Here is a 56,548-nt window from a genome sequence, read left to right on the forward strand (position 1 = left end):
AGGCGTGAGCCGCAAATTGGAAATACTGAATCACGAAGAGCAGTTATCGCTCAAAAGCAGCAATACTGCAACTCCAAAGACCTCGTAGTGTGCGCAGCTCCTACGCGTGTCTAGGCCAATTTCTTTTCTAACTGCCTAACACTTCCGAAGTATTATCTATATAAAAAATACGTCAATACTGTAATATTTAAGCAGTTCTAGAGACTAACAGATCAAACAGCCCTCTATTCAACCCTACTGTTATGATCAGATTACTACTTTCTCACCAATGGAAAGAAGCCACCCGTTCCAGTGTATGGCAGAAGAACCTCGCCGTGAACCTGGTGTTAGGTTTCTTCATGCTCCTCTTACTGCTGTATGTGGTGCTGCTGAGCCTGTTCATGGACAAAATCATAGAGGAAGTGTGGCCAGACAAAGATCCGGTGGCGGTAGTGAATGGGGCCTTGCTGTATTACTTTCTCATTGACTTGGCCATGCGGTTTTTCCTGCAGGAAATGCCGGTATTGGGTATTCAGCCGTATCTGCACCTACCCATTAACAAAGGGAAACTGGTGCATTTTGTGCTCTGGAAATCCATTACCAGTTTCTTCAACTACATGTCTTTGCTGCTGTTTATTCCGTTCGCGCTCAAAGTACTGCCAGAGGTTTATGGAATGGGCGGTGCATGGATGTGGGTACTGGGGCTTTTCCTGCTTACGTTGGTCAATAACTTCTTAACGCTCTACTTCAAACGCCAGTTGGTGGAGAAACCGCTGGTAACAGTAGGCTTTCTACTAGCTGTTGTAGGTTTGGCCGCAGCAGATTACCTGAACTACATTTCTTTGGGTGCCGCTTCGGGGACTTTCTTCCAGGCACTGGGCCAGAATCCTGTTTGGGTGTTGGTACCGATTGCCTTGTTAGTGGCCGTATACCTGGCTAATTACAGATTCTTGGTGGCACACACCTACCCAGAGGAAATGCGCATCCGGACGCAGTCCAAAGTGGGCGATTCCGCGGAGATTGGTTTCCTGCAGCGGTTTGGCGAGCTGGGCACCTTAATCAGCCTTGAACTGAAATTGATTCTGCGCCACAAGCGGCCTAAATCCACTACCATGATGTCTGTGTTCTTTCTGGCATATGGGTTCATTTTCTATACCAATGAAATGTATACCAATGGTTTTGCGATGCTCATTTTTCCGGGCATTTTCATGACGGGTTTCATGATGATGAGCTACGGCCAGTTTGTGCCGGGTTGGCAAAGCGCCCATTTTGATGCCTTGCTAACCAAACGCCTGAGCCCCTACACCTTTTACCTAGCCAAGTTCTGGCTGTTTGTACCGGCCTGCACGGTGGCCTATCTGGTAACGCTGCTGTACGGGTTCATGCCGGGCATTGGCGGCAAAATCATGCTCATCAACACGGCGTGCTTTCTCTACAACATCGGCATTAACACCTTTGTGGTGCTGTACCTGAGCACGTACAACAAAAAACGGATTGACCTGAGCAAGAGCGCCTCTTTCAACTGGCAGGGCGTGGGTGCCTCGCAGTTTATCATGATGCTACCAACCTTGTTGCTCCCCATCCTCATTTACCTGCCCTTCGGACTCTTGGATAAACCTTGGTGGGGCGTTGCGGCCATGGGGCTGATAGGTTTTCTGGGCTTCCTGTTCCATAAACAATTACTGGGTGTAGTGGTGAAACGCTTCCAGCAGGAGAAATACACCATTGCTGCTGGTTTCCGCCAAGCTTAGTTTTTACCTTGTTTTCTGATAAATAGCCTCAAAACGATATGATAGAAGTACGCGACCTCCAAAAGAATTACAACAGCGTAACCGTGGTAAACATACCGGCGCTGACCGTGCAGAAAGGTGAAACCATTGGTTTGGTGGGCAACAACGGAGCCGGCAAGACCACCTTCTTCCGGATGATTCTGGATTTGATTCGTCCATCTAAGGGCGAGGTGTTCAGCAAAGGCGAAAACGTGCGCGCCACCGAAGACTGGAAACGCTACACCGGTTCGCACCTAGACGAAGGCTTCCTCATTGATTTCCTGACCCCGGAGGAATATTTCGCCTTCATCGGGAAGTTGAACGGGTTAACTCCCGGCGATGTGCAGGCCTTCTTAGACAAGTTCCGGGACTTCTTCAACGGCGAGATTCTGGAGCAGCGCAAGTACATCAGGGATTTCTCCAAAGGAAACCAGAAGAAAGTAGGCGTGGCCGCTGCGGTCATGTCTGATCCCGAGTTGTTGATTCTGGATGAGCCCTTCGCCAACCTAGACCCTAGTTCCCAGATTCGGCTTAAAAACTTGTTAAAAGACCTGAAGCGCCAAGGCATGACCCTGCTCATTTCCAGCCACGACCTCAGCCACGTAATTGAAGTCTGCGACCGCATTGTGCTGCTAGAAAAAGGCCAGGTGGTAGAAGACATGAAAACAAACGAAACCACGCTCCAGCAGCTGGAAAGCTACTTTAACGTCTAGAGTTGTTTATTGTTGGTATGAGAAGCCTGTGCAGGAATGTACTGGCTTTTTTATGCGCTTCCGTCTTTGGCCGTTTTTCATAAAACTAGCCAAGAACAGAGAAATCAAAATGTACAGGCTTTGCTAACTATTTTAGGTTCTGCTTTTAGCTGAACCTGTACCAGTTTTTGCAAGGAGGAAAAGGAATGAAGTTGTTTTTTTCTGCCTTGTAATTTGTATTATTACTTAAAAGCTACTTGTTAAACATAAAAGTAGTTGTGTGAGAAAGTGCCCTGATTTGCCGGAAACGAAGGGTGGGGTTTTGGTACTCTGCCGATAATAGGCTATCATGCGCAACTTCCGTCGTAGACGCTCTGACCGCATCGCAAATCAGGGTTAGGTGGCTCTCCTGTTGAATGATTTACCCGAACATTGTCTCAGTGGGCTTGCTTCTCGGCAGGCCAATGACTTTTACCTGCATGAAAAAACTTATCCCCTCCGTCTGTGCCGTACTCCTCGCTTTCTTTTCGCCAAAGCTTGCGGAGGCGCAGGAAAGGCACGGCTTCTTCAACGTCACCGAGGCCGGTTATGGGTGGGGCACAGGTACTATTAAGCACTCAGGGGGCAACTCCCCGGCGAACGACGGACGGGTAGGCCGTTTTCGGACCGTCTTCGGTCACTACGTGAACCCCCGCCTGTCCTTGGGGGCTGGGATAGGGCTGGATGGCTACTCCTCCCCCAATTACAACACCATGCCGCTGTTCCTGGATGTCAGGGGTTACCTGAGGCCGGAGGGGAACACGCCCTTCGCCCTACTCGGGGCGGGCTACTCCCTGCCGACCGGCTCGAGCTTCGAGAAGGGAGCCTTTGCCAATGTGGGCCTAGGCTACAAGAAAGGGCTCTTCAAGTGGGGAAGCCTCCTGCTGAGCGGCGGGTTGAACCTACACCAGATAAAGGACGACGAGACGCTCTTTATCCGGCAGGGGCCAGCGGGGGATATCGAATATGAGTACCTCCTCTCGGACCTTCTGCTTTACTCCTTCTCGGTGAACGTGGGGCTGCTGATCAGATAGAACCCGAGCGGTTTCAATAGAAGTCCCCTTCGTTTAGAGTCAGGGTATAGGAGGCCTCATAGCCCTTTATCTTCCTGTACTCCCACTTCTTGGGATCGGTGAGCCTGCCCTTTGGCGTGAGCTGCGTCCCGTCCCTGACGATGAGCACAGCCTTGAACTCCGATATGCTTTGCAGGTTTTTCTCGAAGTCAATTACCCTGCCGTCCTCCTCTGATCCTGTGCGCGCCCAGACGGACTCCGTTTCCCCTGGTGCGACCGTCTTGCGCAGGTACCTGTCGCCGGTGACTTGGGCGTTGGCGGGCTCCACGGCAACCTCGATCGGGCGCTGCGTTGCGTTGTGCACGTTGTACCAATACTTCGGCTCCAGGTCCTTGTTGAGGAAATCGCAGGACCCCAAGGGAAGTTGCAACAGAAGGAGGGCCATAAGGGAAGTTATTCCGGAAGCCCTTATTTTAGTAAATTTCATGGCATTTGGTTTAGTATTCTGCTCTGCCGTACGGCTATGCAGAAACGGAAATCTACTCAAATCTTGTTGAACATAAGATCGCTTATCGGCTAACCTTCTGGTTCTCTCTTACCATATCCAATAGTTTTATAGAAACTATTTTGCAGACTATGTATGAAGGGTGATGCGGAAGCATTAAGGAGAACAAATTTGAAAGCAAGTCACATTTAGGATAACGAGGCATTTTGAGCCTGTTTTTACCAAAACCGTCTTGAAACAGGCTACAAGGCAAACCCCAGTTGGCACCGTTGCCCGCCCAGCGTAGAGATGTTCTGGCGAAGTTCCAGGTTAGTTTTGATTTCCTTGAACTCCTGTTCAGACCGGGCTTTGATTTCTTTCCGTTGAATGGCCTCTATAAATCTTCGGGCATCCTCTGGGGTTTCCAGCAGCAGACCGGGAACTTTGGCGGGTTTGTCGTCTTCGCCTTTGGCTACCATGGTGAAGTAAGACGTGTTGGTATGCTTCACAAAACCAGATTTCACGTTTTCGGCCACCACTTTAATGCCCACCAGCAGCGAGGTAGTGCCTACGTAGTTGATGGAAGCCATCAGACTCACCAGTTCGCCCACCTCTACGGGTTGCAGAAAATTCACGCCGTCTACCGATACGGTCACGCAGTAGTTGCCGGCGTGTTTGGCGGCGCAGGCATAGGCCACCTTGTCCATGAGCGAAAGCAGAATGCCCCCGTGAATCTTCCCTCCGAAGTTCGCATAACTGGGAATCATCAACTCCGTGAGCGTGGTGCGGGAGTGGGAAACCGGTCGGTAAAAGTCTGGTTCTTGGGTGGGTTGCTGCATGGCCAATTAAGGGCTGTTTTCCTAGAAGGAAGGCAAAATAGGAGATAGTGATTGGGGTTCGTTCTTCTATATCAAGAGAAATGTGAACATTTATAGGAAAACCACATCGTCAATGACCTGCTCGCCCATCTCAGAATTGATCAAAGCAATTACTTTGGTTTTGGCCATGTTCAGCTCATGCTTAAGCGGAGCCGAGGTGAGGCGTACAAACAATTTCCGGTTGCGCACAAACACTTCCTGCGTTTTCATGAAAATGGCCTTGCCCATGATTTTTTCCCAGGAGCTCACCAACTGCACCTCGCTTAATTTGCCGTTCAGTTTATAGGCTTTGAGCATGGCATCAATGCTATCTTTCAGAGAGATAGTATCGGCTTTGCGCATGAACGGACTTCTGGGATTAAGCGGACGCAGGGACATAGAGGCTCTTTTTTAGTGGTGCTACGGCGCTAAGGTACTGCAATTGCAGGCGCTTTGGTGAGGTTCTGGGCAGATGAATTTACCCACCCGGTTATCCCCATTTAGGTACGCAGTTATGCACTTTCTGTTTTGAGCCCGTTATTGCCGTAGCGGCGTTACACCGTAACGCCGAGGCTCCATGAAACGAAAACGCCTCCACTGGAACATGCATTGCCACACAGCTGGAAACAGGGTTGCAAATTAGGGCCCGTTGATTTGAAGCGATGCCGCTGCGTAGAACCTCGGCGTTACGGTGTAACGCCGCTACTCCTCATCCTCAATAGTAACAGCGGTGCCTTCCGAGATTCTGAACCTCCTAATATTATTGGACAGGGGTTGTAAGATTTTATCGGTGCGTTCCAGGTGCGTGTCAGTAAGGAAAATCTGCCCGAAGGTGTTGTCGGCCACCAGTTGCATGAGCTGTTCGATGCGTTTCTGGTCAAGCCGGTCAAAGATATCGTCTAACAACAATAGCGGTTTCTGGCCGTTTTTCTGGGAAAGCACCTCAAACTGCGCCAGCTTCAAAGCAATCACGTAACTCTTCTGCTGGCCCTGTGACCCGAAGTTCTTCACGCTCTTGCCATCCATCAGGAATACGAAATCGTCTTTGTGCGGACCTACGGTGGTGCGCTGCAGCAGCAAATCTTTGCGTTGGCTTTGGTCCAGCAGGTACGCATAGTTCTGCCGGGTTAATTGGCTCTGGTAGGCCAAAGTGACCACCTCATGCGAATCTGATAAGTGGCGGTAGTGGCGTTGGAATACAGGTTCAAAGGTCTCCAGAAAGGCGGCCCGCCTGATGCTCAGCTCCGTTCCAAGCGGCATCAGTTGCTCATCCAGAATCTGCAGGTACTCTTTGTCTACGTAGCTTTTTTCATAAAACTGCTTCAAAAGGGAGTTGCGCTGTTTGAGAACATAGGTGTATTGGATGAGCAAGTCCAGGTAGGAGTGGTCCAGCTGGGCCATGAGAGAGTCAAAGAACTTCCGTCGTTCTTCGCTGCCTTCCCTAATCAAGTCGGTGTCATAGGGGGAGATCAACACCACTGGGAACTTGCCTACGTGCTCGCTCACGCGGTCATAAGGCGCTTTGTTTAAGGTGATGATCTTTTTCTGTCCGTTTTTTAAATAGCACTGAACCGCACTTACTTTTTCATCGGTTTTAAACCGGCCTCGTACAATAAAGTAGTCTTCGCCATCTTTGATATTTTGCAGATCTGAGGAGGTAAAGGCGCTTTTGGTGAGTGACAGATAGTGAATGGCATCCAGCAGATTGGTTTTGCCGCTGCCGTTGTTCCCAATAAAACAATTGATGTGCGGAGAAAAAGGCAGAGTGGCTTCCTCGTAATTCTTGAAGTGCAGGACGTGTAGATTTTCGAGGAGCATGAACTTGTTTACAGATTTTTACTTAATTTCGCATGTTATAATACCTTACAGAAGCGAGCCTGGGCTAAATCTACTCTGAAAAAGCCGTTTGGCAAGCTCTGATTTTTTGACTTAACCCTTACGAACCAACATACAAGTATGGCAGAGACGAAAGCAGCGAAGACGAATGATGCGAAAAAGGCAAAGGTAAACGCTGCCCCAGCATTTTCAAAAGAGACCTATATGCGCTGGTATGAGATGATGCAACTCATGCGCAAATTTGAGGAGAAAGCCGGTCAGTTATACGGCCAGCAGAAAATCAAAGGTTTCTGTCACTTATACATTGGGCAGGAAGCTTGTGCCGCCGGTGCCATCACCGCGCTCACCAAAGACGATAAATGGATTACCGCGTACCGCGATCACGCTCATCCGCTAGGGTTAGGAACTTCTCCTAACGCCGTAATGGCCGAGTTGTATGCCAAAGCCACTGGTTGCTCTAAAGGCAAAGGCGGTTCCATGCACATTTTTGACAAAGAAGTAAACTTTGTAGGTGGTCACGGGATTGTAGGCGCGCAAGTGCCACTAGGCGCAGGTCTGGCTTTCGCCGAGAAATACAACAAGACTGGTAACCTGTGTATCTGTTATATGGGTGACGGTGCCGTACGTCAGGGTGCTTTGCACGAAGCCTTCAACATGGCCATGCTATGGAAACTGCCGGTAATTTTTGTGGTAGAGAACAACGGTTATGCCATGGGTACCTCGGTGCAGCGTACGTCTAACGTGACTGAATTATATAAGCTCGGTTTGTCTTATGACATGCCATCTGAGCCGGTAAACGCCATGCGTTGCGAAGACGTGCATGACGCCGTAGCCCGTGCCGCTGAGCGTGCCCGCGCTGGTGAAGGCCCAACCTTCCTGGAGTTCAGAACTTACCGCTACAAAGGTCACTCCATGTCTGACCCGGCTAAGTACCGCACCAAAGAAGAACTGGAGACTTACCGTAACCAAGACCCAATTGAGAGCGTGCGTTTCACCATTCTGGAGAACAAATTCGCGACAGAGCAGGAACTGGAAGAAATTGACAACAAAGTGAAGGCCCAGGTACAGGAGTCAGTAGAGTTCGCGGAGAATTCGCCTTACCCAGAGCCAAGCGAATTATACACAGATATTTACGTAGAGAAAGACTATCCGTACGTGATGGACTAAAAAACCGTGCCTGTGGGAACCCAGCTTACTAATTTGGGGTTCAACGGGCAAGGCTTTTTCCCAAGAACAGCATCTAAATCCTATTTTATAATTACTGATGTCAAATAACACAATCAAGCGCGAAGGCGAATTCGAGCTACTAGAAAACCCAGATGCGCTGGCTGACCGTCTGTTGAAGTCAGAGAACTTTGTGGAGCGTAACAAAAACCTGTTCATCGGGGTTTTTGTGGCTATTGCTCTTGCCGTAGTAGGCGGGTTCCTGTATTACCAGAACCAACAGAAGAAGAACCAGGAAGCGTTAGCCGCCATGTTCCAGGCCGAATATTATTTAGAAGCTGATTCTCTGAATAAAGCCCTGAACGGCGATGGTCAAAACGAAGGCTTCAAAACGGTAGCTGAGGAGTACGGAAGCACCAAAGCCGGTAAATTAGCCAACTTCTACGCTGGTATTGTTTCCCTGAAACAAGGCAAATACCAGGAAGCCCTGAACTACCTGGAAGAGTTCAAGTCTGACGACCTTTTGCTCCAAGCCCGCGCCTACAGCCTGCAAGGCGATGCCAACCTGGAATTAGGCAAAAGAGAAGAAGCCGCTTCTTTGTACAAAAAAGCCGCTGAGCACAAAGCCAATGACTTTTTCTCACCGCAGTACCTCATGAAAGCGGCCGTCGCCTATGAAGCGGGTAACCAGTTCACCGAAGCCATTGAGGTGTATGATCGCATCATCACTGATTATCCGCTGAGCCCAGAAGTAAACGACGCCAAGAAATACAAGGCCCGTGCCGAAGGACTAGCCAAGAAATAAGGCTCTTTAGAGTTCAATTAAAACAGAGCGGCTGCTGAAATTATTTTCAGCAGCCGCTCTGTTTTTTTATGCAATTTTGCGTACAACCGTTTCCGGGTCAGTTTTGGTAAAAAGAGCTGAAAACGCTGCCCCTGTAACCCCAATCCCTTAAATCTCCTTCAACATGGCAAGCGCCCTTAAAAATCTCAGTGCCTACAATTCAGATAATCTGCCAGACATCTCAGGTAAGAAATTTGGCTTGGTAGTGGCCGAATGGAACAAAGAAATCACTGATACCTTGTGCAAAGGAGCCTATGACACTCTCCTCCAGCACGGCGCCAAGCCCGAGAATATTTACCGCAACACCGTACCGGGTAGCTTTGAATTGACTTTGGGTGCCCAGTTTCTGGCGCAGAGCAACGAGATAGATGCCGTTATCGCCTTGGGCGTGGTCATTAAAGGAGAAACCAAGCATGATGATTACATCTGCCATGCCGTAGCCCAGGGCCTCACGCAAGTAGGTCTAAAGTTCAACAAGCCTGTTATCTTCGGGTTGGTGACCACCAATGATGAACAGCAAGCCTGGGACCGGGCAGGTGGCAAACACGGCAACAAAGGCGTGGAAGCCGCTGCTACCGCTATCCAGATGCTGAATTGGGTAAACTAAACGTTTATTGCTTCTTGGTAAGATCAGAAGGCCGGCCCACAAAGCTGGCTTTTTTGATGTTACGTACTTTCCAGAGAGCAAAAGACCGGCTAGTTGCAGAGCTGCTCCAGTTCTTGTGTATGTAGAATGATATTCTTTTTAGAGTGCAGAAATAAGAAAATCTAGGGGTAGAAAGAAGCTAGCTTATAAATTTCGGCTATCAATTTGATACTCTGTTTAGTTTTCCGGAATAATAACCGTAATTTTGCGCCAAAATAAGCAGCCGGAACTTTCAAAAACCAAAGGCTCATCCAAATTCGGTGTATTGCTATACCGGGTAGAACCGCTGGAAAAGGAACCGTCTGCGCTTGCATACTAACAAACTATAGCCTAACCGTTACGAACCCCAAAGCCATGAGTGAAGAAAAACAACGGTATTCTCAAGAGGAATTGAACGAATTTCAGGAAATCATCATTGAGAAACTAAATAACGCCCGCAAGGAGGTGGCCTTTATCAAGGAAACCTTGAGCCGCCGCAATGATTCGGGCACTGATAATACCGCCTCTACGTCTAAAGTATTGGAAGACGGCGCAGACACGCAGGAAAAAGAAAGCTTGAACCAGTTGGCCTCCCGTCAGTTGAAGTTTATCCAGCAGTTAGAAAACGCCCTCATCCGAATCAAAAACGGAAGCTACGGGGTGTGTATCAAGTCTGGTAAACTGATCCCGAAGGAGCGTTTAAAGGCCGTGCCGCACACGCAGCACACCATTGAGGCCAAGATGAACCGCAACGACTAACAAACCGCACAGATTTGAATCTATTACTGAACCATCTTCAGGCGCTGATCTTTTGCGCCACCTCGCCCGTGACTATTGAGGAATTGCAGAAATGCCTTTCTGAAGCACTGGTGACCGAGGTGAGCGTAAGTGATGTATTGGAGGGAATTGAGCAGCTCAATGCTCAATTCTCTACCGATGCTTTCGCCTTTCAGATTTACGCCATTGGCGGCGGGTATCAGTTCTTGACCAAACCGGCCTACCAAGACTCGGTTAGTATTCTGCTCAAGCATAAATCCAAGAAGAAGCTGTCGGCTTCAGCCTTGGAGACCTTGGCTATCATTGCCTACAAACAACCCATTACCCGCTCACAGGTAGAGCAGATCAGAGGCGTAAGCTGTGACTATGCCATTCAGCGTCTACTGGAGAAAGGCTTGCTGGAAATCAAAGGCAAAGCCAATACCATCGGCCGTCCTGTCCTGTTTGGCACCAGCCAGAAGTTCATGCAGTATTTCGGCATTAACCACCTCAAAGACCTTCCGCAACTCAGAGACCTGGCCCCGGAAGAGAACACCATCGGTGAAACCGCCGACCTTTAATTCAGAATCACATCCTTTTATACAGTAGCGATACTGCAGTTTTTCACAACAACATGGCAAGAAACGAAGATACGCCTCAAGAAGGCAACGACCGCGCACGGGATAATTCTCGCGGCGGCGAAAGAAAAGTATTTGGCAGAGGCACCCGCTTTGACCGCCCAGCTCCTGGCGACCGCGAAGGTGGCTTCCGCAACCGAGACAGAAATTCAGACAACTCAGACAGACCATCCGGTGACCGTGAGCGTTCAGCAAGACCGCGCCGCGAAGATGACCGTGACGGCGATATAAACACCAACCGCGAAAACAGAGAACGCGCGCCCAGAAGGGAAAGTGATCGCCGGCCAGGTGATTTCCGTCCGGCAAGTGGCTTTGACAGACCAGACCGTGGCAACGACCGTAGGGATGAGAGACCGCGTGGTGATAATGACCGTTCAGACCGCAGACCAGCCAGAGAAGGTGGGTTCAACCGCTCTGAAGGCAGAGATGATCGCCGTAGCGGAGGTTCTTTCCAGGACCGCCGGGAAGGTAACAGAGGCCCGGCCCGTGGCGGAGAAGAAAGAGACGGCGAACGTCGTTCTTTCGGGAACCGTGAAGACCGTGGCGGCGAGCGCCGTGGTGCAGACCGTCCGTCTTTTGGTGCTGGCAGAGATGACAACCGCCCAGCCCGTGGTGGTGACCGCCGTGAAGGAGGCTTTTCTTCTGACCGCAATGACCGTGGTTTCAACCGCGGCGGCGAGGACCGCCGGGAAAGAACTGGTGAGAGAGAAGGCAACGGCTTTAACCGAGGCGGTGACCGCCGCTCTGACGCGCCGCGCGAAAACCGGCCGTTTTCCGGAAATCGGGACGAAAACAGATCTGAGCGTCCGGCCCGCCGGGAAGGTGACCGACCATTTGACCGTAACGCTCCACGTGAAAACCGGGGCCACGAAGACCGTTCTTCGTCATTCCAGAAACGTGAAGGCCGTCCGGAGCGCGGGGCTACCCGTCCAGACCGCAATGACCGTTCTACCAGAGGTAATGACAGAGGTTCAAAAGAAGGCCGTTTTGGCCAAAACAACGAAGAAACGCAGGAAGCGCCTTTCTACAACCTGAAACGCTACGAAGAGCGCCGGAAGAAAAGAGATGATTCCTACGGAAACGAAGACCTGCGCCTGAACCGCTACATCGCCAACGCGGGTATCTGTTCGCGCCGTGAGGCCGATGAACTCATCGCCGCGGGCGAAATCAAGGTAAACGGCCAAGTGGTAACGGAGATGGGCTACAAAGTTGCGCCTACTGATACCGTGCAATACGGCCGTAAAACCCTGAGCCGCGAGAAAACAGTGTACGTGCTCCTAAACAAACCAAAGGACTTCCTGACTACTACTGATGACCCGGAAGGCCGCAAGACCGTAATGGATCTGGTGAAGAATGCCTCCAAAGAGCGCTTGTTCCCGGTAGGCCGTCTGGATAGAAACACCACAGGTTTGCTGCTTTTCACCAATGACGGGGAACTGGCCCAGAAACTGACGCACCCTTCCAATAAGATTTCTAAAATCTACCAGGTGGAGTTGGACAAACCCATCACCCAGGAAGATGTGAAGAAAATTCAGGAAGGGGTTGAACTGGAAGACGGCAAAGCCGAAGTAGATGACGTGGCTTTGTTAGGAGGTAGCAACCAATTCTTAGGCTTAGAGATTCATATTGGAAGAAACCGCATTGTACGCCGCATCTTTGAACACCTGGGCTACGACGTAGTAACGCTGGACCGCGTGCAATACGCAGGCTTGACCAAGAAGGACCTACCCAGAGGTAACTGGCGTTTCCTGTCAGAAAAAGAAGTAGTGCGCCTGAAATACTTTATGTAATCTGTCGTTCATAGAATGCTGAATCTGGCGATAGACCGGGGAAACACCCGCATCAAGGCCGGTCTTTTCCAAGACGGGCTTTTAGTGCACCAATATACCTGTCCAGACTTTCCCGCGTTAGGGAAAGAACTGGCGGGAGTTTCCCTGCACAACGCCATCATGTCTTCGGTGAGTCAGGAATCTGCTGATTTGGTGCAGCACATTCCGGTAACGGGGCAACGGGTTTTATTCAATGCTCAGACTCCGGTGCCGGTGCATAACAACTACGGAACGCCGCACACGCTGGGGGCAGATAGATTAGCCGCCGCCGTAGGGGCGCAGTACCTGTTCAAAGGGCATCACTGCCTCATTATGGACGCGGGTACCTGTATTACCTATGACCTGCTAACCGCAGACGGAACCTTTGAGGGCGGAAGCATTTCGCCGGGCATTACCATGCGGTACCAGGCGGTGCATACCTTTACGGGTAAACTCCCGCTACTGCAAGGCTATGAACTGCCGCCCAGACCAGGTAAGACTACCCCAGAAGCCATTAAAGGAGGAATTCTTTACGGCGCGGTGGCCGAAGCAGAAGGCATGATTCAACATTATGAGCGCCAATACAAACCACTAACGGTTATTCTGTGCGGCGGTGACGCCCCGTTTTTTGAAAGTACAGTAAAAGCACGCATCTTTGTCATTCCCGAATTGGTTTTAATCGGGTTAAACCGAATACTTGAGTATAATGTATAAGCCTTTCCGCGCCCTGTTATTGATCTCTGGTCTAGCAATTGGGTCTTCACAACTACAGGCGCAACAGCTTTCCAATTCTCCTTATTCCCGCTTTGGTGTAGGTGATATGGTGCACGGCTCTACTTCCATCCGGAGCGCCGGTATGGGGCAGGTAGGAGTAGCCACTGGTAGTGCTGCTCTCATCAATGATCAGAACCCGGCCTTGCTGTACTACAACAGCTCCGTGACTTTTGAAGCTGCCGTAGCCTCTGAACTGAAGCGGTTGTCTGATAAAAACACGTCGCAGGTAGATGGTACTGCTAATTTGGGGTACTTGGCGCTTTCCCTGCCTCTCTCCCGTAGATGGACTACTTCTATTGGGTTAAGGCCGTACAGCCGGGTAAACTTTTCCACTATCTCCAGTGCCCCGGTGGCTGGAGCAGAAGCCACGGTTACTTCTTACAATGAGTACACCGGTAGCGGTGGCCTCAACGAAGTGTACTTTGCCCACGGCATCAGAATTGCCAATGGTTTAACGGCGGGTGTTTCTGGGTCTTACCTGTTCGGGACGATTGATCGGCAGGAGTCTACCATTCTGGTAGATACCCAGGATTCTACCAGTGCGCTGCAAAAGACCTTGATTCATACTACTTCCAGGTATTCTGGCCTTGCGTTCAAAGGAGGGCTGCATTACCGGAAGAAAATAAGTGACAAAGCCAGCCTAGGCATAGGCGGAACCTACAGCACCAAAGCCAACATTGAAACTGACAGACAAACGGCCCAGGAGCGCCGCTACCTGGATGAATCTGTGATCTCTAGCCTGGTAACGGACAGTCTGGAAGGCTATACTACCGTACCGCAAACGTTCCAGATTGGCTTGGCGTATGACAACAACAAGAACTGGACGGTAGGCGCAGATTACACCCAGATCAAAGGATCAGATTACAGAGGCTTCAGCTTAAACAAAGAGGCGGGCCGCCAGGAATTAGGCGATGGTTACAGAATAGGCGTTGGGACAGAAATCACCCCAGATGCCGGGTCTGTAAGTTCTTACCTGAAAAGAGTTACGTACCGTTTTGGCGGATATTACGGTAATTCACAGGTCAACGCCATTGCCGCCGGCAGCACGGTAGCTACTCCGCATGATCTGAAAGACATGGCCCTTACCTTCGGCTTTTCCCTGCCGTTAGGAAGAGGAGTTCGTCCGCCAGACTATACTCAGGCTTTGCTCAACACCAGCGTTACGGTAGGGCAGCTCAAAGCTGAAAACACCGGCCTCAAAGAGCAGTACTTACGAGTGAGCATTGGCGTGGCCTTCAACAACAGATGGTTTATAAAACGGAAGTTTGACTAAACTCCCAAGTTCACGTTATAACTTCAGATAAAAGAAAGACAGATACCAGGCCCCTGAATCTACCATTGATTTTTGGGTCTGGTATCTGAACCGTTTAAAGCAAAGGGTAATCTTATGCAAGTTCTGTTGAGAAAGTATAGAAGCACCAGGTTTTATCTGCTACTGGTGTTTTTCTTGGGAGCATTCAGTTGGAGCTGCCAAAATGCTGATGAGGTTGTCAAGCCTATTGAGTACAACGGGCCTTCCTCAGAAACTTACAACCAGGTAACCATCTACTCAGACTCGGCTAAAATGAAGCTGAAGTTGAGCGCCCCAGTAGAGCAGCAGTTGCAGAACGGTGATATCATCTACCCCAAAGGCATGTACATCACGTTCTACGAAGAAGAGACGCCTACTACCATCATTACCGCCAAGTACGGCCGGTATGACAAAGCCAAAGACCAGTACTTTGCCCGCAATGATGTGGTGGTGAAGAATATGGTGAAGAAAGAGCAGCTCAACACCGAGGAATTATTCTGGGAGCGTCAAAAGCAAAGCATCTTCACAGACAAGTTTGTACGTATCACCAGTGTAGATGAAGTAGTGACCGGCGTGGGCCTTACCGCCAAGCAAGACTTCTCTGATTATACCTTAAAACAGTTCTCGGGCTCTTTCGTGTTGAAACAATGAACTTAAAGCAAACCATCTACATGGCGCTGGCCGTCGCTTTTCTGGTGATTGGCGTGCATCAATCCATTGTGAATGGGGTGGTGGAAAGTTATTGGATCATCATGCTCTCCATTATCTTTCTCATGCTTTTCCGTATGAACAAGGCAAAACCCTGATTTTCCCTGCTTCATGGACCCTGATCATTTGTACATAGCTGCTACGGCAGGATTGCTGCTGTTACTGCTCTTCAGCGTAGCAGAGATTGCCTTGCGGCAAATAGGGCGGTCTTACGTCAAACTGCACGTCACGGAGAACCCCAACTCGCTTACAGGTTTTCTCCTGTGCCGCGAAAAGCAGACCTTGCTCACCATTCAATTAGGCTTGGGCCTGGGGTTATTACTGCTGGGTTTTGGACTGTTCGGGAGTTTGGCGGCTATTTTCCAGAAACACCTTCAAAACCAAATGGCCTTGGTACTGGCCGGCTTGGCTACGGTAATAGGCACCTGGCTGCTGTTTCTGTTGTTGGGAGTGTTGGCCAGCCTGGTTTCTCCGGCTAGTCTGCTCAGGGGTCTGGCTCCTGTGATAGCCTTCTTCCTTGTCCTGTTTTATCCTGTCACTATTCTGGTTAATGCGATTCTGGGCTTGTTTTCTGAAAAAGATGCTGAAAGCGAGACCGAAGTATTGGCGAATGCGCTTGCCTATCAGCCTTTTGCTGTACGGGTTCAAGCACCAGATGAACTCGTGCTGGCTCCTTCCAGTGAGATAGACAGCAAGATTTTCAATAATGCCCTGGAGTTCAAGAATGTCAAAGTGCGGGAATGTATGGTGCCGCGCACCGAGATTGATGCCATTGAACTGGAAGACGGCGTAGAGGCGCTTCGGCAAGCCTTTATTGAGACCGGCCACTCTAAAATCCTCATTTACCAGGACTCCCTGGACCATATTCTGGGCTATTGCCATCAGTTCTCCTTGTTCCAGAATCCGGCCACGGTAGAGGAAATCCTGACGCCCATGGAGGCGGTGCCCGAGAACCTGCTGGCCCGCGAACTGTTTGTGAAGTTCATCACCGAGCACCGCAGCATTGTACTGGTGCTGGATGAGTTTGGCGGCACCTCAGGCATTGTGACCCTGGAAGACGTGATGGAAGAAATTCTGGGCGATATCAATGACGAGTACGACGAGGAAGATTTGCTGGAGCAGGCCCTGCCCGAACCGGGTTCCTACCTCTTCAGTGCCCGCCAGGAAATTGATTATCTCAATGAGAAATACGAACTCAACTTACCCGAGGGCGACTATGAAACTTTAGGCGGTTTTATCTTGTCTGTACTGGAAGAAATACCTTCAGCGGGTGATGTAGTGGTGGTTCCGCCTTTTGAGATACGGATACTCTCCATGGATGAGCATCGCATCAATACGGTACATCTTACCGTAAGGTTGACCCCTTCAGAAGAATAACCTGCGTTCTAGGCACTTATATTTTGATTTTATCACATATTGCGATTATTTTGCATATCGCTTAAAATACGTCAAATACTTACATGGCATTAATTAACAAGATTCGGGAGAAGTCAGGGTTCGCCATTGGCGCAATTGCTATTGGCTTGCTCATTTTCATTGTGTTGGGAGACTTGCTGGGGCCAAATTCCCGGTTATTCGGCAACAACACGGCAGTAGGGGAGGTTGCCGGGCATGAAGTGTCTGTGCAGGAATTTGAAGCCATGTTTGAAGAGGCTAAAAACAATTACACCAGCCAATACGGCCGTCCGCCTTCTGAACCTGAGTTGGCTTCATTGCGTGAGCAGACCTGGAACCAGTTAGTGTTCAAGTACGCGTTTGAAGGAGAGTTTGAGAAAGTAGGCTTGGGCGTTTCTGAAGACGAGCAGGTAGACATGGTACAAGGACGTAACGTGCACCCTGCCCTGAAGCAAATGTTCACCGACCCGCAGACTGGTCAGTTCAACGTTGAGCAAGTAAAGCAAACCCTGCGCAACCTGGGCAGCATGCCTCCGGAGCAACAAGCCGCCTGGCGTAAATACGAGCAGGATCTGGCTACAGACCGCCTGCGTAACAAATATTATAACCTGTTCACGTTCTCTAACTATGTGACCACTGAAGAAGCCAAGCGCTTCAATGCGGAGCAAAACTCCCGCGCCAACATCAACTCTTTGTTTGTTCCTTACTTCAGCATCGCAGATTCAACGGTGAAAGTAACCGATGACCAACTAAGCGAGTACCTGAACAAAAACAAAAAGAAATTTGAGGTAGAAGAAGGCCGTTCTATTACGTATGTAAGCGTACCGGTATCTGCTTCCAAAGAAGACAGCGCAGACTACAGCAAAGAAACAACTGAGTTAGCAGCCCGTTTCGCGGCTACAGAAAATGATTCTTTGTTTGTGAAAGCCGAATCTGAAACGCCGTTCAACAGCGCGTACGTACCCGCTAATGAGTTGCCGGAAGAACTGAAAACCCAGACTTTGGAGAAAGGCAGAATGTACGGTCCTTTCGCCCAGAACGGAAACTATAGCCTGTACAAAATCATGGACGTGAAAGACGGTGGACAAGCCTCTGTACGTGCCAGCCACATCCTGATCAAACCAGATAACACTACGCCAGAAGCCAAAGCCGCCGCGAAAGCCAAAGCCCAAGGCATCTTAAACCAAATCAAAGGTGGTGCGAACTTCGCGCAGTTAGCCGCTCAGCACGGAACAGACGGAACTGCCTCTATGGGTGGTGACCTGGGCTGGTTCACAGAAGGCCGCATGGTACCAGCGTTTGAGAAAGCAGTTTTCGGGGCTTCAGGCCCTGGTTTATTGCCGAATTTGGTAGAAACGGACTACGGTTACCACATCGTGAAAATCACTGAGCCTAAAACTACCAGAACTTATCAGGTAGCGCAGGTGACCCGCGCCTTAACGCCAAGTGACAATTCCCGTGAGTTCGCCTTCGGACGGGCCGGTGCCATTGCCGCCAACAGCTCAGATCTGGAGTCTTTCAACAAGGCAGTTGCCAATGAAAAAGGTGTGATGAAAGCTGAAGCTAAGAACATTACCGCTGCTGACCGTTCTGTGAACAACCTGCAGAATGCCCGTGAGCTGGTACGTTGGGCCTTCGGCGAAGACGCTAAAGTTGGTTCGGTTTCCCCGGTAATCACCATGGACGACCAATACATAGTGGCGGTATTAACCGGCAAACGCGAAAAAGGAACGGCCAAAGTAGAAGATGTACGCGATGAACTGACCGCTGCCGTACGCAACGAACTGAAAGCGAAGAAAATCAAAGACAAGTTAGCTTCCCTTTCTGGCCCGTTAGACCAGATTGCCGCTAAATACGGTCCAGATGCACTTGTTCGTCCGGCCAATGACGTGACCTTAGGCGCCGCTACCATCCCAGGTTTAGGCATGGAGCCGGTAGTAGTAGGAAGAGCATTCGGCCTGAAACCAGGTCAGCGTTCTGGCCCTATTGACGGTGAAGGTGGTGTGGTGATTGTAGAATTGACCAGCCTCAACCCAGCTACTCCGGTTGCCGATATTGCTTCTATCAAACAACAACTGCAAGGAACCCGCGCTGGACGTGTACAAGGTGCTTTGTATGAGGCCGTACGCAAGAACGCCAAGATTGAAGACAACCGAGTTCGGTTCTTCTAAGACCAACCATTTATAAAGATTAGGACAAGAGCCGCGCCACCCAGCGCGGCTCTTGTGTTTTCAGGGCGTTTTTAGAAAAACGACTCCAAATGAGTATATTGAATGGCTGTAGAATACGTTAAGGGAGAATAGCTTAGCCGGAGAATACCATGAGAAGATTATTGTTGTTATGGGGGTTGGTTTTGGGTTGCTTGACAATGGCTGTGCCGCCAAGCATGGCCCAGAGTACTCCCGAGCAAATGGCTCTGGCCAAAGAATACCTGCGCCAAAATGAATTCGGCAAGGCCGATGCCTTGTTCAGTAAATTGATTGAGCAGGACGTGCAATTTGGCCTCGTTTACCCAGATTACCTCAAAACCCTGCTGGCCCTGCGCAACTACAAAGAAGCCGATAAACTGGTGAAGCGGGCGCAGAAGAAATACCCGGGTGTGCCGGCGTACGCCATAGATGAAGGGAACGTGCTGCAAGCCTCGGGGAATACCGCCGCCGCCGAAAAGAAGTGGGCGCAGGTAGTACAGACCACCACACCAGAGAATGTGTACGGTGTGGCTTCGGCGTTCCAGCAAGCTGATATGTTGCCTTATGCCGAGCAGGCGTACCTAAAAGCCCGACAATTAAGCGGAAGCGAGAAAACGTTCGCGGTCCAGTTACTGCAACTTTACTCGTACCAGCGCAAAACCAATCTGTTGGTAGACGAAGTGCTGAAGCAGGTGAAAAGCAACAGCGTGCCGCTGACGTTTGCCCAGAACATGCTGCAAAATACCCTAAGAGATGAGGAATCTCTGACTGTGCTGGAGCAGCGGCTCATGACGGCGGTACAGGCCGAGCCAGACGCCACGCCCGTGCAGGAACTGCTCATCTGGACCTTGCTGCAACGTAAGGACTTCGGTCCGGCCCTCATGCAAACGCGCGCGCTGGACCGTAGAACCCAAGGCGGCGGGGCCCGCGTCCTTTCCCTCGCCGACATTAGCCTACGCAACAAAGATTACGCGACGGCTATTGAGGGCTACACTTACGTGATGCAGCAATACCGCGAAGGCGATTTGTACCCCATCGCGCGGCAGCGCATCATTCAGGCCCGCGAAGAACAGGTGAAGAACACGTTTCCGCTGGACAAAGAGAAGATAAAGCTGCTGGCGCAGGAATACGAAGCGCTGCTGCAGGAATTGGGCCGTAACGAGCGCACCGCCGAGGTCATCAAGGAATTAGGTGAACTGCAGGCGTTCTACTTAGAGGCCCAGCCCGAAGCCGTGAAAAACCTGCAGGAAGTAATTGCCATGCCTCGGGCAAAGCCCAACGTAGTAGCCGAAGCCAAGCTGATTTTAGCCGATGTGTATCTGTTGCGCGGCGAACCTTGGGAAAGTACGCTGCTGTACAGCCAGGTAGAGAAAACGCACAAAGAACAGCCCTTGGGTTACGAAGCCAAACTCAGGAACGCACGTCTCAGCTACTACAAAGGCGATTTCGAGCTGGCCCAAAGTCATCTGGACATCCTGAAACTAGCTACCAGCCGTGAGATTGCGAATGATGCCCTGGACCTAAGTTTGCTGATTATTGACAATACCGGCATGGATACGTCGGCAGCGGCTTTGAAAGAATATGCCGCCATTGATTTTTTGGTGTTCCAGCACAAGTATCCCGAGGCGATGGCTGCTTTAGATAAACTGCTCACCAAGTACCCCGGCCACAGCCTCACTGATGAGATCTATTTCCAGAAAGCCGAACTGCTGCAACAGACAGGCCAGTTTCCCGAGGCAGCCCAGAACCTGCAACTCATCATTGACAACCCCAAATATGACATCCTCTCAGATGATGCGCTTTTCCTTTTGGCCAAACTAAACGAAGAGAACCTGAGCCAGCCCGAAAAAGCCCAGGAACTCTACAATCAACTCTTAGTGAAGCACCCTGGCAGTGTGTTTGTAGCCGAAGCTAGAAAGCGGCTTAGAAAGTTAAGAGGGGATAAAGTTTAGCAGAAAAGCCATAGCGGCAGTTATGGGGCTATTTTCTAGAAAGTAGCTTTATAACTGCCGCTATGGCTTGTATAAGAGAGCAGGCGATAATTTATTCTTTTACCTCAATCGCAGGGTTCAATTCCCGGAGCGCCTTCAGGAAAGTTTCTTTCTCCGCTGGAGAGAAATAAATGGTGTCCCAACGATTATAATTAATCACAAGCCCGTGCAGCCCCAGCGCCGGACGTAACCCAGACCAGAGATACTGATTAAGCTTCACTTCCCTTATTTTTTGAATAGGAATACTGCCGTGCAGCGGCCCACATCTGTAAAGCAGTTTATCGCCTGAAATCTGGTAATAGGTGCTAAACCATGTCCAGAGCAACAGACCGCTGATCAGCAGACTGAAAAGGCTCAAGGCAACCTTGCCTAGCAACGACATATCACTTTGTACTTCCTGCACCAACATGACAGAAAGCAAGGCCACAGTCCCCCAAATCGCCAGCGTACTCACCCAGCTTTTAGACGAAGAGAACGTAACAGGAGCCATAAACGTGTCAAATAATTTGCTCTAAGAATATACTGCTAGGAACTGTTTTACGGAAAACAAGACTTAAACGGATTCATCCAGCAGAAAACCTGGTCATGCATTTCTCTAGTGTGATGATTGCCTTTGAGATGCCGCTAACATTTTTGAGGCTCTCGCCTCACTGAAGTTTCAAACTTCCGGTCATGGTAGGTCCAAGTCACAGACTTGAACCATGTTCTTGGGGAGAAAGGAATGCGTGTGATCTGCTTGTGTAAACATCCCCCTTCGCCCCCTTCAAAGGGGGAGTCTCTGCTTTGATAGGCAGAAGTCCATTAGCTACTTTCCTCTACACATTGCCAATTCCAGTCTTTCCCGAGCGCGCCTCGCTTTTGGCCATAGACAGACACCAGCTAAGCGCAAAGAACAATGCAGGCCGAAAGGGCAGTGCGGGAGGGGAAGACGGGGCCTCGCGGCCGTGAGCGCACGGAGGGAAACCATGCAACAACCCAGCATAAGGGCTCCGCATCAACCAGCCACCACGCCAGCAATGGCAGAATGCATGCACCGCAAACTTTCCCATTCACATCAGCAAACTGCCTAAGCCACTACCCTTTCCAGCCCACTTCCCCTAAACCAACGGTAAAACAGCTAATCCCGGAAGAAAAGGAACAGAATGGCCAAAAACAGGAAGAAAGACAGGTACATGAGCCCATCAACCAACCCATAATCCTTGTACTTGTGGTAAAACTCTTTTAATCTTTTCACGGGTGCAACGCTAATAAAACAGGTTCTGACGTTTAAAAACACCAAGGTACCGAAACCAGTGCCCGGTTCTCTCACAGATTTCGTATTTTTGTGCCCTCAAAACCACAGAACAAGCCGCAGCAACAACCGATGCAGAAAAGATGGGTAGTAAAGGAAGCGCCGGACGCCGCAAAAGTACAGAAAATAGTCGATAGCCTGAACATTGGGCCCACCTTGGCCGCCATTCTCTGCCAACGGGAAATCTGCACCTATGACGAGGCCAAAGCCTTTTTCCGGCCCTCCCTGGAACACCTGCACGATCCCTTCCTACTCAAGGACATGGACAAAGCCGTCAATCGGTTGTTAGAGGCACTGCACCAGCAGGAACGCATTCTCATTTACGGCGATTATGACGTGGACGGTACTACCTCGGTGGCGTTGGTGTACGGGTTTCTGAAGCGATTTTTTGAGGACCGGATAGAATACTACATCCCAGACCGCTACGCGGAGGGCTACGGAATTTCGAATCAGGGCATTGACTGGGCGCAGGAGAACGGGTTCAGCCTGATTATCTCGCTGGACTGCGGTGTGAAATCCATTGACAAGATTGCGTACGCCACTACCAAAGGCATCGACTTTATCATCTGCGACCATCACTTACCCGATGAGGAACTGCCCCAGGCCGTGGCCGTGCTGGACGCCAAGCGGGCCGACTGTCCGTACCCATACAAAGAACTGGCGGGTTGCGGCGTAGGCTTCAAGTTCATGCAAGCCTTCTGCCAGCAACAAAGCATCAACGAGGAACCCCTCTTTGAACTCCTGGACTTGGTGGTGGTAAGCATTGCCGCCGATATTGTGCCCATTACGGGAGAAAACCGCATCTTAGCTTACCACGGCTTACAGCGTCTAAATAATGGCGTGCTACGTCCGGGTTTGCAGGCCTTGAAAGAACTGGCGGAGCTTCGTACCGAATTGGATATCACGCAAATTGTCTTCGGGTTTGCGCCGCGCATCAATGCCGCCGGCCGCATGGGCGATGCCAAACGATCCGTAGCTATGCTCCTGGCTAAGACCAAGGAAGAAGCAACGGAGATGGTAAAAAACATCAATGTCTCCAATTCAGAGCGGCGCGGGCATGACACCAGCATTACCAAAGAGGCCTTGCTCATGATTGAGGAAGATGAGTTTCTGCGGAATGCCCGCTCAACGGTCTTGTTCAAAGAGAACTGGCACAAAGGTGTGGTAGGCATTGTGGCATCGCGCTGCATTGAAAAGTATTATCGCCCCACCATCATCCTCACGGAGTCAAACGGCAAAGCCACGGGTTCGGCCCGCTCGGTGCATGGGTTTGACGTACACCAGGCCATTCTGGCGTGCGCAGATTTGCTGGACCAGTTTGGTGGGCACATGTATGCCGCCGGGCTCACGCTGCCCGTAGAGAACGTGCCTGCGTTTAGGGAGCGTTTTGAGGAAATCGTGGCTAAAACCATTCTGGAGGAGCAACTGGTGCCCATGGTAGAGATAGACATGCCGCTGGAACTGCACCAAATCACCCAGAAGTTCTTCAACATCCTCAAGCAGATGGAGCCGTTCGGACCCGGCAACATGGCCCCCGTGTTCATGAGCACCTGCGTGTATGACACCGGTTCGGCCCGCGTGGTAGGAGATGCCCATCTTAAGCTTCGGCTTACCCAAGACGGCGAAACATTCTTTGACGCCATCGCTTTCGGCATGGCCGAATATTACCCGCGCATTCAGAAAGGCATTCCGTTTGATGTGTGCTACTGCATTGAAGAAAATGTTTTCCGGGGGAACGTCACTTTACAGCTCCGTATCAAGGACATCCGCTTTGCGTAATTTTTAGAACGGGTTTTTGCCCGTTTTTCATAAACAAGGCCTAAACAGAAAGTAGGGGCAATCCCTTGTGGTTGCCCTTTGGCGTTTCTAATCGTTTAGGGCAACCACAAGGGATTGCCCCTACATCTTCATAATTATTGGAGGGAAGCTGTTGCGCTGGAATTCTGTTCTAAAGCTATTTCCCATAAATCAGGACAAAAGCAGGAATTAGGTGGAAGTAAGTTCGCAACTAATTAGGAGATAGTGTATTTTTAAGCATACACTACCCTAACAACCTCCACCTAACATGAAACCTAAAATTCTTTTGGCGGGGCTATTGCTGAGTGCGGGCGCAATTTCGGCGCAGGCGCAAACAGCGGCCAAAAAAGTATTGACCCATGAGGTGTATGACTCCTGGAAAAGCGTGGAGGCAGATTCGCTCTCCAATAACGGGAAATACCTGCTGTATGCCGTTAATCCGCAGGAGGGAGACGGCGTGCTGCACCTGCGGGACTTGAGTCAGAACTCCGGCAAGGTGTTTCCCCGGGGCTATCGCAGCGCTTTCACGTCTGATAGCAAATATGCCATCTTTCAGGTAAAGCCTACCTTTGCGGCCACCCGGCAAGCCAAGCTGAAGAAGAAAAAGCCTGAGGAAATGCCGAAAGACTCCTTGGCCATTCTGGACCTGGCCAAAGGCACCCCGCAGTACGTGGCCCGTGTGAAGTCCTTTAAACTACCTAAGCAGAACGGCGAATGGCTGGCCTATCATCTTGAAGCTCCGGTAAACACGAAAGCTGCCAGAGACACCAGCAAAACCAAGGCAACTACTCCGGCCGTAGCCCCGGCACCTAGCCGACCTACCGGAAGAGCCGGCGGGGCAGGAGCCGCCCGTTCTGGCGGTGGTGACCCTACTGAGCTGGTTTTGCGCCACTTGCCTACCGGGCAGGAATACCGCTTTGACCGCGTCACCGATTTCCTGTTCTCAGACAATGGCAACCGACTGTTCTTCGTGAAAGCCGCCAAAGATTCGCTGAACAAAGGAGGCGTGTACGCGTTCAGTACCTCGGCGCGTAAAACCGTGCCGGTAGACAGCGGCCGCGTGACGTACAAAAACCTGGTAGCAGACAAAGACGGCGAGCAACTGGCGTTTGTGTCCAGCAAGGACAGCACGGGCAAAGACATCAGGTACTTCCTATTACAGCACTGGACCGCCAAAGACAACCGCGCCCGCGTCATTGCAGATACCACCTTCAAAGGCATGCCCGCCAAATGGATGGTGAGCGAACACGCGCAGCTAGGCTTCTCAGACAACGGCAACCGCCTGTTTTTCGGGACTTTCCCGCGCCCTACCCAATACGAGAAAGACACCACCAAGCTAGACGAAGACAAAGTAAGTCTGGATGTCTGGACCTACCGCGATCCCTTGATTCAGCCCATGCAGTTAAAGCAACTGGAGCGCGAGCAGAAACGCTCGTTTCTGGCCGTATATGACATAAAAGGCAAGAAAATAGTACAGTTAGCAACGCTGGAGATTCCAGACGTTTCGTTAAACCCCGGGCGTACCGCCGATGTAGCCGTAGGAAGCAGCAGCGTGAACTACCTTCTGAGTGTAGGCTATGACACCCCTTCACGGCAAGACACCTGGCTTATTGATTTAAAGGACGGAAGCCGAAAACTAGCCGTGAAAGATACGCGCGGCACGCCTAGACTTTCGCCCTCCGGCAAATACCTGTACTGGTATGAACCGTCAGATAGTTCCTGGAAAGCCATGTCTGTGAAAGCCAGTACACCGGTGAACCTGACCAAAAAGTTGAAAGTGGCCTTCTACGATGAGCAGCATGACATGCCGGTATTGCCAGATGAGTATGGACTAACCGGCTGGACGAAAGATGACCAATACCTTATCGTGAACGACCGCTATGACCTGTGGCGCTTAGACCCTGCGGGGAAAGCAGCGGCCGTGAACATAACTGATGGCTACGGACGCCAGAATAATCTGCAATTCAGTTACCTGAGTCTTAACCCTAGCCAGCGCGTGGTGCCATCGGAAGACAAACTGCTGCTGCGTACCCTGAACCTGAAGACCAAAGATGCCGGTTTTTACACCGACTACGTGACCAAAGCCGGAGCCCCGCAGAAAGTTTTAATGGAGCCGTATAGCTTTGTGAGCGTTCGCAAAGCCAAAGACAGTGACCGCCTCGTTTTCCGGAAAGCCAGCTTTAAAGAGTACTCAGATTTGTGGGTCACCAACACCAGTTTCGTTACGCCGCAGAAAATCAGCAACGCCAATCCGCAGCAGAGCGAGTACCTGTGGGGCAGCGTAGAATTGGTAGACTGGAAGTCAGATGATGGTGTTCCGCTGGAAGGACTGCTGTTCAAACCGGAAAACTTCGACCCGAAGAAAAAATACCCGATGGTGGTGTACTTCTATGAGCGCAACGCCGAGACCCTGCACAACTACCGTTCACCAGCCCCAAGTGCCTCTACCATCAACATTCCGCTGTTCGTAAGCCAAGGTTATCTGGTGTTTGTGCCAGACATTATTTACAAAGAAGGGTATCCTGGTGAAAGTGCGTACCACAGCATCATTCCGGGCGTGCAAAGCCTGGTGGCCAAAGGATTTGTAGACGAGAAGAACATGGCCTTGCAGGGACAAAGCTGGGGCGGTTACCAGGTGGCTTATCTGGTGACCCGTACAAATATGTTCAAAGCCGCCATGGCCGGAGCGCCCGTGAGCAACATGACCAGCGCCTACGGCGGAATACGTTGGGAAACCGGCATCAGCCGCCAGTTCCAGTACGAGCGCACGCAAAGCCGAATAGGTGGAACGCTGTGGGAGAAACCCATGCAATACATTGAGAACTCGCCCTTGTTCTATGCGCCCAAAATTGAAACGCCGCTCATGATGATGGCCAACGACAATGACGGCGCCGTTCCGTGGTACCAAGGCATTGAAATGTTCATGGCGCTACGCCGCCTGAGCAAACCGGTGTGGCTATTGGTGTACAACGGCGAGGCCCATAACCTGGTGCAACGCAAGAACCGCAAAGACCTCTCGGTACGCATGTCGCAGTTTTTCGACCATTACCTGAAAGGAGCCCCAGAACCCGCCTGGATGAAGAAAGGTGTACCAACCCTGGTGAAAGGCAAAGAATACGGGCTGGAATTGATTGAAGAGCCTGCCGTAGCCACGCCTACGCCCGGTCAGCAACCTACTGCCGCTACTACTGCGCCGCCAGCCACTATCAGATAAACGTTTTCAGGTTCCTTTTCTGGAAACAACCTCAAAAGCCCGGTTTCTCTTCTGGAGGAGCCGGGCTTTTTCTTTCAGAAGCGTGCGCTTGCATTTAGCACCCAAGAGAAACCGGTAACATTCTGCCGAGGAGTGCGGTACAGAAGCGGAGAAAACGTATTGATAGCATGGAAACTACTCCCTCAGAAGACAGAAACATAGGTGCCTTGGTCATGGCTAGCCTGAACCAGAATGCTTCCATCCAAAACATTTTTGGAGAACCCATAGAAACACAGGGAAAAACCATTATTCCGGTGGCACAACTAGCCTTAGGACTAGGCGGAGGTTTCGGGCAAGGAAAGAAGAAAGCCGAAGCACCGGGGAACGCCGAAGGAGAAGGGTCAGGCGCGGGTGCAGGTGTGTTCACTATTCCCAAAGGAGTCTTTGAGGTGACCGCCGAGAAAACCAGGTTTGTTCCGGTGTCATCAGCGCAGCCATTTCTGTGGGGAGCAGCTCTTGGGTTAACCGTTGGTTGGCTGCTGGCCAAACGCAGAAAGTAACCTGTTCAAGCGAACAAATCATGAATCAGCGCAGAGGTAAACTAAATGAAAAATTTCAGCCTGGCTACTGCTTTGTTTTCGGCCTGATTTCTGGAAAAGAGCTGGGAAACTACTTGGTTTGGGCAATGGCCGAGCTAGGCACGGGAGTGGGAACGCAGTAGGTGCTGAGGTCTTCTAAGGAACCATAGAACCAGTTCACGTCTACCGGCGCGTCAATCCCTTTTACGATGCCTTTTTCAGAATACTGCCAGAAAGCCATCTTGTCCGTTGGATGGGTGGTAGGCTCTGCGTTCTGGTAGCGGGCAATCCAGAAGTGATAGTCTGGGAAATGGCCGCGTAACTTGCGGTCGTAAAACCGTTGATAGGTGTAGATGATGGGTTTTACACCGTAATGTGCCTCAATGGCAGAAAGCCATTCGCGGATATTGCTGCGCATCTGGGCATCAGTCACGTCTTGGGCAAAGGTTTCTACGTCCAGCACGGGAGCTAGGTCGCCGGGCTGCAACGTAACCACGCTTTTGAAATGAGCAATTTGTTTCTCTACGGGTACCCACGGCAAGAAATAATGGTAGGCCCCACGTTTAATGCCCTGCTGGCTGCTTTGCTCCCAATTACGGTCAAAGTAAGGGTCTTTCAGGAAATCGCCCTCTGTGGCCTTGATGAAAGCGAAGTTGATGTTGGAGTCTTTCACGTGTTTCCAGTCTACCTCTCGCTGGTAACGGGACACATCAATGCCATGCAAGTAAGAAGAAGGGCCGGAGCCCGCGCTAAGCAACGTCAGGCAGAAGGTGAGTAAGACCATGGCCACACCTGAGTTGTATATAGCTTTCCTGAGCATGGAAGACATTGGAAGAAAGTGCATGTATGAATGAGTATGAAATTTACGGCTAAATGGCCTCTTCCGCAAGCAATATTCCTAGGTAACCATCACATTATTTGATTAATTATACTGTAAGCCAAAACCTTAAGTACAAAGTGTACGTAAGGGCGCTCTTTCACGTTAGCGTACTACATCTGAGGTTTATTCCTTAATTTTAGGCAATGATTTTACGTTCTGAAAACCTGTTCAAAAAATACAAGTCTCGCACGGTGGTAAACGATGTGAGCGTGGAGGTAAACCAAGGCGAAATTGTAGGGCTGCTGGGGCCCAACGGTGCGGGGAAAACCACTTCGTTCTACATGATTGTAGGGCTGGTGAAACCCAATTCCGGACGTATCTACCTGGACCAGGAAGATATTACGGAACTGCCCATGTACCGCCGCGCCAAGAAAGGCGTAGGCTACCTGGCCCAGGAAGCATCGGTGTTCCGGGACCTGACGGTGGAGGAGAACATCATGTCGGTGCTGGAGATGACGGACATCAGCAAACAGGCCCGCCGCGAGAAGGTGGAGGAACTGCTGGAGGAATTCTCGCTCACGCACGTGCGCAAGAACAAAGGCGTGGTGCTCTCCGGAGGCGAACGCCGCCGTACCGAGATTGCCCGTGCCCTGGCCGTAGACCCGTCTTTCGTGCTCCTGGACGAACCCTTTGCCGGCGTAGACCCTATTGCGGTAGAAGAGATCCAGACCATTGTAGCCAAGCTGAAGACCAAGAACATAGGCATACTCATCACGGACCACAACGTGAACGAAACCCTTTCCATCGTAGACCGCGCCTACCTGCTGTTTGAAGGCAAAATCCTGAAAGCCGGCACCGCCGAGGATCTGGCCGCCGATGAGCAAGTACGCCGCGTGTACCTGGGCAAGCACTTCGAGCTGAAGCGGAAAGTGTAATTGATTGTTTGTTGTTAATTGCTGATTTAATGGGCCTTTCTTCTTTTGTCATCCTGAAAGGATCTTGTGGGCGAACTAGAAAGGCTTTTTTCAGCGCAATTACCCTTTGCAACCAAGATCCTTTAAGGATGACAAATAACTGGGGGGTGGTTTCCTGGCTTACATCACTGGTTAGAAACTAAATCTCTGAAGAGCAGTACAAGCACATATTCCAGAATCTGCAAAAGCTTCCTCTGTCAATCAACAGCCTTATCAAATCGGCTAATGACAACCTGAAAACGTAAGCAGGGCAACCAACAACTAACAATCTAATTCGTGGAGATAATCAATTCGCTTGTGACGTGGGTAATGAAAAAGAGGATTCACCAGATAGACCTCTTCAGGAAGTATCCGCATGATGTGCAGAACGAATTGTTTTCCAATCTCATCTCCACCGCCCGCAACACCGAATGGGGTCAGAAATACGGCTACGCAGACAATGTAAGTGTGCGGGAGTTTCAGGAACGCGTGCCTATCTGCGCCTATGAAGACCTGTACCCGTACATTGAGCGGGTCATGCGCGGCGAGCAAAACGTGCTATGGCCCAGCAAAGTGGAGTGGTTCGCCAAATCATCTGGGACTACCAACGCCCGCAGCAAGTTCATTCCGGTCACCCCAGAGGCGCTGGAAGACTGTCACTACAAGGGCGGCAAAGACATGCTTTCCATCTTTGTGAACAACTACCCAGACACCAAGATCTTCTCGGGCAAGGGCCTTTCCATTGGTGGCAGCCACCATCCCAATGAGTTCAACGCAGACACCCGCTGCGGCGATGTCTCGGCGGTCATCATGCAGAATCTGCCCCTTTGGGCCGAGGCCATGCGCACGCCGCCCCTCAAGGTAGCGCTTATGGACAAGTGGGAAGAGAAAATTGAGAAGATGGTGGAGATTACCGTCAAAGAAAATGTGACCAGCCTTTCGGGCGTGCCCACCTGGACCTACGTGCTCTTAAACCGCATTTTAGAGGAAACCGGCGCCAAAGACATCACCGAAGTATGGCCCAACCTGGAGCTGTTCACCCACGGCGCCGTGGCGTTCGGGCCGTACCGCGAGCTGTTCAAGCAGTTGATTCCGTCAGACAAGATGAACTACCTGGAGGTCTACAACGCCTCAGAAGGGTTCTTCGGGATACAGGACGAGCCCAGCCTGAAAGACGAGATGCTCCTGATGCTGGATTACGGCGTATTCTACGAGTTCATCCCCATGGAAGAAGCCGAGCAGGAAAACCCAAGAGTACTGACCCTGGACCAGGTGGAACTAGGCAAAAACTACGCCCTCATCATCTCCACCAACGCTGGACTGTGGCGCTATAAGATTGGTGATACCGTTAAGTTCACGTCGCTGGACCCATACCGCATCAAGATCTCGGGTCGTACCAAGCACTTCATCAACGCCTTTGGCGAAGAGGTAGTAGTAGAGAACGCCGAGACCGCCATTACCAAGGCCTGCGAAGCCACCGGGGCCACCATCACCAACTTCACAGCCGCTCCCGTGTACTTTGAAGGCAAAAGCAAAGGCGGGCACCAATGGGTCATTGAGTTCTCCCAACAACCCTCCAGTATAGAGCGTTTCACCGAGGTGCTGGACCAGACCCTGCGCACCGTCAACTCAGACTACGACGCCAAACGCCAGAAAGACCTGGCCCTGCGAGCCCCCTTGATTACGGTAGCCCCTTCCGGTTCTTTCCTCAACTGGCTCCAGCACAAAGGCAAATTGGGCGGTCAGCACAAAGTCCCGCGTCTGGCCAATAACCGCGAGTACCTGGAAGAGATTCTGGCCGTGAATAACCTTCAGTAGAGGCCATTCCAGGTAGAGGCAATCCCTAGTGGTAGCCCGTTCTCATTCCACATGCTATTCCCAGAGAATGTACGGACAGGTCGCGACCTGTCCTACGATAGCAGAAAATGCCAATCAGTTAACGTTCAGAGCAACCGCCAGAGAATTGCTCCTATATTGTACGTTTCAAGCCGTATTTCGCCAAAATAACCCTAAAACACAAAACACCGCTAAAGGCGGTGTTTTGGTAAAACTGTAATGAAAAAGTCTTCTACTCCAGGAAACTGCTCAACAAACCACCTTCTTTGTTAGCATTGCCTCCGTTTGGCATCAGGGCCTGGATGAGTTTTTTCACTGGCATGGACTGAATCCAAACCCGACCAGTGCCACGAAGTGTGGCCAGGAATAGACCTTCGCCCCCGAACACCATGGAACGCAGGCCGCCTGCCCGCTGAATATCGAAATCAATCCCGTTTTCATAGGCTACTACGCAACCGGTATCTACGCGTAGGGTTTCATTGTGCAAGTGCCGTTCAATGACGGTGCCGCCCGCGTGGATGAAGGCCAAGCCATCGCCGGTGAGACGCTGCATGATAAAACCTTCGCCCCCGAAGAAGCCCGCGCCCAAACGTTGGTTAAAGTGCATGGCGATTCTGGTGCCCAGTGCGGCGGCCAGGAATCCGTCTTTTTGCACGATCAGCCCTTGCGGAAACTCCGCCAAATTAATAGGCATAATGGTGCCGGGATAAGGAGCCGAGAAGCCTACTTTTGCTTTGCCGTACCCACGATGGGTGAAGTGCGTCATGAACAGCGACTCGCCGGTAATGGCGCGGCTGCCCATCTGCACCAGCTTGCCTAAGAAGCCCGAGGCGGGGTTGGAGCCATCGCCCATTTTGGTTTCAAACTGAATGCCGTCTTCCATGAACACCATGGCACCGGCTTCGGCAATTACGGTTTCCTGCGGGTCTAGTTCTACTTCCAGCACCTGAATATCTGCGCCGTAAATGCGGTAATCTACTTCGTGGGATGTCATATATGGAGTTAGGTTTATTTTTTCTTCGGCTTGGGGTCCGTTGGTTTCCCTTTGTCAGAGAAGTCATCATCGGCCTCATCGTCAAAAGATGCCCCTTTTTTGAAGAAATCCTCCTCGCTCTCTTCCTCGTCCACGGTTTCCTCAATAGGAAATTCCTCGTCTTCTTCCTGCGCCCGCTTCTTGCCTTGGTCGCCTACCAGTTTCTTGTCTGAGACGTTGCGGTCCAGGAAAGAATTGAGCTGGTCAATGTTGAAGTTAGAGGTAATGTCTCCTAAGGGATTGATCTTGATCTCGAAGCCTTCCAGTTCAGGGTGTACCTTCGCTTTTTTCTCCGGTTTATTCTCTGGTTTGTCCTTGTCTGCTTTCTTCTTTGCCATAGTAGTAGAATTTACGCCCAGGCAAGCCGCCGGGCCAGTTGCTTTTACTACAAACGGGAAATCTGGCAGAAGGATAAACGAATTAAAAAGAATCCGCCGTCATAAGCAAGCACCAGGCGCTAGTTTATGACGGCGGATTTCATGTTGGACCTAAAACGTTTAGGGGCTGTTTTGCATAAAACAGCCCCTAAACCAAATGGATCCTAATTCTCTGCTAGGTAGGAATTGAGATTAAGCGGCGTACTGAGCCAGTTTAGTTAAAGCAGCGTCAATACGGCTTTCGGTTTCTTCGCGTCCGATGATCTCAATGATAGCCATCAGATCTGGACCTGCTTCTACGCCGGTTAAGGCAATTCGCAAAGCTTGCATCACCTGGCCAATCTTCAAGCCATTGCGCTCCAGAATCTGCAGCAACAAAGCTTTCACCGTATCAGCGTTGAACTCTGGCAGAGAAGCCAGCTCGATTCTGAACTGCTCAAAAGCTCCGGCCGCTGCGGCCGACCATTTCTTGGCGGCTACCTGCTCATTGTATTGTGTGGGCGCCACGAAGAAATAAGCGGCTTCTTTCCAGAAATCTTGTGGGAAAGTCACGCGCTCTTTCATGAGGCTCACAATCTTCTCGGCGCGTTCCGGAGAGCAGTCAATGCCTTGCTCCGGCAGAGCCGCCAGCAGGTACTGGGCTAACTCTGCGTCTGGTTTGGCGCGCAGGTACTGCTCATTGTACCAACGGGCTTTCTGGATGTCAAAGCGGGTACCGGATTTCCCGATGCGCTCAATGCTGAAGGCTTCAATGAGTTCTTCCATGGTGAAGATCTCCTGCTGCGTACCCGGATTCCAACCTAAAAATGCTAAAAAGTTCACGAAACCGTCTGGCAGGTAACCGGCCTCACGGTAACCGCTTGATTTCTCGCCGGTCACCGGATCTACCCAGTTCAACGGGAATACCGGGAAACCTAACTTATCACCGTCACGCTTGCTCAGCTTTCCGTTACCGTCTGGCTTCAGCAGCAAAGGCAAGTGCGCGAACTCTGGCATAGTATCTTCCCACCCGAAGTAGCGGTACAGCAATACGTGCAACGGGGCACTTGGCAACCACTCCTCGCCTCTGATCACGTGGGTGATTTCCATTAAATGGTCATCCACAATGTTAGCTAGGTGGTAGGTAGGCATGCCATCGGACTTCATCAGGACTTTGTCGTCAATGGCCGAAGAATGCACCATTACCCAACCTCTGATCATGTCTTTCAGGCGAATTTCCTCTTTACGTGGTACCTTCAGACGGATCACGTATGGGTCTCCGCTCTCCAGCCGACGCTTCACCTCATCCTCGGGCAGGGTGAGGGAGTTCTTCATGGTGGCGCGGGTGATGGCGTTGTACTGCGGGGTAGCTACTTTAGCAGCCTTGAGGCGCTCACGCATTTCCTCCAGTTCCTCGGCGGTATCAAAGGCGTAGTAGGCATGGCCAGCGTTTACCAGTTGCAGGGCATAGTCCATGTACATGGGCTTGCGCTCAGACTGACGGTAAGGGGCATGCGGGCCGCCGTGCACCGGGCTTTCGTCCAGCTTAATGCCGCACCACTCCAGGGAATCAAAGATGTATTGCTCGGCGCCGGGCACAAAGCGGGTTTGATCTGTATCTTCAATGCGCAGTATCATTTTACCGCCCATTTTTTTAGCAAAAAGGTAATTATACAGCGCTGTGCGTACCCCGCCAATGTGCAGCGGCCCGGTTGGGCTAGGGGCAAAGCGTACTCGTACTTCTCTTTCCATGTTGTATAGGTATGTCAATCGAGGTGCAAAAGTACGGTATTTCACGTCTTCCGTAAAGCTTTTACGCTTAAATCCTTAGAAGTGTGGTAACTATTGTCAGATAGTGAGAGGACGGCAGAATGGATGGATTTAAGCACTTGAAAGTAACTGTAGCTCAAGAAGTTTGTAACCTGCGGCCGCTGGTACGTATGAGGAAGAAAATCTATCACATGCTCAAAGAGAAGTTATCAGAAACCTGGAATATCTTCAAGGAAGTGTGGTTCGACTTTCTGGATGAAAACTCCTTCCAGAAAGGGGCTGCGTTAGCGTATTATACCATTTTCGCGCTGCCGCCCATTCTCATTATCATGATCAATACCGCCGGAGCCGTGTTTGGGCGTGATGCCGTACGTGGGCGGGTGTATGAGCAGTTACGGGAGTTAGTGGGCAGCAAAGGGGCCTATGATATTCAGGAGATGGTGGAAAACATCAATCAGTCTTCTGACTTCACCTTTGCCACCGTGGTAGGGATATTTACCTTTCTAATAGGTGCCACCGGGGTGTTTGTGTCTTTGCAGGAGTCTCTGAACCAGATATGGGGCGTAAAGCCGAAACCCCGCAACGAGTACCTGAAGCTGTTACTGGACCGGCTGCTGTCGTTTGCCATGATCATGGCCATTGTCTTTCTGCTGCTGGTGAGTTTGATGGTACACGCCATTCTGGTAGCCATTACCTCGTTCCTGGCCGACCGGATTGACCCTTCTTTGTTGCACCTTACCCAAGTGGCCAACTTCGTTTTCTCCACCGTGGTGGTCACGTTCCTGTTCGCCTTGATCTATAAATTCCTGCCAGATGCCAAGATAAAATGGCGCGATGTCTGGAAAGGCGCTTTGGTGACCGCGCTGCTTTTCGCCTTAGGCAAGTCCTTGATCGGGCTTTACCTAGGCAACAGTGATTTTGCCGGTATCTACGGGGCCGCTGGCTCGGTGATTGTGGTGCTCACGTGGGTGTTCTACACCTCCCAGATCATTTTCTTAGGTGCCCAGTTCACCCTGGTCTACGCCCGCCGCTTCGGAGCCGATATTTACCCGTCTGACTACGCCGTACGCGTCATCAACAAAGAAGTGGAAGTAGGCCATGCCCCCGTCAACGACGAGCCCGGCCCCAATGAGGCCAAAGCCCGGGGAGTAGACTGTGATTGAATTTGGTGATTAGGAGATGTGAAGATGTGGAAATGGAAAAACGTTTAGGAGAATTTCCTAATCTTCACATTTCCACATCTTCAAATCAGCGTTACCATTTCACCGCAATACAGGAGATTTCCACGTTCACGTCTTTGGGCAAGCGGCTTACTTCTACGGTTTCGCGGGCGGGCGGATTGCTGGTGAAATAGCTGCCGTACGTCTCATTAATTACCCCGAAGTTGCCCAGGTCTTTCACGAAGATGCTGCACTTCACCACGTTGCTGAAGTCCATGCCCGCTTCCTGCAGAATGAACTGCAGGTTCTTCATCACCTGATGGGTTTCAGTCTGGATATCTCCCTGCACCAGTTGGCCAGAATCCTGGTCCAGCGCGATTTGCCCGGAGATGTACAAGGTGTTGCCTGCCAATACGGCCTGGCTGTACGGCCCGATAGGAGCCGGTGCTTGTTTGCTTTCTATGATGTTGGTTGCCATATACGAAAAGGTTAATCAGTATCTTTATGCCGTTAAAGGTACAGAAATATGAACACATTGGTTTTGGCAACCGAAGAGCAGGAAGCAGAGGTTAGCCTGAAATTCTATAATAGAGCCTACCTCCATTTGCAGGACCCGGCAGAACTGAAAGCGTGGCTTCCGCAAGCGGATTTAGTGATTGACTTACTGCTGCATGAACAACCAGAGCGCCTGGCCCAGTACAACCAGCAAGGCAAAGGCGACAAACTCACCGTATTCTTCAACGCGAATCATGTGAACCTAACGGAGTTCGCCTCGGCGTATGCCCCGCTCAACTTCCACTTAGCCGGTTTCATAGGCCAGCCCCTCATCAACCGCGAAGTCTTGGAAGTGGTCACGCTCCGCGAAGATTCTCAACGAGCAGTAGACAAAGCCTTCGTCTTCCTGGCCTCCCTGTATCAATTGGTGAAGAATAAGAAATAGAGGCTTATTGCCTCTTTTGGCCAAAACAGCCTCAAAACAGAATAAATTTTTTGGTCCTTCCGTGGGCCTTCCGCTGGCGCGAGCGTCCCGCTCGTGTCCGTACGCATTACAGATTATCCCTTTACGTAATCCTGAAAGGATCTTGTGGGCCAGCGGTAGTGGCGTTTCTCTAAGGCTTCTCTAGTTCGCCCACAAGATCTTTCCAAGATGACAAAGGGGGTGTGGGAAACCAGAAGAATAAACCAGCCTACAGAAGCTCTGAAAACCCAGAATCAAGGGACTCTTTGCAACGCGTGCGGACACGAGCGGGGCGCTCGCACCAGCGAAAGTAGTTGGGGAAAGTAAGGTCACTTTCAGGCCGTTTTCCTAAAACCAGCTTAGAAACAGAAAGAACAGCCGTAAAACTGTTCTTTCTGTTTCTAAGAGTTGATGCAGTTAACTCCAGAATCAAGCTTGGCGCATCACGCCTATTTTTTCGCCCTTGAAGTCAGGGAACAGGGCTTTGTCATTTTGAATGTGGAGGTGTTTTCCGGCTACTTCGCTGAAAATGCTTCTGAAATCGGTGGTGACGGGAAGGTCGCGGCCGTCTTCCAGGTTTTCTATGGCTAAGGCAGGAACGTTTCCGTGTACCAGACCGCCGTTTACATTGTTGCCCAGGAGGAACAGGCAGGAGCCGCGGCCATGGTCGGTGCCATTGCTGCCGTTCTGGTGCACGGTACGGCCGAACTCGGTCATGGTCATCACGTCTATGTCATCCTGGTAGGCATCTAAATCGGTCCAGAAGGCGGTAATGCTTTGGCTTAGGTCGTTCACGTTGCGGGCGAACGTGCCTTGGGCGGTACCTTGATTATAATGCGTGTCCCATCCGCCGGACTCGGCGAAGGCGACTTCCAAGCCTACATCCATCTTCACCAATTGGGCAATCTGCTTAAGCGAGTTCCCGAGGGGACTGTTAGGATACACGGCCTTGTTGGCCGGAATATAGTTCTTGGTGTCTACCTTGTTCAGCATCTTCAGGGCTTCAAAGCTTTCTTTCCCGGTTTTGTTCAGCAGCGAAGAAGACGTCTGGTCATACAAATCCTCGAAGTTTTGGGAGGCTACCTTGGCGGAATTTTGGTTGCCGCGCATCTGAATATTAAAATCCTGAATGTTGCTGATGGCAATCGCGGCGTTGTCGCCGTAAAACGATCGGGGCAAAGAAGAAGTAAGGCTTACCGCCTGAAACGGCGTGGCCGCCTCATGCCCCATCAAGCCAACTGCCCGGTTAAGCCAGCCGCTCGCGGTGCCTTTGTCAAAGGGAGTGCCGGCCTCCATGTAATCCTGGGCATCAAAGTGGGAGCGGGTAGGGTTGGGCGACCCCATGCCGTGTACAATGGCTAATCGTTTTTCCCGGAACAAGGGTTCAAAGGCGCGCATGGCCGGGTGTAGCCCGAAACGTCCGTCTAAGTCCAGGAGGGGATTGGCAGCTGTCTTGGCGGCGGTCATAAACAAGCTGGGCCGGGCCTTCTGCAGATGCACATCGGTGAAGGGTGTCACGGCCATTAAGCCGTCCATGGCCCCACGTTGGAAGATGCAGACCAGAATTTTGTTTTTCTTGTACGGTAGCACCAGTTTGCGGGTACTGGCCGCTTGTGCCAGAAAGTTGGGCACGCCGCCCAGCCCTGCCGCGAAAAGCGCCAAAGCCCCTGATTTTAGAAACCCTCTTCTTGTTGTCATGACGCGTTCTTTTTGCCTGTTTTAAGATTATCGGCGCTGAAACTCAGGAGAACCAATAATGATGCCCACTACTTGCGCAAGCATGGGCGCGTTGCCGGTAGTTGTTGGCCTGTTTACTGACAAAGCAGCGTTACTTTGCCCTAACTTCTTTCGGCCTGCGCCTTTTTCGGGGTTCTTCCTGGGAGTTATCATTTCCTCCTCCAACTCCATCATCTCAAGTGGTGCGGCGGGTTGGTTTTTGTTCGCGGCGGCATCTACTTTCTGCCCGAAACTGGGGTCCTTGAGCGAAGGCGTTAATCGTTTGATCGTCTCGTTGAGGTCGCGTTCCGGCAACAGGTATTTGCTATAGGTGAGCAAGGCCGCCTCGGCGCTCTCCGGTTCCCGGTTTTGGTTCAACGCCATTAGATCGAAGGAAATGCCTGGTATTTTCTGCGAGGCCAAGGCCAGGCCGAAGTTCATGCGGTTCAGCAGGGAGCCCGTATTAATCCAGTAAGTGCCTTTGTCGGGGAAGCCGGTGGGGGCTTGGTAGAAGTACATTCGCTCGCCCATTTTCGTAATCCAAGTGTAGAGCTGATAAGGAGCTTTTACCTCGGCATTGAGGCTGCGAACAGAGCTGATGGCCAACTCAAACGGCGACTTTGTTTTCTCCCGCAGCGCTTCTTTGCTCCAGAACTCGGGAGAAGTGACCATGGTGAGAAGAACTTGCTGGATGTCTCCGTTTTGCTCTGTGAAGGTTTTCGCCATTTTATCTACTAAACTCTGCGGGGGGGTGTCGTTCACAAAGCGAACAGCCAGTTTGGTAGAAATAAACCTAGCCGTGGCCGGATGATGGGCTAACAACTTAATCAACTGCATGCCTTCTTCGTACCCGCCGTTGGCCGGAAAGGTGGTGCCCAACACTACTTTCTGGCTTTTGTCATGGCGGTTGGAGGCATAAAGAAAGTCGCCTTCCTGCACAAAACCCTGCTTGGCAAAGGCCTGGGCACGTTTGGGATTATTGATAGCGGCGTTGGCGTTATTCAGACTGTAGCGGTCTACGGCGGGGTTAATGGTCCAGCCGGTTAAGACGCGAGCGGCCTGGGTTACATCTTGTTGGGTATAGCCTCCGTCTACGCCCAGGGTGTGTAGTTCCATGATTTCCCGCGCGTAATTTTCGTTCAGCCCTTGTGCTTTCCTGGCCTTTTTCACCTGTTCAGCAACCTGCCGCTGCAGCATGGACGTGTCTTGGGCTTGTCTTTGCTCCACCAGTTGCATTTGGCGCTGTTGCCGTTGTTTCTGAGCCGGGGTAAGTGTTATAGTAGGAGAGGTACTCTTGAAATTGTCTAAGTACGTGAGCATGGCCGGTGACTTCGCTGTGGCAAGTAAAAGTGCCTCAAACGTACCCAACGCATTCGGCCGAATGACATCGCGTTCATACGAGGTCAGGTACAGGGCGCTGTTCTTGTTGGTAAGTGATACGTTGAAATGGTTGAACCAAAAGCTTGTGAGAACTTCCTGCAATTGGTTTTCTGAGTAAGTGGCTCGTAGAATCTTCTGATTGATTAATTCCTGGTACAGAACGCGCTGCGGTTTAAACCCTTTTTGCTGCATGTACGCCTCCAGTTTGTCTTTGTATTCCTGCTTGCTCTCTTTGTCTGCCGCGTCCTTTTTGATGTCGTTTTTATCAATGATTCCTTCTTTGATAGCCATTCGCAGCACCTGCCCTCCCTGCGGGAAAGTCTGCGCGATTTGCTGGTTCGTCATTTTAAGGGTTTCAAACCGGGCTAACCGTTTGTCTAACCCTTGGCTCAGAAGTTCGGCCTGCAATTGCTGCATAAACCATTTTTCAAGTCCCATTTCCACCACGGCCTCTACCTGGCCCGGCTTGGCCCCGTACGTGAAACGGCTGAGTAAATGCGCAGCCGCCTGGCGTTCCGTCAGCCCCGCTTTCTTGTAAGGAAACTTCGGAGATTTAGTTGCCAGTGCGTTTTTACCTCCGAAGGAAGATAGCAACACTCCTCCCGCCACCAGGAACAGAATGATAAAAGAAAGTTTGTAAACGCTTTTCATATGCCGTAGAAGTGAGTTGTGGAAAAGGGAAGGGTATTTTCGCTTCAGGGTGGCGTGTTGTCTCTCAAAAGATGAGCCGCTTTGTTTACAATAGATGAAAAAAGCACTAAAAGGTTTAAAGGCTAGTGATAAAATTTCGGTTGTATGTTCCTTCCTCTGTTTAAGTTAGAACTATATTTTCTTATCAGAAGTAATTTATGTTTTAGCCCTGTTTTATGGAAACAAGGCTAAAATGTAAAGGGTAGAACTTGAAAATAAATGAAAACCCAATACCACTCGCCAGGGGCGAGTGAGTGAAACGAAAGCGGGGAAAGCGCTTCCTAATAAAATAAACAAAAAAGGGGGAAGCCATTTAGCTTCCCCCTTTCAACTATAGCATGATGTTCTTATTCAACCGTCACCGACTTGGCTAAGTTACGCGGTTGGTCTACGTTACAGCCGCGTAGTACGGCAATGTGGTAGCTCAAAAGCTGCAACGGAATCACTGAGATTAAAGGCATCAAGGCTTCATGGGTGCTAGGCACCTCAATCACAAATTCGGCCATCTGCGGAATCACAGTATCACCTTCGGTGACAATCGCGATGACTCTGCCTTTACGGGCTCTTACCTCTTGTACGTTAGAAACAATCTTCTCGTAAGAACTGTCTTTGGTCGCAATTACCACCACGGGCATGTTCTCATCAATCAACGCGATAGGACCGTGCTTCATTTCTGCCGCTGGGTAACCTTCTGCGTGGATGTAAGAAATCTCTTTCAGTTTCAAGGCACCTTCCAGCGCTACCGGGAAGTTAAAACCACGTCCCAGGTAAATGAAGTTAGAGGCATCTTTGAAGATCTCAGAAATAGCCTGAATTTCTTTGTCTAGCTGAAGGGCTTGCTCCACTTTAGCCGGAATTTTCTCCATCTCTATCATCATGTGACGAAGCGCCGAAAGCTCCATGGTACCCCGCATTTCGGCCAGCATCATGGCGATGAGGGAAAGAACCGTTACCTGAGCCGTGAAAGCCTTGGTACTGGCAACCCCAATCTCTGGACCAGCGTGAGTATAAGCACCGGCATCGGTGGCACGGGCAATAGAAGAACCCACTACGTTGCACACCCCAAAGATCATAGCGCCTTTTGACTTCGCTAATTCCAGAGCGGCCAGGGTATCGGCGGTTTCCCCAGATTGGGAAATAGCGATGACGATGTCTCCCTCCCGGATTACCGGGTTCCGGTAACGGAACTCAGAGGCATATTCTACCTCTACTGGGATACGGGCAAACTCTTCAATCATGTATTCAGCTACCAAGCCAGCATGCCATGACGTTCCACAGGCCACAATGATAATGCGATCAGCGTTCTTGAAGCGGGTGGCGTACTCTCTGATGCTGGACATGGTCAGTTGCGTGTTTTCAGCCACTAAACGACCACGCATGCTGTCCAGAATAGAACGAGGTTGCTCAAAGATCTCCTTCAGCATGAAATGCGGATAACCGCCTTTTTCAATGGCTTCCAGTTCCAGTTCCAACTTCTGGATGTAGGGCGTCTGCACCACGTCTTCTTTGGTCCGGATGTCCAACACGCCATCTCTGATCACGGCAATCTCAAAATCATTGAGGTACACTACTTCATTGGTGTATTCAATGATAGGAGTGGCATCTGAGGCCAAGAAGTATTCTCCTTTGCCTACGCCAATCACCAGCGGGCTGCCTTTGCGGGCGGCTACTAACTGGGTAGGGGAATCATGCGAAAGAACAACAATAGCATAGGCTCCTACTACTTCATGCAGAGCCAAACGCACCGCTTCGGCCAGAGAGACGTTGCTGTTCTTCTGCACATCTTCAATCAGGTTAATGAATACCTCAGAGTCTGTATCACTGTGGAACTCGTAGCCTTTGTTAATCAAGTGTTGTTTAAGAGAAGCGTAATTCTCTATGATACCATTATGGATAATGGCGATCTTCTTGGAGTTGGAATAATGCGGGTGCGCATTGGCGTCATTCGGCTCGCCGTGGGTTGCCCAACGGGTGTGGCCTATGCCAATGGTGCTGCTGGTGTTCTGGATGCCAATATGGGCTTCCAGATCGGCTACTTTGCCCTTCTTTTTGAAGACTTTAAGATCACCTTCATTCAGCAAAGCAACACCGGCGCTGTCGTAGCCCCGGTACTCCAAACGCTTCAATCCTTTCAAAATAATGGGGCAGGCTTCTCTCTGCCCAACGTACGCTACTATTCCACACATGGTACTGTACTCTACTGTTTAGCTGGGGGTATGAATAAATGATTGTTATTGAGCAGTTGAATAGAAAAGTCTAAGCCTGATCCGGCGCTCAGCGCCAGGGCTTTGGTTTGCTTCCAAGATAGCCCGGTTCACGGTTTGTGCCATGTTGGTGGGCGTGGAGAGGGTGCTGCTTATGTTGGAAGGCAAAAGAATTAGACCGTTGTTCGCTCTTCTGTTGTACAGCAGGTTCTGCATGTAGCTGGTAATATTCACGACATACACATAACCGCCTTTTTTTCCTCTATACTGAAGGGTAGCCGGTGCTGTGCTACCTTCTGCCAGCAAAGCACTTGGAATACCCTGATTTAAGGCTATTCTGTTAGAGGCAGTAGCTTCTACCACTGAGATAACCGGAGGAAGTAAAGCAGAATCCTGTTTTGTGAGAACAGATGATTCTAAGACAGGAATAATCAGTTCGGCTTTGTTTACAGCCAGGTTCTTGTCTGTGCCCGGAATATTTTGGCGAAGGTTCGCAATGTAAGGCAGTTCTATTTTGGTGACTAAGCCCGAACCCGCCTGCAGATAGGTACGGTTGCCCGCATTGGTAGAAGATAAGCTGCTGGCATTGGTGTTCAAAGACGCTAGTACGGTTCCGGCTCTGTTTGCCTCAATCTGGTTGTAATACCGGTCTGTGAAGAGCAAGGTAGTTGTCTTAGCTATGTTCTTCTTTGACTTGTAATACAGCATCAGGTTGGTGTTGGTAGAAATAGGCAGGAACCCAACAATGCTACCCTGTGGATCAGAACCGTTAGAAGGTACCAGCGCCAAGCCATTGATGGTGCTGATGAATGCATCTCTGCTGGTGGTTTGCGCCAAAGTTTGAAGCACCTCGTTCGCGAAAGTACCGGTAAGCTTTATTCTTACCAGAACAGGAAGCCTCTGCGTAGTGTCAGTGGTGCTTCTGTATGTGGTGTTGGGCCGCGGTGTAAAGGTAATGGAACCAACCGCTGTGTTGTTGTACGTCAATGCCTCATTGATGAAATACGTCTCATCATCTCTGAAGGCTTGGGTAAGCCGATGCACGTTCATGCCTATTGCCTTGGTGGTGTCACCAAAAGCATAGTTATAATCCAGGTTAATGATCAGGGAGTCGGCTCCTTTAGAAACATCAATGGAGTCTGGATGCGTAGGGAAGGAGGTTGGAGCAAACTCGGCGTAGGTTCTGGCGGTTAGGGTTCCAAAAACCGGATCAGAGATTCTACCAACCTGTACCCGCGTGGCACCCAAGCCAATAATGGAGTCTTTCAATAAAACAGTGGAAGCTCTTACTGTAGAAGTGTCTGTATAAGAAGTCCCAATCTGAGTACCCGGTTCCTGCAGTTCCAGGCCAATGGCAGTGGGGTCTTCGCAGGAGGCAAATAGGAAAGAGAAAATAAAGAGTACAGCAGCTGCTTTACTAATTCGCAAGTTCATTATACAAGTTAAAGTAAGAATCCAGAGTGTTTTCGTCTGAGCTAATGGTGTTGATCTGCTTGGTATTGTTATACTCCTGGAACAAGGCGTTTAAGTTGTCACTGAAGTCTTCGTTAGACTTGATCACCATGTCAGCGTACTGCAATCCCATTTTGATGAAAGCCCCAAAATCTCCCGTTCCCAGATTCACCAGCATGTCATCTTCAATGTCCAGCATTTTAGCTTTCTCCAGCAAATCGCCCTCAAACTTGTGGGTGAACTCACTGTTGTAGACAGAGAAAATAGACTTAGAAGTCTTGAAGATAGGATCGTTCTTGTAGGTGCTCTTGAGGTACAACGGAATTAAGCTCGTCATCCAGTCATTACAATGCACAATGTCCGGCGCCCAGCCCAGTTTCTTCACCGTTTCCAGAACACCCTTGCAGAAGAAGATGGCACGCTCATCATTGTCCGGGTAAAACTTGTTGTCTTTGTCCACCAAAACGGACTTGCGGTGGAAATAGTCTTCGTTGTCAATAAAATAAACCTGGAGTTTGGCATTTGGGATAGAGGCCACCTTGATAATCAGGGGCTTCTCCTCTTCGCCTACGGCGATGTTGATGCCCGAAAGGCGAACTACCTCGTGCAAACGGTTCTTGCGCTCGTTGATCAAACCAAACCGAGGCACAAAAATCCTTACTTCCATCCCCCGCTCTTGCATCGCTTGTGGCAACATCCTCAGGAATTCCGCTACTTTTGTGGTTTGCAGAAAGGGATCAATCTCAGTGGCCGCGTATAAGATTCTCAATTTGGACATAGGGTTGGAGTGATTAAATAAAACAAGCAATAGTTATTGCGAGATGCAAAATTAAGCAATTATCGGCTGATTCTCAATTTATTTGAATTAAATCATACCTTTGGCGTCTTTTGGCTACACAATCTTAAATCAGGCAGCCCCCATGTTGCATCTTTCTTCTTTATCTGATATTCGGCAGCACACAGAACAGCTTCGCCAGCAGGGTCAACGCATTGGCTTTGTGCCCACCATGGGTGCCCTGCACGAAGGCCATCTGTCTTTGATAAGAGCGGCCAAAAGCCAGAATGACATCATTGTCTGCAGTGTGTTTGTGAACCCCACGCAGTTCAATAACCAGGACGATTACCGCCTGTACCCACGCTTGCCGGAAAAAGACGCCCAGATGCTGGCCCAGGAAGGGTGTGATGTGCTGTTCACGCCCGTAGCCGAGGAAATGTACCAGCACAAGTCCAAACTTTCCTTTGATTTTGGCGAGTTGGAGCAAGTAATGGAGGGTGCGCACCGTCCGGGTCATTTCAACGGGGTAGCTCTGGTGGTGAGCAAGCTGTTCCATTTGGTAAAACCGCACCAAGCCTTTTTTGGGCAGAAAGACTTGCAGCAGTTCGCCATTATTAAACAGTTGGTGCTGGATCTGAGTTTTGACCTGGATTTGGTGTGTTTTCCCATTATCAGGGAAGAAGACGGTTTGGCCATGTCTTCCCGCAACCGGCGCCTCACGCCAGAACAGCGCGAAGTGGCGCCGCAACTCTACCAAGCCCTGCAATTGCTGCGTACCCAACTGCAAAATTCATCCGTAGCCCAAGCCAAGCAGGAGACCGAAGCGTTTTTAGGCCGTTTTCCGCAAATCAAGCTGGAATACTTGGAGGTAGTGCATGCCCAGACGCTGCAGCCCTTAAATGAAATTTCAGCCGATGTTCCCGTAGCGCTCTGTTTGGCAGCGTTTCTGGGCGAAGTGCGATTGATAGATAATGTTCTGCTGTAACACGCAAGCGCTTTGAAAGGAACCTACGCATCTGCCTGCTTGTATCATAAATAATCTCTAACTTTGTGCGTTTTTAGATTATTTTGATGCAGATTGAAGTTCTTAAATCCAAGATACACCGGGCTAAGGTAACACAGGCCGAGTTGCATTACGTGGGAAGCATTACCATAGACGAAGATCTGTTGGATGCGGCGAACATGGTTCCCCATGAGAAAGTGACCATTGTGAATGTAAACAATGGCGAACGGTTCGAGACCTACATTATAAAAGGGGAGCGGGGCAGCGGCATGATCTGCCTGAATGGCCCAGCCGCCCGTAAGGTGCAGGTAGGGGATATCATCATCATTATTTCCTACGCCCTCATCAACTTCGCGGATGCCCGCAGCCACGAACCCACTGTTATTTTCCCAGACCAGCACAACCGGCTTGTATAAGCTTTGCCCGGCATGAAGAAAGCCTTAAACGTACTCAAGTACCTGCTCCTGTTAGCGGTTTCGGTTTTCTTGATGGCCTATGCCTTGCGTAGTATCAACTTTTCGGCGGTGAAGGCGGAACTTGACCAGGCTAATTATACCTGGATTGTGATTACGCTGCTTGTCTCGATGGCCGGGTATGTGAGCCGGGCCATTCGCTGGCGCATGCAGTACCTCCCGCTAGGGTATAAACCAGACACGCGGCAGGCGTACCATGCCCTTATGGTGGGTTACCTGGCCAATGTGGTGTTACCGCGGGCCGGAGAGGTAATCAGGTGCACCTTGCTGAGGCGTTCAGCCAATGTGCCGGTAAACGTTTCGCTAGGTACGGTAATTACCGAACGGGTCATAGACCTGGTGATGCTGCTTCTGTGCATGGGCATTGCCTTGCTGCTGGAGTTTGAGCGCGTGAAAGACCTGTTTCTGGGCATTTTCTCTGAGAAAGTGAATGGCCTTCAGCAGAACTTGCAGACCTTGTATCTGTTGGGGGCAGTGATAGTGGTAGGTACCGCCATCATGGTGTGGTACATCTACAGGAACATTGCTAGGCTTCGGCAGAACGCTCTTTTCAAGAAGATAAGCGGCTTTGTGCGCGGCATCTGGGAAGGAATTTTCAGCATTGGCAAGATGGAGCAGAAAGGGGCTTTCATTTTGCACACCCTCTTTATCTGGGTCACCTATTACCTGGGCAGCTACCTGGCCTTTTTCGCGTTACCGGGTACCGCAGAACTTTCCTGGCAAGCCGGAATGGCTATTTTGGTGGTGGGCGGCATTGGCATGTCGGCGCCGGTGCAGGGAGGCATTGGGGTGTACCATATCTTGGTGCGAACGGCGCTTCTCCTGTATGCCGTGCCTCTGGACAAAGGAATGGCGTATGCCCTCATCACGCATACCACGGGTGCCCTGCTGGTAGTCCTTATGGGCGGCATCAGTCTGGTGGCTAGCCTTAGCCAATCAAAAAAGCGACCGGTCCGGCAAGTCGCGTAGGCTGTTTTCCGCCTGTTTTTCTAGTATCGGCTTAGAAACAGAAACCTGGTTTCTCCGTTTTGTATAAAGGAGCCTATCTTTCCTCATTCGTATATAACCAAATCCTGCCATGCTTCCTTCGCAAGAGAAAATTGTATCACTTTCCCAACTTTTATCTAACGTGGAGCAGTGGCGGGCACAGGGCCAGAAGATTGTGTTCACCAACGGCTGCTTTGATATTGTGCACATAGGGCACGTGGATTATCTGGAAAAGGCACGACTTTTGGGGGACAAACTGGTAGTAGGGCTCAATACAGATCATTCTGTCAGTAAACTGAAGGGGCCTTCCAGGCCATTACAAGACGAAATGTCACGTGCAAGGGTAATGGCATCCTTTTGGTTTACAGATGCTGTAGTGTTGTTTGAGCAGGAAACGCCGCTGGAACTGATCAAAGCCGTACAACCAGACGTATTAGTAAAGGGCGATGATTACACCCTGGAGAATATAGTAGGACATGAGGTGGTACTGGCCAGAGGCGGCGCGGTGAAAACAATTCCACTGGTGAAGGGATATTCCACTTCACAGGTAGTGCAGAAGATTCTGGAAAGCCAATAGTGTTAACCTTTAAAGAGAAAAAGAAATGGGTGGTATTTGGATAATAATGATTGCCATGATGCTGGCCTCGGCGCTGGTCAGCTGGACATTGAAAAGTAAGTTTGAGAAATACTCCAAACTGGGGCTACGGTCTGGGTTAAGTGGCCGTGAGGTGGCGGAGATGATGCTCGCCGACAACGGAATCACAGACGTGCGCGTCATTTCCACGCCGGGCCGTTTAACGGACCACTACAACCCCGCAGACAAGACCGTGAACCTGAGTGAGAGTGTGTATGAAAGCCGAAGCGCGGCCGCGGCGGCCGTAGCAGCCCACGAATGCGGGCACGCGGTGCAGCACGCCAAAGCCTACACCTTCCTGAAATTCCGTTCTGCCATGGTGCCGGCGTTGAGCATTGCCAGCCGGTACATGCAATGGATTCTGCTGATAGGTGTGTTCATGATTCAGTCTACGCCTATTCCCTTAGCCATTGGGGTAGCCATGTTCGCCTTAACCACGCTTTTCAGCTTTATCACGTTGCCGGTTGAATTTGATGCCAGCAAACGCGCTTTGGCCTGGATGGATAACCGCGGCGTAGTGACCACCCAGGAGCACGGCATGGCCAAAGACGCCTTGAAATGGGCCGCTATGACGTACGTAGTAGCCGCTATTGGGTCACTGGCCACCCTGCTTTATTACGCATCCATGCTCATGGGCCGAAGAGACTAAAAACTTTTGAGTCAGTTATATGTAAGAGAGGAGGGCAGAAGCCTTCCTCTTTTTTTATGGCAGGTTTTCGTTTTTTAACCTGAATTCAGAAAAATAGCCGCAAAAAGCTAACATTTGTTAGTTTTGTTCAGAGGTGAAAATAAATAGGCTGCTTGCATACTATATTTTGATTAATTTTGTTTAAAATTTAACACACCACAAGTACTTCTAATTAACGCATTATATGGACTTTAACTTATCAGAAGAACATTTAGCCGTGCAGGAAGCTGCCCGGGACTTTGCCCAGACGGAGCTGCTGCCTGGAGTTATAGAAAGAGACGAGCACCAGAAGTTTCCGGCGGAGCAAATCAAAATGATGGGCCAACTGGGTTTCCTGGGCATGATGGTAGACCCTAAGTACGGCGGCGGCGGCATGGACACCGTTTCCTATGTGCTGGCCATGGAAGAAATCTCCAAAGTAGATGCCTCGGCCTCTGTGGTGATGTCCGTGAACAACTCCCTTGTTTGCTGGGGTCTGGAAAAGTACGGAAATGAGGAACAAAAGCAGAAATACCTACCTCGGTTAGCCACCGGCGAAATTATTGGCGCTTTCTGCCTTTCTGAGCCGGAAGCAGGTTCAGATGCCACCATGCAGCGCACCACCGCCGTTGACATGGGCGACCATTACCTGCTCAACGGCACCAAAAACTGGATCACCAACGGCAGCACGGCTTCTGTTTATATTGTGATCGCGCAAACTAACCCAGAGTTGCGCCACAGAGGCATCAATGCTTTGATTGTGGAAAAAGGAACGCCGGGTTTTGAGATTGGGCCGAAGGAAAACAAACTGGGCATTAGAGGATCAGACACGCACTCCTTGATGTTCACCGATGTGAAAGTGCCCAAAGAGAACCGCATTGGCGAAGACGGGTTCGGGTTCAAGTTTGCCATGTCTACCCTGAACGGCGGCCGCATCGGGATTGCCTCACAGGCTCTGGGAATCGCCTCTGGCGCGTATGAACTGGCCTTGAAGTATTCTAAGGAGCGCAAAGCGTTTGGCGTGCCTATTTCACAGCACCAATCCATTCAGTTCAAGCTAGCCGACATGGCTACTAATATTGACGCGGCCCGTCTGCTTTGCCTGCAAGCCGCCGCCGACAAAGACGCCCACCGCGATTACTCAAAATCTGGGGCCATGGCCAAAGTGTTTGCCTCTAAAGTAGCCATGGAAACCACCGTTGAAGCCGTTCAGATTCATGGCGGGTACGGGTTTGTGAAAGAATATCATGTAGAGCGTTTAATGCGCGATGCCAAAATCACGCAAATTTACGAAGGAACCTCTGAGATTCAGAAAATAGTAATCTCTAGGGAAATACTTAAATAGAAAATTGGTTAAACAACGTTAAAAGGGGAATTTATAGTATATAGTATTTGTCTGTTTATAAATATAGAACTTTATTGTTTGATAACTTAAAAGATAAGTACTAATTTTAAGCCGACAGACAACTTAAAAAATCAACATAAGTTAAAACCTTTTAATAAGTGCCCCTACATGGAAGATTACAATAAAATAATTGAGTCCCTGAAAGTGCGCTACATCAAGTCCAAGAACCTGATGTTACAGCAGCCGCTTACGGTGCGTAACTACTATGACGTTGGAAACAACCTTATCTTAGTGCACAACGGCATTGTCGCTTTCGGAGATGAAAAACAAGTAGCGGAAGAAGGACAATTGCTCTTCATTCCGGGCGGACGGAGTACCAAGCTTTATTATGGCGATACCGAGAGTAGGGTTATCTCCAATGATGACTACATCACTACCAAAGATAAGTTCTTCAAAAGCAACAATGACCTGGATTTGATCGGCGAAGCCGATGACAGCCACAGCTTCGTGAGCTTTGAAGCCAAGGTATTTGACTCTGTGAACTTCTTCACTTCCCTGGAAGTGCCTGCGTTTGTGATTACCAGCAACAAACTGGCTACCCTGGTAATTAAGATTGTAGAGGAAAGCATGCAGGAGTTGCCGGGCAAGGAGCGCATCATTAGCCTGTACACTGAGCAGATGGTGGTTGAACTGATCCGTTACATCTTGAAGAACAAGATGTTTGTGGAGCAGCTGGCTACCAACAGTACCTACTTCAAAGACCCACGCCTCATTGACCTGTTCAACTACATCAAGGAGAACCTGGGTGGCGATTTATCTAACAAAGTACTAAGCAACGTAGCCAACGTGTCTGAAGACTATGTAGGCCAATACTTCAAAATGCTGACTGGTATTAACCCGCAGGATTACATTGAATACCAGCGCATGGAACGTGCCGTATTCTTACTGCGTACTACCAAGAAAAGCATCAGAGAGATTGGGAAAGATGTGGGCTACAAAGACACCGCTTACTTCTGCCGTCGCTTTAAGATGATGTTCGGGATTCCGGCCGGTAAAATGCGCCGTCGTGAGTCTTCTATGAACGTGTAATACAGCACATCATGTGAATGAAGGAAAGGCCCGCTTTTAGCGGGCCTTTCTGTTTTAGGGGTGTTTTGGAAAAAGGAATGCGGAATTACCACCCCGCCTTTCGGGCACCCCTCCTAAAATAGGAGGGGAGTTGTTTCTCGCCCTTATTGGTACAATCACCAACAACTTGCAGTCAGTCAGTCAGTCAGTCAGTCAGTTTTGGGCTCCTTTCCCGAAACCGCCTTTTTGATGGGCTGGATCAGCTAGATGCTGAAAGAGAAATTGGTTTCTTTACGGGGTAGACGACTTTTGCGTAGCCATGCTCGGGCCGTGGCTAAGTCTGCAAACACTTCTGCTTCAAAAGACTGCACCTGGGCGTAAAAAGCATCGGCAGTAGCCTCGGCGAAGGTCTCTGGGTTTACCACCAGCGCATAGTACTGCAAACCGGCCTTCGCGGCCTGCGGAGACCATTCCTCCAAAGTCCATTCCAGGGAGTGGCTCCAGGAGCCTACCATAGCGCGGGTGTCTATGAGCATGGCGTTGTAATCTGCCTCTTCCAAGGCTTTTGTGTAGGCCTCCATTCCAACTCTAACCGTTTCTGGCGTAGAGTAACCTTGCCAGGTAGCCTGAATCCATTGATTATCATGGTCCAGGGAAATGGTGAGGTACACATTGCCAAAAGCATTCACAAGTTCTGATCTCATCACACAGCTGTTTAAATGAAACATGTTGAAAATTAGCGGCAAACCTATGGGGCTGCCAGCAGGAATCTGTTGCCCTTTGGGGGTGTTTCCCAATAACTAGGCCAAAAACGAAAGAGGGCAACAACGTTGGGGAAACGGTAGGCTTTCACAGAGACCAATCACCGGCAGCCTCTGGTTGGTAGATGACCTCCTCAACCTGGTAGGTGAGCAGACCGCTAGGCGTGGGGCAAGCCACTTCCTGCCCTACCTGCCGGCCTAAGATAACGCTGCCCACTGGCGACAAGACGGAGATCTTGCGCGTGGCTAGGTCGGCATCTTTGGGGTAGGCAATAGTGAGTTCCAGTACGGTGTTGCTTTTCTTTTCGCACAGCCGCACCAGCGAGTTCATGGTCACTACATCTACCGGGATCTCTACGGGAGGAATGACCTTGGCCATACGCAGTTCTTTGCACAGGTTTTCTGTGCTGGTAGATGAGCCGACGGTACGTTGTGCCTGCACCAGCAGATGCAGACGCTCATAGTCTTTCTGGGTTAATAGAATTGTATCCATAGGAATATAGGGTTAAGTTTTTTGGATGGAAGCCGCACGCGGGCAGTTGACCTTCCAAACAAGAAGGTAGTGAGCTGAATGCCAGTATAAAGCGGTGCGGGTAAAACGAAGTCGCCCTCAGACGCCTATGTCTCAAACTACTGCAAGAGCAGGTTGAGACATGGGCGCCTGAGGGCAAAAGTGAAGTTGGGCCGGTGTGTCCGGCTTAGCTGATAAAGGCCTTGGGAGCGGTAAAAAAGAAAAGGCAATAGCCGTTCAGGTCATCATGCTGGGAGGCATGATGCGACGCTGCCACCAAACCAAGGAATGGCTGGAGTTGGGTAGGTCGTAGCTGAGTGAAAGACGGCACGGCTTTCTTTTAGGTGATTACCAAAGATAACCTTAAGAAATTGGAATAGAAAGGTTTATAGGGCAACGGCTACTCCTGCGGCAAGACCATATTGAACCGCTGCTTCACCTCGCTTACTTCTGAGATAAACTGGGGACTTTTCTCAATGTGGTTGCCTACTACCAGAATATCGGCCCCGGCTTTCCAGGCAGTTTCGGCTTTCTCCGTCGTGTTCACGCCACCGCCTACTATGATGGGTACGGAAACGGCCTGGCGCACCGCCTGGATCATGGCCGCGCTTACGGGGTACATGGCGCCGCTACCACCGTCTAAATACATGTACTGCAAGCCCAACATCTGGCCCGCCAGCGCGGTACAGGCGGCAATAGAAGGTTTGTCATGCGGAAGAGGGGTAGTGCCGCTCATGTAAGAGGCCGTGGTCTGGCGGCCAGAGTCCACCAGCATGTAGCCGGTAGGGTAAAGCGGGAGGCCACTGCTTTTTAACAAAGGGGCGGCGGCTACGTGCTGGCCAATGAGCAGGTCTGGGTTACGGCCCGAGATGAGGGAAAGCAGCAGCATGCCATCGGCTTGGGCGTCTATGTACAGGCCGCTACTGGGAAACAGAATCACCGGAATGGAGCTGTGCTGCTTAATGTACCCCACAAACGAAGTCTGGTCTGGGTTAGAGATCAGGCTGCCTCCCATGAAAAAGAAATCCACCTCATGCCGGTGGCTCAGGGCCAGAATCTCCTGGCAGCGGGCTACGGTGAGGTGGTCAGGATCCAGGAGCACCGCCAATCGTTTGGGACGGTTGGCGGTGTCATGGGTACTAGAAGTTGGAAAGAGGTTGTGAGGAAGACGGTTGGGCATTCGTGAGATCGTCAGGCGGTAACTGGTAACCAACGGCAGTATTCTCCACTAACAGCGGTTGCGTTGGGTTAGGCTGCGGGGCGGTGGCAGGGCTCTGCAGGTGCTGTTCCACCAATTTGGTGAGGTACACCAGGGCCAAAGCCGCCAACTGCTGCTCCAATATCTTAAATAAATCTGATTGGAAAAACGCTTTGAGCCCAGAAGTTTCCTGTTTGCGCTTTTTGTTTTTGACCCGGCTGTACGCAGCGGCTACGGTGCCGGTAGTAGGGTGGTACACCGCCGGGTAAGAACGTTCAATGGCACTGTAGAGCGGCTCGTCTTCCTCTACCTCCGGAATAGTGGAAATCCAGGCGCGGTCTTCAGCGCTTTTAAACCGGGCCGGGTTCTCCAGCTGATTGCTTTTCCTTTTCTTCTTGGGCTTGCTTGCTTTTCCTCTGCCGAAGGCTCTGCTGAGAAAGTAAATACCCGCCACTACACCACCGGCAATGGCCACGCTTTTGCCAATTTGTTGGGACTGGTCTTTCAGGTCAGTGACATCGCTGAGTAAGGCATTCTTATATTCTTCTTTTTGGCGTTCCAGAAACTCTCTTGGGTCATCAAAAAGCGGATTGGTTAGTTCGCTCATGGCAGCAAATATAGTTAGATGGTTTGATCAGATTCATCGGTCTTGTAAATGGTGTTCCGGAACGCCTTGTCGGCCATACCCTGAAACACCTTCTTGTCCAAGCCTACCAGTAAGATGACCAGCAAGATAAGGTAAAACAGGGTGACTATCCCGAAGCCCCAGAAACGGCTGTCCAGCACGTCGTTCAGCCACATGGCAATAAAGATGTTGAGGAACAGAAGCATCAACAGGCCCACCACCCCCAGCAACACCCCATGAATGGTGCTCACAAAGACGCTTTTCAGTTTGGTTTGCAGATCAAGTTTGACCAGGTCAATGCGGGTATCTATGTACCCCATGAGGTTTGCGATGATGCTGTCGGTTTTACTTTTATCTTCGGTAGCCATGTGTTATCAAGTTGCTAGTGCCTAGTAGATATACGGAACATCAGAAGAAAATATTCCGGAATATGCTTTCTCAGAATTCCATACGGAATAAGACTTCTTACGGATAACTAAAAAGATAAGATACCTGCCGCCGTTTAGCGGCTATTTAAAAGAAAATAAGGCAAAAACACGCCAAGGTGTGCCCACGGGCGAGGGTATCTCGTATTTTTGCAGACAGCCTGGTTTTCCCCCGCATCTTTGAGCAAGAACTACTACCATATTCTGGGAGTCTCCTCCAATGCCTCCGCCGCCGAGATCAAAGCGGCTTACAAGCGCCTGGCTCTCAAATTCCACCCCGATAAAAACCCGAACAACGCCCACGCCGAGGAACGCTTCAAGCAGGTGAACGATGCCTACCAGGTACTTTCCAACCCCCGGCGTCGGGCCGCCTTTGACTTACAGCAGCAGTATGAACTCCATCGGCGGCAAGCCCAAACCTACACCTCTCCGCAAAACGCCCACACCCGCAACCCGGCCGGTTTTCAGGAGCGCCATTACCGCCAGCGCCCCAAGCAGCACACCCATTTCTCTTCGCGCGACCTGCAGATCATACTGGGAACGGTGCTTCTGACGGTGCTTCTGATCATAGGCGTGAACATTGGCTGGAACCAGATAGCCTCTGGCCGCGCTATGGAAAAGGCCCGGGAAGCCGAAAAACAGCGCCTCTGGAAACAAGCCGATGAAGCCTACTCCAGCGCCATTGAGTACAGACCCGCTTTAGAGGAAGCCCGGCTGCGGCGCGGGGCCCTGCGGCTCACGTACCTAAAAAACCCCACCGGGGCCATTGAAGATTATTCTGCCGTGCTGGCCGAAAACGAAGCGCCCCGCGCCGCCTGGTACGCTGCCCGCGGGAAGGGCTACCTGCAAACCAAGGAATACCAGAAAGCCCTCAGAGACTTCACCAAAGCCATTGCGCTAGACACCACCCACGTAGAAGTCTACCTGGACCGAGGCATTGTGCACCTGCAACTGGAAGACAACTGGCCTGCCGCCGTAGCAGATTTAACCCAGTTTCTGCAAAACGCCCCAGATTCAGCGGCCCTTGCCTCAGAAGCATTGCTGTACCGCTCTTTCGCGTACTTCAGAATGCAGGAAGTAGTAAAGGCCTGGCAAGACACCGAGCAGGCGCTCCGGCAAGATTCCCTCAATGCCAAAGCTTTTTACTTACAAGCTAAAATCAGGCAGTCGCAGGGACAGGTGAAGAAAGCCTGTGATCTGCTGGCCAAAGCTGCCAAGCTGGGTTTTCCCCAGGCCCTGGAAGAGATGCAGTACCAGTGCCAGCCCTAGTGTCCGGCGCACCCCAACTCCGCGATTGAAGCGGCTTCCCGCCGTGAGGTTACCTTCCAACTAGAGCATCCCCAACCTACAGATTCGCCCTGTTTCTCCCGCAGTTTTCCCAAAACAATCGTAAAACAGAAGGGTCATTTGGCCGTGGTGCTTTCCTAAGGGATACTTACTATGAATCAGGGAGAAACGCCTGAATATAGATAGAATACACCGCAACTACTTTACCTTTGCCCCAGCACGCATGAAGGAATAGCCAACAGTTAATCATGGTGTTGCTAGCATTTCCCGAAAGGGTACCTGTGACATATAGAAAGGCTGCTGTTCTTGTTTCACCATCTTTGGCCAGGCTGAAGATGGTTGCTGCGCCGAGTTGATTTCCAACTCTTTCACCCCACCATGCTTCTGCTGGCTTTTCTGCAAGCCCGCAGAAAGATGCCACGACTGACGGCCCATCCGGCAAGGGTGGGCGTCCCTCTACGCTGCGGAAGACAGCACCACTGCCTGCCGTGAAATTAACCGCTAAGAAGCCCGGCTTTTTAGTTTTTCCGCTTACTATGATGAAACGCTTACCCCTTTTATTTCTCCCTTTCCTGCTGCTTCTGGTTTCCTGCGAGGAGCTCTTTGAATACCACCCCAACCAAATCAGGCTGAAAAGCGACGAGAAGAACCTGACCGCCCTCCATCTTCAGAGACTGGCCCAACAAACCCCTGCAGATACGCTGCGCATTCTGGTCATGGGCGATACGCAGCGCTTTTATGACGAGACTG

53 protein-coding genes (1 of these 53 only partly in view) are annotated in these 56,548 nt (G+C 50.7%); 32 read left to right on the forward strand and 21 right to left on the reverse strand.

Features of this window, described 5'->3' with window-relative positions; translation table 11 throughout:
* The first annotated feature begins 242 nt into the window (after positions 1-242).
* The 3 genes from ACY0JR_RS02755 to ACY0JR_RS02765 all read left to right on the forward strand — a co-directional run bounded on the left by ACY0JR_RS02755 (position 243) and on the right by ACY0JR_RS02765 (position 3,513).
* Positions 243-1,730: a DUF5687 family protein gene (locus ACY0JR_RS02755; protein ID WP_462632323.1), complete on the forward strand. Its 1,488-nt coding sequence runs from the start codon at positions 243-245 to the stop codon at positions 1,728-1,730.
* A gap of 38 nt (positions 1,731-1,768) precedes the next feature.
* Positions 1,769-2,461 carry an ABC transporter ATP-binding protein gene (locus ACY0JR_RS02760; protein ID WP_181304830.1) on the forward strand — a complete coding sequence of 231 codons (693 nt, stop codon included), beginning with the start codon at positions 1,769-1,771 and terminating at the stop codon, positions 2,459-2,461.
* 458 nt (positions 2,462-2,919) lie between these two features.
* On the forward strand, positions 2,920-3,513 hold the full coding sequence (locus ACY0JR_RS02765) for a hypothetical protein (RefSeq protein ID WP_462632324.1): 594 nt from the start codon (positions 2,920-2,922) through the stop codon (positions 3,511-3,513).
* A 13-nt stretch (positions 3,514-3,526) separates the two neighbouring features.
* Here ACY0JR_RS02765 and ACY0JR_RS02770 read toward each other — a convergent pair whose 3' ends face one another.
* From ACY0JR_RS02770 to recF, 4 genes are all read right to left on the reverse strand, one after another.
* On the reverse strand, positions 3,527-3,979 hold the full coding sequence (locus ACY0JR_RS02770; RefSeq protein ID WP_462632325.1) for a hypothetical protein: 453 nt from the start codon (positions 3,977-3,979) through the stop codon (positions 3,527-3,529).
* 260 nt (positions 3,980-4,239) lie between these two features.
* A complete protein-coding gene (locus tag ACY0JR_RS02775; protein WP_462632327.1) occupies positions 4,240-4,815 on the reverse strand; it encodes an acyl-CoA thioesterase in 576 nt (191 codons plus the stop codon).
* Between the two features lie 90 nt (positions 4,816-4,905).
* Entirely contained in the window at positions 4,906-5,232 is a 327-nt protein-coding gene (locus tag ACY0JR_RS02780; RefSeq protein ID WP_462632328.1) for a DciA family protein, read from the reverse strand.
* A gap of 303 nt (positions 5,233-5,535) precedes the next feature.
* Positions 5,536-6,651 (reverse strand): DNA replication/repair protein RecF, encoded by a 1,116-nt coding sequence (gene recF / locus ACY0JR_RS02785; RefSeq protein WP_462632329.1) that lies wholly within the window; start codon positions 6,649-6,651, stop codon positions 5,536-5,538.
* A 138-nt stretch (positions 6,652-6,789) separates the two neighbouring features.
* Between recF and pdhA the strand changes: the two genes are divergently transcribed.
* From pdhA to ACY0JR_RS02850, 13 genes are all read left to right on the forward strand, one after another.
* The gene (pdhA, locus tag ACY0JR_RS02790) at positions 6,790-7,836 is read left to right on the forward strand and encodes a pyruvate dehydrogenase (acetyl-transferring) E1 component subunit alpha (RefSeq protein ID WP_462632330.1); all 1,047 of its coding nucleotides are present in this window, start codon (positions 6,790-6,792) and stop codon (positions 7,834-7,836) included.
* Between the two features lie 97 nt (positions 7,837-7,933).
* Positions 7,934-8,638, forward strand: a complete 705-nt coding sequence (locus tag ACY0JR_RS02795; RefSeq protein ID WP_462632331.1) for a tetratricopeptide repeat protein — start codon at positions 7,934-7,936, stop codon at positions 8,636-8,638.
* A gap of 163 nt (positions 8,639-8,801) precedes the next feature.
* The gene (gene ribH, locus ACY0JR_RS02800; protein WP_462632332.1) at positions 8,802-9,284 is read left to right on the forward strand and encodes a 6,7-dimethyl-8-ribityllumazine synthase; all 483 of its coding nucleotides are present in this window, start codon (positions 8,802-8,804) and stop codon (positions 9,282-9,284) included.
* Positions 9,285-9,677: 393 nt separating this feature from the next.
* A complete protein-coding gene (locus ACY0JR_RS02805) occupies positions 9,678-10,061 on the forward strand; it encodes a TraR/DksA family transcriptional regulator (protein WP_462632333.1) in 384 nt (127 codons plus the stop codon).
* Positions 10,062-10,075: 14 nt separating this feature from the next.
* Complete coding sequence (gene scpB, locus ACY0JR_RS02810) at positions 10,076-10,639, forward strand: SMC-Scp complex subunit ScpB (protein ID WP_462632335.1); 564 nt, start codon at positions 10,076-10,078, stop codon at positions 10,637-10,639.
* A gap of 53 nt (positions 10,640-10,692) precedes the next feature.
* Complete coding sequence (locus ACY0JR_RS02815; RefSeq protein WP_462632336.1) at positions 10,693-12,486, forward strand: pseudouridine synthase; 1,794 nt, start codon at positions 10,693-10,695, stop codon at positions 12,484-12,486.
* 15 nt (positions 12,487-12,501) lie between these two features.
* Positions 12,502-13,218: a type III pantothenate kinase gene (locus ACY0JR_RS02820; protein ID WP_462632337.1), complete on the forward strand. Its 717-nt coding sequence runs from the start codon at positions 12,502-12,504 to the stop codon at positions 13,216-13,218.
* Positions 13,211-14,551, forward strand: coding sequence for a hypothetical protein (locus ACY0JR_RS02825; RefSeq protein WP_462632338.1), 1,341 nt, complete (start codon positions 13,211-13,213; stop codon positions 14,549-14,551). The genes ACY0JR_RS02820 and ACY0JR_RS02825 overlap by 8 nt, the downstream gene beginning before the upstream one ends.
* A 114-nt stretch (positions 14,552-14,665) precedes the next feature.
* A complete protein-coding gene (lptC, locus tag ACY0JR_RS02830; protein WP_462632339.1) occupies positions 14,666-15,220 on the forward strand; it encodes an LPS export ABC transporter periplasmic protein LptC in 555 nt (184 codons plus the stop codon).
* A complete protein-coding gene (locus tag ACY0JR_RS02835; RefSeq protein WP_165864862.1) occupies positions 15,217-15,375 on the forward strand; it encodes a hypothetical protein in 159 nt (52 codons plus the stop codon). The genes lptC and ACY0JR_RS02835 overlap by 4 nt, the downstream gene beginning before the upstream one ends.
* 13 nt (positions 15,376-15,388) lie before the next feature.
* On the forward strand, positions 15,389-16,654 hold the full coding sequence (locus ACY0JR_RS02840) for a hemolysin family protein (RefSeq protein WP_462632340.1): 1,266 nt from the start codon (positions 15,389-15,391) through the stop codon (positions 16,652-16,654).
* Between the two features lie 83 nt (positions 16,655-16,737).
* Complete coding sequence (locus tag ACY0JR_RS02845; protein WP_462632341.1) at positions 16,738-18,843, forward strand: peptidylprolyl isomerase; 2,106 nt, start codon at positions 16,738-16,740, stop codon at positions 18,841-18,843.
* A 215-nt stretch (positions 18,844-19,058) separates the two neighbouring features.
* Positions 19,059-20,813: a tetratricopeptide repeat protein gene (locus tag ACY0JR_RS02850; protein ID WP_462632342.1), complete on the forward strand. Its 1,755-nt coding sequence runs from the start codon at positions 19,059-19,061 to the stop codon at positions 20,811-20,813.
* A 91-nt stretch (positions 20,814-20,904) separates the two neighbouring features.
* On the opposite strand, the gene ACY0JR_RS02855 is transcribed toward ACY0JR_RS02850, so the two are convergent.
* The gene (locus tag ACY0JR_RS02855; RefSeq protein WP_462632343.1) at positions 20,905-21,342 is read right to left on the reverse strand and encodes a PH domain-containing protein; all 438 of its coding nucleotides are present in this window, start codon (positions 21,340-21,342) and stop codon (positions 20,905-20,907) included.
* A gap of 873 nt (positions 21,343-22,215) precedes the next feature.
* Here ACY0JR_RS02855 and recJ point away from each other — a divergent pair.
* The 3 genes from recJ (at position 22,216) to ACY0JR_RS02870 (ending at position 27,693) form a co-directional block, all read left to right on the forward strand.
* Entirely contained in the window at positions 22,216-23,922 is a 1,707-nt protein-coding gene (recJ, locus tag ACY0JR_RS02860) for a single-stranded-DNA-specific exonuclease RecJ (protein ID WP_462632344.1), read from the forward strand.
* Positions 23,923-24,208: 286 nt separating this feature from the next.
* A complete protein-coding gene (locus ACY0JR_RS02865) occupies positions 24,209-27,154 on the forward strand; it encodes an alpha/beta hydrolase family protein (RefSeq protein ID WP_462632345.1) in 2,946 nt (981 codons plus the stop codon).
* A gap of 167 nt (positions 27,155-27,321) precedes the next feature.
* Positions 27,322-27,693 (forward strand): spore germination protein GerW family protein, encoded by a 372-nt coding sequence (locus tag ACY0JR_RS02870; protein ID WP_462632346.1) that lies wholly within the window; start codon positions 27,322-27,324, stop codon positions 27,691-27,693.
* Positions 27,694-27,802: 109 nt separating this feature from the next.
* Here ACY0JR_RS02870 and ACY0JR_RS02875 read toward each other — a convergent pair whose 3' ends face one another.
* On the reverse strand, positions 27,803-28,555 hold the full coding sequence (locus ACY0JR_RS02875; RefSeq protein ID WP_462632347.1) for a glycoside hydrolase family 25 protein: 753 nt from the start codon (positions 28,553-28,555) through the stop codon (positions 27,803-27,805).
* A gap of 179 nt (positions 28,556-28,734) precedes the next feature.
* On the opposite strand from ACY0JR_RS02875, the gene lptB reads away from it, so the two are divergent.
* The gene (gene lptB / locus ACY0JR_RS02880) at positions 28,735-29,466 is read left to right on the forward strand and encodes an LPS export ABC transporter ATP-binding protein (RefSeq protein WP_462632349.1); all 732 of its coding nucleotides are present in this window, start codon (positions 28,735-28,737) and stop codon (positions 29,464-29,466) included.
* A 315-nt stretch (positions 29,467-29,781) separates the two neighbouring features.
* Positions 29,782-31,302, forward strand: coding sequence for a GH3 auxin-responsive promoter family protein (locus ACY0JR_RS02885; protein WP_462632350.1), 1,521 nt, complete (start codon positions 29,782-29,784; stop codon positions 31,300-31,302).
* Between the two features lie 250 nt (positions 31,303-31,552).
* Here the strand turns inward: ACY0JR_RS02885 and ACY0JR_RS02890 are convergent, their stop codons facing one another.
* The 3 genes from ACY0JR_RS02890 to gltX form a co-directional block, all read right to left on the reverse strand.
* Positions 31,553-32,314, reverse strand: coding sequence for a TIGR00266 family protein (locus ACY0JR_RS02890; RefSeq protein WP_462632351.1), 762 nt, complete (start codon positions 32,312-32,314; stop codon positions 31,553-31,555).
* Positions 32,315-32,328: 14 nt separating this feature from the next.
* Complete coding sequence (locus ACY0JR_RS02895; RefSeq protein ID WP_462632353.1) at positions 32,329-32,691, reverse strand: hypothetical protein; 363 nt, start codon at positions 32,689-32,691, stop codon at positions 32,329-32,331.
* 231 nt (positions 32,692-32,922) lie between these two features.
* On the reverse strand, positions 32,923-34,461 hold the full coding sequence (gene gltX / locus ACY0JR_RS02900; protein ID WP_462632354.1) for a glutamate--tRNA ligase: 1,539 nt from the start codon (positions 34,459-34,461) through the stop codon (positions 32,923-32,925).
* Between the two features lie 188 nt (positions 34,462-34,649).
* Here gltX and ACY0JR_RS02905 point away from each other — a divergent pair, with 188 nt between their 5' ends.
* Positions 34,650-35,642, forward strand: coding sequence for a YihY/virulence factor BrkB family protein (locus ACY0JR_RS02905; protein WP_462632355.1), 993 nt, complete (start codon positions 34,650-34,652; stop codon positions 35,640-35,642).
* A gap of 91 nt (positions 35,643-35,733) precedes the next feature.
* On the opposite strand, the gene ACY0JR_RS02910 is transcribed toward ACY0JR_RS02905, so the two are convergent.
* Complete coding sequence (locus tag ACY0JR_RS02910; protein ID WP_462632357.1) at positions 35,734-36,117, reverse strand: RidA family protein; 384 nt, start codon at positions 36,115-36,117, stop codon at positions 35,734-35,736.
* A gap of 48 nt (positions 36,118-36,165) precedes the next feature.
* Here ACY0JR_RS02910 and ACY0JR_RS02915 point away from each other — a divergent pair, with 48 nt between their 5' ends.
* Positions 36,166-36,579 carry a hypothetical protein gene (locus ACY0JR_RS02915; RefSeq protein ID WP_462632358.1) on the forward strand — a complete coding sequence of 138 codons (414 nt, stop codon included), beginning with the start codon at positions 36,166-36,168 and terminating at the stop codon, positions 36,577-36,579.
* Between the two features lie 447 nt (positions 36,580-37,026).
* On the opposite strand, the gene ACY0JR_RS02920 is transcribed toward ACY0JR_RS02915, so the two are convergent.
* The 5 genes from ACY0JR_RS02920 to ACY0JR_RS02940 form a co-directional block, all read right to left on the reverse strand.
* A complete protein-coding gene (locus ACY0JR_RS02920; protein ID WP_462632359.1) occupies positions 37,027-38,295 on the reverse strand; it encodes a DUF1501 domain-containing protein in 1,269 nt (422 codons plus the stop codon).
* A gap of 27 nt (positions 38,296-38,322) precedes the next feature.
* Positions 38,323-40,344, reverse strand: a complete 2,022-nt coding sequence (locus ACY0JR_RS02925) for a DUF1800 domain-containing protein (protein WP_462632360.1) — start codon at positions 40,342-40,344, stop codon at positions 38,323-38,325.
* A gap of 386 nt (positions 40,345-40,730) precedes the next feature.
* Entirely contained in the window at positions 40,731-42,569 is a 1,839-nt protein-coding gene (glmS, locus tag ACY0JR_RS02930; protein WP_462632361.1) for a glutamine--fructose-6-phosphate transaminase (isomerizing), read from the reverse strand.
* 45 nt (positions 42,570-42,614) lie between these two features.
* Positions 42,615-44,021, reverse strand: coding sequence for a DUF4270 family protein (locus ACY0JR_RS02935; protein ID WP_462632362.1), 1,407 nt, complete (start codon positions 44,019-44,021; stop codon positions 42,615-42,617).
* The gene (locus ACY0JR_RS02940; protein ID WP_462632363.1) at positions 44,005-44,817 is read right to left on the reverse strand and encodes a glycogen/starch synthase; all 813 of its coding nucleotides are present in this window, start codon (positions 44,815-44,817) and stop codon (positions 44,005-44,007) included. The genes ACY0JR_RS02935 and ACY0JR_RS02940 overlap by 17 nt, the downstream gene beginning before the upstream one ends.
* A 142-nt stretch (positions 44,818-44,959) precedes the next feature.
* Here ACY0JR_RS02940 and panC point away from each other — a divergent pair, with 142 nt between their 5' ends.
* The 7 genes from panC (at position 44,960) to ACY0JR_RS02975 (ending at position 51,012) form a co-directional block, all read left to right on the forward strand.
* The gene (panC, locus tag ACY0JR_RS02945; RefSeq protein WP_462632364.1) at positions 44,960-45,799 is read left to right on the forward strand and encodes a pantoate--beta-alanine ligase; all 840 of its coding nucleotides are present in this window, start codon (positions 44,960-44,962) and stop codon (positions 45,797-45,799) included.
* A gap of 86 nt (positions 45,800-45,885) precedes the next feature.
* On the forward strand, positions 45,886-46,233 hold the full coding sequence (gene panD / locus ACY0JR_RS02950; RefSeq protein WP_462632365.1) for an aspartate 1-decarboxylase: 348 nt from the start codon (positions 45,886-45,888) through the stop codon (positions 46,231-46,233).
* Positions 46,234-46,245: 12 nt separating this feature from the next.
* Positions 46,246-47,259, forward strand: coding sequence for a lysylphosphatidylglycerol synthase transmembrane domain-containing protein (locus tag ACY0JR_RS02955; RefSeq protein WP_462632366.1), 1,014 nt, complete (start codon positions 46,246-46,248; stop codon positions 47,257-47,259).
* Between the two features lie 109 nt (positions 47,260-47,368).
* A complete protein-coding gene (gene rfaE2, locus ACY0JR_RS02960; RefSeq protein WP_462632367.1) occupies positions 47,369-47,854 on the forward strand; it encodes a D-glycero-beta-D-manno-heptose 1-phosphate adenylyltransferase in 486 nt (161 codons plus the stop codon).
* A 25-nt stretch (positions 47,855-47,879) separates the two neighbouring features.
* Positions 47,880-48,560 carry a zinc metallopeptidase gene (locus tag ACY0JR_RS02965; RefSeq protein WP_462632368.1) on the forward strand — a complete coding sequence of 227 codons (681 nt, stop codon included), beginning with the start codon at positions 47,880-47,882 and terminating at the stop codon, positions 48,558-48,560.
* Positions 48,561-48,783: 223 nt separating this feature from the next.
* A complete protein-coding gene (locus tag ACY0JR_RS02970) occupies positions 48,784-49,923 on the forward strand; it encodes an acyl-CoA dehydrogenase (RefSeq protein ID WP_462632369.1) in 1,140 nt (379 codons plus the stop codon).
* Positions 49,924-50,091: 168 nt separating this feature from the next.
* Positions 50,092-51,012, forward strand: a complete 921-nt coding sequence (locus tag ACY0JR_RS02975; protein ID WP_462632370.1) for a helix-turn-helix domain-containing protein — start codon at positions 50,092-50,094, stop codon at positions 51,010-51,012.
* A gap of 242 nt (positions 51,013-51,254) precedes the next feature.
* Here ACY0JR_RS02975 and ACY0JR_RS02980 read toward each other — a convergent pair whose 3' ends face one another.
* The 5 genes from ACY0JR_RS02980 to ACY0JR_RS03000 form a co-directional block, all read right to left on the reverse strand.
* Entirely contained in the window at positions 51,255-51,695 is a 441-nt protein-coding gene (locus ACY0JR_RS02980; RefSeq protein ID WP_462632372.1) for an STAS/SEC14 domain-containing protein, read from the reverse strand.
* Positions 51,696-51,840: 145 nt separating this feature from the next.
* Entirely contained in the window at positions 51,841-52,245 is a 405-nt protein-coding gene (locus ACY0JR_RS02985) for a GreA/GreB family elongation factor (protein ID WP_462632373.1), read from the reverse strand.
* Between the two features lie 418 nt (positions 52,246-52,663).
* Positions 52,664-53,443 carry a geranylgeranylglyceryl/heptaprenylglyceryl phosphate synthase gene (locus ACY0JR_RS02990; RefSeq protein WP_462632374.1) on the reverse strand — a complete coding sequence of 260 codons (780 nt, stop codon included), beginning with the start codon at positions 53,441-53,443 and terminating at the stop codon, positions 52,664-52,666.
* A complete protein-coding gene (locus ACY0JR_RS02995) occupies positions 53,403-54,068 on the reverse strand; it encodes a hypothetical protein (RefSeq protein WP_462632375.1) in 666 nt (221 codons plus the stop codon). Before ACY0JR_RS02995 ends, ACY0JR_RS02990 begins: the two co-directional genes overlap by 41 nt.
* 14 nt (positions 54,069-54,082) lie before the next feature.
* Entirely contained in the window at positions 54,083-54,454 is a 372-nt protein-coding gene (locus ACY0JR_RS03000; protein WP_462632376.1) for a phage holin family protein, read from the reverse strand.
* A 237-nt stretch (positions 54,455-54,691) separates the two neighbouring features.
* Between ACY0JR_RS03000 and ACY0JR_RS03005 the strand changes: the two genes are divergently transcribed.
* Entirely contained in the window at positions 54,692-55,780 is a 1,089-nt protein-coding gene (locus ACY0JR_RS03005) for a tetratricopeptide repeat protein (RefSeq protein ID WP_462632377.1), read from the forward strand.
* 169 nt (positions 55,781-55,949) lie between these two features.
* Here the strand turns inward: ACY0JR_RS03005 and ACY0JR_RS03010 are convergent, their stop codons facing one another.
* Positions 55,950-56,219, reverse strand: a complete 270-nt coding sequence (locus ACY0JR_RS03010) for a hypothetical protein (protein ID WP_462632378.1) — start codon at positions 56,217-56,219, stop codon at positions 55,950-55,952.
* Between the two features lie 115 nt (positions 56,220-56,334).
* Here ACY0JR_RS03010 and ACY0JR_RS03015 point away from each other — a divergent pair, with 115 nt between their 5' ends.
* Positions 56,335-56,548: the start of a metallophosphoesterase family protein gene (locus ACY0JR_RS03015; RefSeq protein WP_462632380.1), read on the forward strand. 599 nt of this gene lie beyond the right edge of the window; the window shows 214 of its 813 coding nt (coding positions 1-214); it begins with the start codon at positions 56,335-56,337; the stop codon falls past the right edge of the window.

Source organism: Rufibacter sp. JT3400010, assembly GCF_054956755.1.

What these genes read in the sequence shown, in the direction of transcription:
- ACY0JR_RS02755 (WP_462632323.1), top strand. Translation starts at nt 243, where the DNA reads ATGATCAGATTACTACTTTCTCACCAATGGAAAGAAGCCACCCGTTCC.
- ACY0JR_RS02760 (WP_181304830.1), top strand. Translation starts at nt 1,769, where the DNA reads ATGATAGAAGTACGCGACCTCCAAAAGAATTACAACAGCGTAACCGTG.
- ACY0JR_RS02765 (WP_462632324.1), top strand. Translation starts at nt 2,920, where the DNA reads ATGAAAAAACTTATCCCCTCCGTCTGTGCCGTACTCCTCGCTTTCTTT.
- ACY0JR_RS02770 (WP_462632325.1), bottom strand. Translation starts at nt 3,979, where the DNA reads ATGAAATTTACTAAAATAAGGGCTTCCGGAATAACTTCCCTTATGGCC.
- ACY0JR_RS02775 (WP_462632327.1), bottom strand. Translation starts at nt 4,815, where the DNA reads ATGCAGCAACCCACCCAAGAACCAGACTTTTACCGACCGGTTTCCCAC.
- ACY0JR_RS02780 (WP_462632328.1), bottom strand. Translation starts at nt 5,232, where the DNA reads ATGTCCCTGCGTCCGCTTAATCCCAGAAGTCCGTTCATGCGCAAAGCC.
- recF (WP_462632329.1), bottom strand. Translation starts at nt 6,651, where the DNA reads ATGCTCCTCGAAAATCTACACGTCCTGCACTTCAAGAATTACGAGGAA.
- pdhA (WP_462632330.1), top strand. Translation starts at nt 6,790, where the DNA reads ATGGCAGAGACGAAAGCAGCGAAGACGAATGATGCGAAAAAGGCAAAG.
- ACY0JR_RS02795 (WP_462632331.1), top strand. Translation starts at nt 7,934, where the DNA reads ATGTCAAATAACACAATCAAGCGCGAAGGCGAATTCGAGCTACTAGAA.
- ribH (WP_462632332.1), top strand. Translation starts at nt 8,802, where the DNA reads ATGGCAAGCGCCCTTAAAAATCTCAGTGCCTACAATTCAGATAATCTG.
- ACY0JR_RS02805 (WP_462632333.1), top strand. Translation starts at nt 9,678, where the DNA reads ATGAGTGAAGAAAAACAACGGTATTCTCAAGAGGAATTGAACGAATTT.
- ACY0JR_RS02815 (WP_462632336.1), top strand. Translation starts at nt 10,693, where the DNA reads ATGGCAAGAAACGAAGATACGCCTCAAGAAGGCAACGACCGCGCACGG.
- ACY0JR_RS02820 (WP_462632337.1), top strand. Translation starts at nt 12,502, where the DNA reads ATGCTGAATCTGGCGATAGACCGGGGAAACACCCGCATCAAGGCCGGT.
- ACY0JR_RS02825 (WP_462632338.1), top strand. Translation starts at nt 13,211, where the DNA reads ATGTATAAGCCTTTCCGCGCCCTGTTATTGATCTCTGGTCTAGCAATT.
- lptC (WP_462632339.1), top strand. Translation starts at nt 14,666, where the DNA reads ATGCAAGTTCTGTTGAGAAAGTATAGAAGCACCAGGTTTTATCTGCTA.
- ACY0JR_RS02835 (WP_165864862.1), top strand. Translation starts at nt 15,217, where the DNA reads ATGAACTTAAAGCAAACCATCTACATGGCGCTGGCCGTCGCTTTTCTG.
- ACY0JR_RS02840 (WP_462632340.1), top strand. Translation starts at nt 15,389, where the DNA reads ATGGACCCTGATCATTTGTACATAGCTGCTACGGCAGGATTGCTGCTG.
- ACY0JR_RS02845 (WP_462632341.1), top strand. Translation starts at nt 16,738, where the DNA reads ATGGCATTAATTAACAAGATTCGGGAGAAGTCAGGGTTCGCCATTGGC.
- ACY0JR_RS02850 (WP_462632342.1), top strand. Translation starts at nt 19,059, where the DNA reads ATGGCCCAGAGTACTCCCGAGCAAATGGCTCTGGCCAAAGAATACCTG.
- ACY0JR_RS02855 (WP_462632343.1), bottom strand. Translation starts at nt 21,342, where the DNA reads ATGGCTCCTGTTACGTTCTCTTCGTCTAAAAGCTGGGTGAGTACGCTG.
- recJ (WP_462632344.1), top strand. Translation starts at nt 22,216, where the DNA reads ATGCAGAAAAGATGGGTAGTAAAGGAAGCGCCGGACGCCGCAAAAGTA.
- ACY0JR_RS02865 (WP_462632345.1), top strand. Translation starts at nt 24,209, where the DNA reads ATGAAACCTAAAATTCTTTTGGCGGGGCTATTGCTGAGTGCGGGCGCA.
- ACY0JR_RS02870 (WP_462632346.1), top strand. Translation starts at nt 27,322, where the DNA reads ATGGAAACTACTCCCTCAGAAGACAGAAACATAGGTGCCTTGGTCATG.
- ACY0JR_RS02875 (WP_462632347.1), bottom strand. Translation starts at nt 28,555, where the DNA reads ATGCACTTTCTTCCAATGTCTTCCATGCTCAGGAAAGCTATATACAAC.
- lptB (WP_462632349.1), top strand. Translation starts at nt 28,735, where the DNA reads ATGATTTTACGTTCTGAAAACCTGTTCAAAAAATACAAGTCTCGCACG.
- ACY0JR_RS02890 (WP_462632351.1), bottom strand. Translation starts at nt 32,314, where the DNA reads ATGACATCCCACGAAGTAGATTACCGCATTTACGGCGCAGATATTCAG.
- ACY0JR_RS02895 (WP_462632353.1), bottom strand. Translation starts at nt 32,691, where the DNA reads ATGGCAAAGAAGAAAGCAGACAAGGACAAACCAGAGAATAAACCGGAG.
- gltX (WP_462632354.1), bottom strand. Translation starts at nt 34,461, where the DNA reads ATGGAAAGAGAAGTACGAGTACGCTTTGCCCCTAGCCCAACCGGGCCG.
- ACY0JR_RS02905 (WP_462632355.1), top strand. Translation starts at nt 34,650, where the DNA reads ATGAGGAAGAAAATCTATCACATGCTCAAAGAGAAGTTATCAGAAACC.
- ACY0JR_RS02910 (WP_462632357.1), bottom strand. Translation starts at nt 36,117, where the DNA reads ATGGCAACCAACATCATAGAAAGCAAACAAGCACCGGCTCCTATCGGG.
- ACY0JR_RS02915 (WP_462632358.1), top strand. Translation starts at nt 36,166, where the DNA reads ATGAACACATTGGTTTTGGCAACCGAAGAGCAGGAAGCAGAGGTTAGC.
- ACY0JR_RS02920 (WP_462632359.1), bottom strand. Translation starts at nt 38,295, where the DNA reads ATGACAACAAGAAGAGGGTTTCTAAAATCAGGGGCTTTGGCGCTTTTC.
- ACY0JR_RS02925 (WP_462632360.1), bottom strand. Translation starts at nt 40,344, where the DNA reads ATGAAAAGCGTTTACAAACTTTCTTTTATCATTCTGTTCCTGGTGGCG.
- glmS (WP_462632361.1), bottom strand. Translation starts at nt 42,569, where the DNA reads ATGTGTGGAATAGTAGCGTACGTTGGGCAGAGAGAAGCCTGCCCCATT.
- ACY0JR_RS02935 (WP_462632362.1), bottom strand. Translation starts at nt 44,021, where the DNA reads ATGAACTTGCGAATTAGTAAAGCAGCTGCTGTACTCTTTATTTTCTCT.
- ACY0JR_RS02940 (WP_462632363.1), bottom strand. Translation starts at nt 44,817, where the DNA reads ATGTCCAAATTGAGAATCTTATACGCGGCCACTGAGATTGATCCCTTT.
- panC (WP_462632364.1), top strand. Translation starts at nt 44,960, where the DNA reads ATGTTGCATCTTTCTTCTTTATCTGATATTCGGCAGCACACAGAACAG.
- panD (WP_462632365.1), top strand. Translation starts at nt 45,886, where the DNA reads ATGCAGATTGAAGTTCTTAAATCCAAGATACACCGGGCTAAGGTAACA.
- ACY0JR_RS02955 (WP_462632366.1), top strand. Translation starts at nt 46,246, where the DNA reads ATGAAGAAAGCCTTAAACGTACTCAAGTACCTGCTCCTGTTAGCGGTT.
- rfaE2 (WP_462632367.1), top strand. Translation starts at nt 47,369, where the DNA reads ATGCTTCCTTCGCAAGAGAAAATTGTATCACTTTCCCAACTTTTATCT.
- ACY0JR_RS02965 (WP_462632368.1), top strand. Translation starts at nt 47,880, where the DNA reads ATGGGTGGTATTTGGATAATAATGATTGCCATGATGCTGGCCTCGGCG.
- ACY0JR_RS02970 (WP_462632369.1), top strand. Translation starts at nt 48,784, where the DNA reads ATGGACTTTAACTTATCAGAAGAACATTTAGCCGTGCAGGAAGCTGCC.
- ACY0JR_RS02975 (WP_462632370.1), top strand. Translation starts at nt 50,092, where the DNA reads ATGGAAGATTACAATAAAATAATTGAGTCCCTGAAAGTGCGCTACATC.
- ACY0JR_RS02980 (WP_462632372.1), bottom strand. Translation starts at nt 51,695, where the DNA reads ATGAGATCAGAACTTGTGAATGCTTTTGGCAATGTGTACCTCACCATT.
- ACY0JR_RS02985 (WP_462632373.1), bottom strand. Translation starts at nt 52,245, where the DNA reads ATGGATACAATTCTATTAACCCAGAAAGACTATGAGCGTCTGCATCTG.
- ACY0JR_RS02990 (WP_462632374.1), bottom strand. Translation starts at nt 53,443, where the DNA reads ATGCCCAACCGTCTTCCTCACAACCTCTTTCCAACTTCTAGTACCCAT.
- ACY0JR_RS02995 (WP_462632375.1), bottom strand. Translation starts at nt 54,068, where the DNA reads ATGAGCGAACTAACCAATCCGCTTTTTGATGACCCAAGAGAGTTTCTG.
- ACY0JR_RS03000 (WP_462632376.1), bottom strand. Translation starts at nt 54,454, where the DNA reads ATGGCTACCGAAGATAAAAGTAAAACCGACAGCATCATCGCAAACCTC.